Raw genomic sequence first — 56626 nt, 5'->3', positions numbered from 1 at the left:
AACGCCCCTTCCCAGTCCTCGATGCGGTCGAAGTCGGCCAGGTCCTCGACGCCCAGGAACAGCAGGTCGACATCCTCCTCGGCCTCGCCCAGTTCGATGCGGGTCTCCAGCTCGGCGATGAAGGCCTCGTCCTCGACGCCGTCGACCACCACGGTCATGCCGGGCTTCACGCCCAGCTTGTCCAGGCGCGAGGGTGGGTTCTGGATGGCGTGCAGCCACTTCTCGGCCTGGCCGGGCTCGAGCGTGAAGCGGGTGCCGTCGCTGAGCACCAGGTCGTCGCCCTCGACACGCAGGTTACGCAGCGCATGGCCCTGATAGATGCCGCGCACCGCGCCGCGGAAGATCAGCTTGGGCGGCTCCCACAGCAGCTTGCCCTCGCTCTCGCCGTCGGACAGCTGGCCCCAGACGCCGCTCGCTTCCTTACCCATGCTTACTTGCCTTCGAACTTGGGCTGACGCTTCTCGAGGATCGCGTCGACGCCTTCCATGTGGTCTTCGGTGTGGTGAGCGATGGCCTGGGCGGCCGCGCTCATCTCCATCAGGGTGTCGTAGCTGGCGGTCTGGCCGTGCTTGAGCAGGCTCTTGGCCATGCGCAGGGCGTGCGGCGGCTGCTGGGCGATGCGGGTCGCCAGGGTCAGGGCCTCGTCCATCAGCGTCTCGGCCGGAACCGCCTTGCTGATCAAGCCCCAGTCGGCCGCCTTGGCCGCGTCGATGACGTCGCCGGTGAACAAGAGCTCGGCCGCGCGGCTCATGCCCACGGTGCGCGGCATCAGCCAGGCGCCGCCGTCGCCGGGGATCAAGCCCAGCTTCAGGAAGGTCACCCCGAACTTGGCGGTGTCGGCGGCGATGCGGATGTCGGTCATGCAGGCCACGTCGCAGCCCAGGCCGATCGCCGCCCCATTCACCGCCGCGATCGACGGGACCTCCAGGCCATAGATGGCCCGGACGATGCGGTGGATGTTCTTGCGATAGCCATCACGCACGGCCACGCCGTTGCCGCCGAACGCGCCCTCGCGAGCCTTCATCGCCTTGACGTCGCCGCCAGCCGAGAAGGCCTTGCCCGCGCCGGTCAGGATCACGCAGCGGATGTCCTGGTCGTCGTTGATCGCCTCGCACGCGGCGGCGACCTGATCACCGTCGCCCGGCGCGCCCAGGGCGTTCATCGCCTCGGGCCGGTTCAGGGTCAGGATGGCGATGTGACCGCGCTTTTCGGTGAGGATGAGGGACAAAGGGGCGCTCCTGCTGTGCTTCTTTTGATTTTCCCCTTCCATAGACGGGTTTTCCCCCGCCGTGCAGCCTGACGCGACGATACAGCCGGGCCGATCGGGTCGATCACGAAAACGCGATTGGCGCGGCGGCTCGACCCGACATTGAAATGACTTCTGGGACGATGACGAGGCTGCGGCGAATGACCGAGCACGCGAAGGCCCGACACGTGTTGATTATCGAGGATGAAATCCTCGTCGCGTTCGAGGTCGAAGCTCTTCTGGCGGAGATGGGCTTCACGAGTTTCGATATAGCCGACAGCGCCGCTGACGCGCTGCAGCTTGCCATCGCCAATCCTCCTGATCTCATAACCGCCGACTACCGCATCGTGGGCGGCACCGGGCTCGAGGCCGTCGAGGCCATCGAGAGCCGGCTGGGGCGCATCCCCGTGGTCTATGTCACCGGCAATGCCGACCAGCTGCGCGGTCGTGTCCAGCCGATCGTCGACAAGCCGATCTCGGCGCGCGTGCTGGCGGAGGCCTGCGCCAGAGCCTCTAACGCTTAGAGCGCCTCTAACGCCTAGAGGTTGTCCCCTCCCCGCCTTGGGCCTAGAAGCTCAGGCACGGGAGGACGCGATGCACGAGATCACCACCGTCGAAGCGCTCGAGGCGCTGTACCAGCCTCAGCCCGTGCCGGCCTCGACCGTCAAGGTCACCGACCACATCACCCCGCACTATGCCGCCTTGATCGAGGCCTCGCCGTTCGTGGCCCTGGCCACGGTGGGGCCTGGGGGCCTGGACTGCAGCCCCCGCGGCGACCTGCCGGGCTTCGTTCGGATCGCTGACCCGAAGACCCTGATGCTGCCCGACCGGCGCGGCAACAACCGCATCGACAGCCTGCGCAACATCGTCCGCGACCCGCGCGTGGCGCTGCTGTTCCTGATCCCCGGCTCGGGCACCACCTTCCGCGTCAACGGCCGCGCGGTGCTGAGCACGGATCCGGCCCTGCTGGACAGCTTCGCGGTCGACGGCAAGTCGCCGCGCACGGTAATGGTCGTGACGGTGGAAGAAGCCTACTTCCAGTGCGCCCGCGCCATCGTCCGCTCGGGCCTGTGGAAACCCGAGAGCCACGTCGACCCGGCCAGCCTGCCCACGCCCGGCGCCATGCTGGCCGCCGTCACCGCCGGCGAGGTCGGCGGCGAGACCTACGACCGCGAATGGCCCGGCCGCGCCGCCAAGACGATGTGGTGAGCCCTACTTCGCCGCGAACCGCTTGAAGAAGCTGGTCGGCAGCCATTCCGGACGCTTTTCCGTATCGGCGATCTCGCGGATCATCGTGGCCATGTAGGCGTTGAAGCGCACCGCCGTCGGCAGGTCGAAGGGCTGGGACAGGTCGTCCTTCGGGCCGTGATAGCGCTCGGCGCGCCACTGGCGGTCGCCGGCCGCCTCGGGCGAACCCACCGGGTGGGCCAGACGCCCGGCCAGGGCCGGCACGCCGGTTCGGATGAAGCTGTATTGGTCCGAGCGGACGAAGGCCAACTGGTTCGGGGCCGGGTCGGGCATGACCGCGAAACCCTGGCTGGCGGCGGCGCGGCGGGCCACGGCGCCCAGGGTCGACTCCTCCTCGCCCATCACGATGATGGCGTTGGCCGGCCGCGAGGGCATGAACATGTCCATGTTCACATTGGCCACGATCGCGCCCTTGGGCACGGTCGGCTTCTCGGCGAAGTACTGCGAGCCCAGCAGGCCCTGCTCCTCGGCCGTGACGGCCACGAACAGGATCGAGCGCTTCGGCGCTGCGCTTGCCTTCAGGGCGGCGGCCTGCTCCAGCAGCGAGGCCACGCCGCTGGCGTTGTCCATGGCGCCGTTGTTGATCGCGTCGCCGTCGATCGGCGTGCCGACGCCCAGGCCGTCCAGGTGAGCGGTCAGGACGACATACTCCTTGGACAGCACCGGGTCCGAGCCCGGCAGCATCGCCGCCACATTGGGCGACACGGCTTTGGTCGTCGCGCGGCTGACCGTGGCCCGGACGCTCTGGTTCAGGGCGAAACCGGGCACGGCCTTGCCGGCGTCGGCCATGACCAGCAGTTCCTCCAGCGTATGACCCGAGGCGGCGAACAGCTTGCCGGCATGGGCCGGGTTCATGGCGGCGGTGAACAGCTCGCCCCTCACCGGGTTCAACGCCGGATCGGCCAGCCGCATCGCCGGCTCGACAGCGCGCAGCTTGGAGCGCTCCCACGGGATCTCGACCTGCTTGGGGTTCTGGATGGTGATCAGGCCGATGGCGCCGGCCTTCTGCAGCGGCTCCCAGCGCTCGCGGGCGGCGTGGGCGCGCAGCGAGCCGGGAACGTTCGACGGCCCACCGCTCAGCACCACCGCCACCTTGCCGCGCAGGTCGACGCCGGCGAAGTCGTCGTGGCCGGCCTCCGGCATGTGCAGGCCGTAACCGATGAACACCAGCGGCGCCTCGGGCAGGCTGGCCGGCTGGGCGATGCGGGCGGAGAGCACCAGATCCTCGCCCAGGACCAGCGGCGCGGCGACGCCGTCCTTGACCAGGGTGACGCTGGATTTGTCGGGGAAGATCCGCTGCACCGCGAACGCCACGGGCTGGAGATAACCGTCGGTCCCGGCGGGCTTCAGGCCCATGGCCGAGAAGCGGCCGGCGACATAGGCGGCGGCGCGGTCGTAGCCAGGCGTGCCGGCCAGGCGGCCTTCCATGTTGTCGTCGGCCAGCACCTTGACGTGCGCCCACCAGCGCTCGGTGGCGGGAAGATCGGCGGCGCAGGCCGAGCCGGCGGCAGCGAGGGCGGCCACCAGGGCCAGGGGCGTGAGCTTGATCATGACCCGACTTTCCAAGCGACCGCTCAAGCTGGCAAGACCTCGTTCGTCGAACAACGTCAGTCGCGCGTCGAGGAGGGTTGTGGGCGCTAACTCTCCTCGATCTGGCGCTCGTCCTCGCGGCTGATCGAGACCTCCTCGAAGTCCAGCTCCTCCTGCAGGATCAGGAAGGCGTCGGCGCCGACCTCGCCGGACAGGCGCAGCTCTTCCAGCCGCAGGCGCTGGCCGTGGATGGCCTTCAGGCCAATGGCGCGGCGGGCCTCCAGCGGACCGGTGGCCGGCGGGAAGCCGGTCGGCACGGCGGCGAAGCGATAGCGCCAGTGGTCGACGGCCTCGCCCGTCCGGCCGTCCAGCACCCGCAGGGCCGCGCCGGCCAGATCGCCGCGCAGGCGGACCAGCTCCTCACCCAGGGCGTCCTCGCGATCCAGGCCCATCAGGCGGATCAGCGGCGTCAGGGTCAGGCCCTGCAGCACCAGGGTCGCCAGCACCACGGCGAAGGCGGTCAACACCACCAGGTCGCGCTGCGGGAAGTTGGCCGGCAAGGCGAAGGCTGTCGCCAGCGTCACAAGGCCCCGCATGCCGCACCAACCGACCAGAACGCCGTGCTTGAGGCTGGGCATCGGATAGCCGCCGCGCAGGCTGTGGAACTGCTGGGCCAGGCGGATATAGACCAGCACCCAGACCATCCGCACGACGATCAGGGTGGCGACCACCAGGGCGGCGAAAACAGCCGCGTCCATCAGCCGGTCGCGATCCATGGCCAGGACGATGGTGCGGGCCTGGAAGCCCATCAGAAGGAAGGCCACCACGTTCAGCAGGAACACCGCCGAGGTCCAGACGGCGAAGCTGTGGATGCGCATGCGCGGCGGCGTGCGCATGGCGGCCGTGCTGGCGACGGTCATGGCGAAGGCCACCAGGCACAGCACCGGCGACACGCCCAGCCGCTCGGCCAGCACCCAGCAGCCGAACGCGACGACGAACTCCATGACATTGCCGCCCAGGGTGCCGGTGACGAACGGGCTGAGGAACCGCAGCACCCGCGCCAGCAGCATGCCCAGCAGGACACCGCCCGGCGCGGCCAGGCCGAGCTTCACGCCCAGGGCCGGATCGATGCCGCCCTGCGCCTGGAAGGCCAGGGCCGCCGAGAATAGCAAGAGGGCCGAGGCGTCGTTCAACAGGCTCTCGCCTTTCAGCACCGCGATCGAGCCGCGTGGCATGCGCACGCTACTGAGCACGGCGGTGGCGGCCGCGGCGTCCGGCGGGGCGACGATCGCGCCCAGGGCCACGGCGGCGGCGATCGGCAGGCCGGCCATGGCCACGCCCAGCCAGGCCACCGCTCCGGCGCTGAGCGCCACGGCCACCACGACCAAAGCAAACAATGGCCGCCACAGCTTGCGGATGTCGGCTATCGGAAAGTCGAAGGCCGCGTCGACCAGGGCCGGCGCCAGGAACAGGGCGAGCGCCGTGTGCGGCTCGATCGAGATGTTCGGCGCGCCGGGCACCAGCGCCAGGCACACCCCGGCCGCGGCCAGCATGGTCGGATACGGCGCCTTGATGCGCCGCGAGACCTGCAGCAGCAGGACCGCGATGCCCACCAGGGCCAGCAGGCTTTCGAAGAAACTCACGCGGCGCGCTCCGAACGGTCAGGCATCGTAGCGGAACCCTTCGACATTCTCGTTGGCGACCGGCGCCTCCAGGCTCTTGCCGACGGCGATCCTGGACAAACGCACGTCGCGGACCGGCAGGGTGGCCTCCCCCTTGATACGACACACAAACTTGGCCTCCTCGACCCGCACGTCGCGCATCACCAAACCCTGGATCGGCGTCAGGCGGCGCTCGTAGGTCGGAACCAGGTTGCGCCACTGGTAGAGGACATCGGTGTCGACGCTCAGCACCCCGCCGACGATCTTGGTGGCGCTGACGTTCTCGACGACGATGTTGCGGACATAGCCGCCGCGACGCTCGTTGGTCTTCACGAACAGGATGTTGTTGATCGGCACGGCCCAGCCGTCCGCGCCCTTGCCGTCGCCTGTGAAGTGGCAGTTCTGGACGAAGACGTTCTCGATCCCGGCCGACAGCTCGCTGCCGATGGCCATCAGCTGGTGGCCGTTCAGGATCTTGCAGTCGCGCATGACGATGTTGCGCGAGGGTGTGCCTAGCCGCCAGGCGTCCTGGTCGCGGCCCGACTTCACCGAAACGGCGTCGTCGCCCTGGTCGAAGACGCAGTCCTCGATCAGCACGTTCTGGCTCATCTCAGGATCGACGCCGTCGTTGTTATGGCCGTGGGCGCGGATCTTCACCCGCCGGATCACCACGTCGGTGCAGAGGAACGGATGCAGCACCCAGAACGGGCTGTCCTCGATGCTGATGTCCTCGACCAGCACGTGGCGGCAGCGGTTGAACTGGATGAACTGCGGGCGGAGGTTCGCCTCCCCCGCCGTCATCTGGCGCTCGGCCACCGGCTCGCCCTTGGCGCTGGCGTGGTAGAGCTGCACCAGGGCGTCCATGTGCGGCTTGGGCCGCGCGTACCAGATCTTCCAGACGTCCAGCTTGGCCTTCAGCTGCCCCAGCCCGGTGAGCGCCACGTTCTCGCAGTCATAGGCATAGACCAGCGGCGAATAGTTCCAGCACTCCAGCCCCTCCCAGGTGGTCAGGACTGGCGGCAGGTAGTCGGCGGGTTTCTCGGAGAACAGCAAGGTCGCGCCCTTGGCCAGGTGCAGGGCGACGTTGCTCTTCAGATGGATCTTGGCCGTCGGCCAAGTCCCCTCGGGCACGACCACCACGCCCGAGCCCGCCGCATTGGCGGCGGCAATAGCCTGAGCAATGGCCGCGCTGGTCTTGTCCTGGTCGCCCTGATCGGCGCCGAAGTCGGTGATCGGGAACCGCCGGCTGCGCGAGAAGTCCGGCACGCCGATGCTGGGCATGTCGAACGGCGCGGCCGGACGGATCAGCTTGCGCGGCGCCGCGGCCGCGATCGCCGGCGTCAGCAAGGCCAGGCCCGCCAGGCCTCGTCGCGTCAGGTCCCCAACCATCGATCTCTCCGACTCTTTCCGTCAGGACAACCGATCAGCGGCCAATTACCAAGACAAAAGCGGCCCCGGAGTTTCCCCCGGGGCCGCTCGAAAACACAACAGTCCCCCTGCCGGGCCGCTTTAGTCGTCGCGGTGGACGCGTTCGCGGCGCTCGTGCCGTTCCTGGGCTTCGACGCTCATGGTCGCCGTAGGGCGAGCATCCAGTCGAGCCAGGCCGATGGGCTCGCCCGTCTCCTCGCAATAGCCGTAGGAGCCGTCCTCGACTCGGCGCAGGGCCTGGTCGATCTTGGAGATCAGCTTCCGTTGACGATCGCGGGTACGGAGCTCAAGAGCCCGGTCGGTTTCCGAGGACGCGCGATCAGCCAGATCGGCGTGGTTCTCGGTTTCTTTCTGGAGATGAGTGACCGTTTCGCGAGATTCGCGAAGGATCTCTTCTTTCCATGCCAGCAGCTTTTGCTTGAAATACTCAAGCTGCCGTTCGTTCATAAAAGGCTCGTCCTCGGAAGGACGGTAACCAGACTTCTCAACAAGAACAGTGGCCGTTTGCATCAACGCCTCACGCCCCAATGAACTCAGCCCTTAAGGGCTGCGTGCTTATAGCAAAAGGTGAGCCGCGTTCAATGAACCTCGCGTGAGTGGCGCGTTCATGGCGCGCCCCTCGCTCGCGAAGGCCATTTCCACGGCGCGGACAGGTATAAAACGCGCGAGAAAGCCAAGCGTGGCAGGGAAAAACCGCTTTCAGGTTCCCCGCCTCGCTCATCTCAGTGGCCCCGGCTCTGCAGCTTGGCCAGCTCGACGGCGGCGCGCGTCTCGATCTCGTTGAGGATCCCCTCGAGTTTGGGATCGTCGGTGTTCTCGCGCTGCTCGCGAATGGCGCGGGTCAGGCGGTCCAGGGTGCTGGGCGTGATGTCGCCGTCGATCAGGGCGATACGGACCTCACCCAGGATGTCCAGGATCTGGTCGGCGCGGCGGACGGCGCGCTTCTTGCGCTCCAGAGGGCTGCCGACGGCGCCCATTTCCTGCAGCGCCAGAAGAGCGTCGACCGAGCCGACGCCGGTCAGGCCGCCCACGGACGTGGCGCCAACGGCGCCGGCGGGGGCTGCGCTCACGGACGGAAGGCTAAAGCCCGTCGATCCGCCGGCGGGCTTGGCCCGCGACGCGCCAGTCGACGAGACGCCCCCCGTGCTGGAAACCTTCATCCGACCGCTCCAAAAGCTCTCATGCGCGAGTCACTTTTCTCATCGCACGAAACATAGTGCGTCCGCGCGCTTGAAGTATGGTTAATGCCGGGCAGATTCTGCCGCCGGGCGCCGGGCGGACCACCGCCAAATCCGGAATCCCTTGAGTCATAAGGCCTTCAAAGTGGCCCGCTTCTGGCAAGAGGCGGCGCGGGGATCGTCCCCCGCTACGGAATTGCCATGTCGCGTTCATTCTTTCGCACCGTCCTGACCGCCCTCGCCGTCGCCTCGGCCTTCGTCGCCGCGCCGGCGATCGGCAAGTCGCGCATCAAGGACATCGTCGCCTTCGAGGGCGTTCGCGAGAACCAGCTGATCGGCTACGGCATCGTCGTGGGCCTGAACGGCTCGGGCGACAGCCTGCGCAACGCGCCGATGACCAAGCAGAGCCTGGAAGCGATGCTGGAACGTCAGGGCGTCAATGTCCGCGATGGCAACCTGAACACCAAGAACACCGCCGCCGTCATGGTCACGGCCAGCCTGCCGCCGTTCTCGGCCGCCGGTTCGAAGCTGGACGTCACTGTTTCGACCCTGGGCGACGCCAAGAGCCTGCTGGGCGGCACCCTGCTGGTCACCAGCCTGCAAGGCGCGGACGGCCAGACCTACGCCGTGGCCCAAGGTTCGGTGCAGACCGGCGCCATCGCGGCCGGCGGCGCCTCGGGCAGCTCGGTCACCAAAGGCGTACCGACCGCGGGTCGGATCGCCGGCGGCGGCGTCATCGAGCGCGAGACCGGCTTCCAGATGGTCAACATGGACATCATGCGCCTGACCCTGCGCAATCCGGACTTCACCACCGCCCGCCGCATCGCCGACGCCATCAATCAGAAGTTCCCCGGCTGCGCCCAGGCCCAGAACCCGACCATCATCGCCACCCGCGCCCCCGCCAACACGGACATGATCACCTTCATGACCAACATCGAGAACCTGGAAGTCGAGCCCGACGGCCCGGCCAAGGTGGTGATCGACGAAGTGGCCGGCGTGATCGTCATGGGCGACGACGTCCGCATCAGCCAGGTGGCCATCGCCCAAGGCAACCTGACCATCTCGGTCCAGGAAAGCCCCGCCGTCAGCCAGCCGGCCCCGTTCAGCCAAGGCCAGACCGCCGTCGTCCCGCAGTCGACCGTCAATGTCGACGAGGAGAAGGGCAAGAAGCTGGTCACCCTGGGCGGCTCGCCGTCGCTGAAGGGCCTGGTCGGCGGCCTGAACGCCTTGGGCGTCACGCCCCGCGACATGATCTCGATCCTGCAGGCCGTGAAGGCCGCGGGCGCCCTGCAAGCCGACATCGAGGTGATGTGATGAGCGCCTTCGACACGATCTCTACCTTCGTCCCGCAGTTCGGCGCGGCCGCCGCCACGGTGAAGACGGCCGCCAAGGCGGTGCAGACGGCCGGCGCGGCGGTTAAAGGCGCGGTTGAGGATACGACCAAGGACACCGCGGCCCGCAAGAAGATCGCCGACACGGCCAAGACCTTCGAGGCCTCGTTCCTGTCGGTGATGATGCAGCAGATGTTCGAGGGCGTGAAAACCTCGGAGCCCTTCGGCGGCGGCAACGGCGAAGAGATGTTCAAGTCGATGATGACGGACGCGATGTCCAAGGAAGTCACCAAGGCCGGCGGCGTCGGCCTCTCCTCCGTCATTCAGCGCGAGATGCTGAAGATGCAGGGCCTGAAGGAGCACTAAGCCATGGCCATCGCCGCCCTCGACGCCGACGATCGCGTCCACCAGCTGACCCTGCTCACCGAGCGCCTGACCGACCTGATCGCCAAGGAGGCCACGGCCTTCGAGAACCACCGCCCGCACGAGGCGGCGCAGTACGTCGAAGAGACGGCCAAGCTGGCCAATGTCTATCGGCACGAGTCGATGCGCGTTCGGCACAGCCCTGCCCTGGTCGAGGCCGCCAAGCCCGAGCTGCGCCAGCGCCTGCTGCGCGCCACCGAGGCCTTCGACGCCGTCCTGGCCCGCCAGGCCCGCGCCGTGAACGCCGCCAAGACCGTGACCGAGGGCCTGGTCCACGCCGTCGCCTCGGAAATCGCCAGCCAACGCGCCGCCCCGGCCACCACCTATGGCTCCGGCGGCATGGTCAACGATCGCCCGGCCATGGGCTCGGCGATCACGCTGAACCGCAAGGCTTAGGGGGCCGAAACCTCGTCCTTCGACAGGCTCAGGATGAGGTTTCTACTGATACGCCTGCCTTGATCCTCATCCTGAGCCTGTCGAAGGACGAGGATCACGCACGGCCTATCCGATCAGTTCGAACACCGCCGCCGTCCGCTTAACCCCCGCGGCGTCGCCGAAGTCCGCCACCGGATACTCGGCCAGCACCGCCAGCCGCTCGGTCGGCAAGGGCGCGCGGAAGGGGTCGCCGATCAGCACCACGATCCCGGCCAACACGCAGAGCCGCAGGAAAGCCTCGACCCGCGTCGCCAGGTCGGGGTCGTAGAAGAGATCGCCCACTAGCATCAGCTCGACGTCCGGCGGATCGCCGCCCAGCAGGTCGGCCTGCTCCACCACGATCGCCACGCCGTTAGCAGCGGCGTTCAGGCGCGCGGCCGTGACCGCATAGGGATCGACATCGACCGCCCTCACCTCGCCCGCACCGGCCAAGGCGGCGGCGATGGCGACCAGGCCCGAGCCCGAACCTAGGTCCAGCACACGCTGGCCAGCGACGACCTCGGGATAGTCCAGGACATGCCGCGCCAGCGCGAGGCCCCCGCCCCACGGCCGCGCCCAGTACGGTGAGCCGAAGTCCGGATCGGCGTCGGCCAGGCGCATCAGGCCGCTGCTCGGTCCCGCGCGGTGCAGACGGATCTCCGGCACGCCCGGGACCGGTTCGAGCGGCAGGCGCTGCTGGATGAAAGCTTCCAAGTTCACCGGCGGACTTAAGCCCCTAGTGCGCGCCGTCGATCAACCGCTTCTTGCGTCGATGCAGGCTGGCGGCCACCGCGATCAGCACCAGCGGAACCAGGGCCGACATCAGGTGCTCGGCCACCCCGTGCAGCCAGGGCTTCAGCAGATAGCCGAGCAAGCCCAGCACGTAGTAGCCGACCGCGAAGATCGACAGCCCCTCGACCAGGCCCTGCAGCTTGGTCTGCAGTTGCAGGCTGGCGTCCATGCCGCGCAGGGTCTCCTGGTTCTGGCGATCTTGAGCCAAGCCCAGCTTGGTGCGCAGCAGGTCGCCGCTGCGGGCGATGCGCAAGGACAGGTCGTCCAGCCGGCGGTCGGCCGCCTCTCGCGTGCGCATGGCCGGTAGCAGGCGGCGGGCGATGAACTCGCTCATGGTCGAGTGGCCGGGCACGCGGCGCTCGCGCAGGGCCTCCAGCCGGTCCAGGGTCAGGCGGTGGTAGGACTCGGTGGCCCCGCGCCGGAAGCGGCTCTTGGCGGCGCGCAGCTCGACCTCGGCCGACAGGGCCAGCAGGTGGTCGAGGACGCTCTGGCTGTCCTCGCCGGCGGCCAGGCCGCTGGTGATCGCCGCCAGCCGCGCCTCGGCCCCGTCCAGCCAGGCCAGCAACTCGCGGGCCGGCGGGAAGCCGATCAGGGCCAGCTTCCGGTAGTTGCCGATCTCCAGCAGGGTCTGCACCAGGCGCGAGACCTCGTCATGGGCCAGGCTGACATTGCGCACATGGATGCGGCCCGTGCCGCCTTCGCGCAGGCGAAAGTCGGTCCAGATCCGCGCGGCGCCGTCGAACACCTCGCACGAGACGCAGCGGGCCAGGTCGATGTGGCCGCCCAGGTCGGTTTCGGAAGGCGGCTCGGCGCCGGGGGCCGAGACCGAGATCTCGACGCCCCGGAACACCTGGCCCGGCGCGCCGTCCAGCCAGAAGGCGCCCGGCTGGGGCTGGAAACCCAGGTCGTGTCCCAACGGCCCGTAGGCGAACCAGGTCCAGGTCGAGAATTCCTGGTGACGTTCCCACAGCCAGCCGCCGTCTTCGCCTTCGACGACGACCCGGCCCAGCGCGGGGTCCTGCCCCGGCGCGAACAGGGAAACGAAACCTGCCTCCGCCGAGCGGTCATCGGGCTCGACCAGATAGACCCACTGGCGCAGGCGGACCGGCGCGCGGTCCAGCGGCAGCGCCCGCAGGTGCATCAGTTCGCTTAATGTCACCCGAAGCGGGTGGTCCCGACCGCCGTCCATTTCTGTCCTCGCCCTGCGTTGCCGGGTCATCGGATCGAGTCCAATGTTACCGGTCACATAGACTTAGCCGAGGGCGATGCTCCGTTCAATGCCGATCGCCGTCAGGAAGTCGGGATCGTGGCTGACGACCAGCAGCGCCCCGTCATAGCCCGATAGCGCCGCCTCGACGGCCTCGATCGAGGCCAGGTCCAGGTGGTTGGTCGGCTCGTCCAGGATCAGCAGCTGCGGCGGCGCGGCCGCACACAGCACGCAGGCCAGGGCCGCCCGCAGGCGCTCGCCGCCGCTCAGCGTGCCGGCGACCTGATGGGCGGCGGTGTTGCGGAACAGGAACCGGGCCAGCGCCGCATGGGCGTCGTTCTGGGTGGCGGCTGGGTTCAGTCGGCGGAAGTTCTCCAGGATGGTCTCGTCATCGGCCAGCAGCGCCGCCCGCTGGTCCAGCAGGGCGACGGGGACGGAGAGCTTCACCACCCCCGAGGTCGGCGAGAGGTCGCCGGTCGCCAGCCGGATCAGGGTCGTCTTGCCCGTCCCGTTCGGCCCCGACACCGCCACCCGCTCAGGCCCGGCGAGGCGGAACGACAGGCCGTCGATCACTGTCGTCCCGTCCGGCCAGGCGAAGCCGACCGCGTCGAAGGTCAGCGCCGTCCGCCCCTCCGGCAGGCCCGACGACGGCAGGTCGAAGCCCAGGGTGCGGGCGCGCTCGACACGGGCCTCGGCCGAGGCCTTCGCCTCCGCCGCCTGGGTCGCCAGCTTGTCGGCCAGCTTGCCTTCACGCGCGCCGCTCATCTCGGCCCGCTCTGCCATCATGCCGAGAATGATCTTCGGCGTCCCGCCCCGGTCGGCGAAGCGCTTGCCGGCGGCGTCGCGGCGGTCCTTGCGCTCGCGAGCGACCTGGGCCTCGCGAGCGACGCGGCGGACTTCCTTCTCGGCGTGGTCCAGGTCGCGTTGAGCGGCCTGGGCCTCCTCGGCCTTGCGCTCGGCATAGAGGTCCCAGCCGCCGCCGTAGGAGCGCGCGCCCAGGGACGACAGCTCGACGATGCGGTCCATGCCGCGCAGCAAGGACCGATCGTGGCTGACCACCACCGCCCCGCCCTTCCAGCGGGCCAGCACCTTGGCGACGATCCCGCGCGCCTCGGCGTCCAGGTTGTTGGTCGGCTCGTCCAGCAGCAGTACGTCGGGCCGGGCTATCAGCAGTCGCGCCAGCCCCGCCCGCGTCGCCTGCCCACCCGACAGCGCCGCCGCCGGTCGCTTGACGTCGAGGCCCGAGAGGCCGACATCGGCCAACGCCTGGTCCAGCCGCGCCGGCAGCTCCCAGTCGGCCTCGGAGAGGTCGGTCTCGTCGCCCTCCCCGCGCTCGATACGTGATAGGCGATCCCAGTCGAGGCCGACGCCCAACAGGTCGACCAGTCGCGCCTCGCCGGAGACGTCTGGCGTCTGGTCCAGCGTCGCGACCGCGCCCGTCCGCGCGACGGTCCCGGCCAGCGGCGAACGCGCACCGGCGATCAGCGCCAGCAAGGTCGACTTGCCCGCGCCGTTGCGCCCGACGAGGCCGATACGCTCGGCCCCGATGGACAGGTTCAGATTTTCGAAGAGCGGCCGGCCGTCAGGCGTGGCGGCGGAAACGGCATCCAGAGTGACGAAGGACATGCGAACCCACGGTCAGGGAAACGGGAAGGACGAAGCGGTCTTCCGTCTTGCTGATCATGGTTGCCTCCATCGGTTGGGAGCGCGGCTTCTACGCCCGTGAACGCGGCTTCGCAAGCAGAGCCGCAAACCGCAAGGATCGGGTGTCGCGTCCGAGCGGCTGGCGCGAGAACCACCTCAACAGAGGAGTTCCCCATGGCCTACGCTGTCACCAGCCTGCCCGCCGAACCGTTCGCCCCGTTCTTCGCGATGGACGACGAAACCCTGGCCGCCCACGGCGCGCGCCGCGTGATCGCCGACGTGGCGCGGGGCTTTCCCTGCCGCGTCAGCCTGGACGACGCCGAGCCGGGCGAGACCCTGATCCTGGTCAATTACGAGCACCAGCCGGCCCCGACGCCGTTCCGCGCCAGCCACGCCATCTTCGTGCGGGAGCATGTCGAACCGGTCGCCACGGTCGACGAAATGCCGCCCGCCCTGCGCCGCCGCCTGCTGGCGCTGCGGGCCTTCGACGCCGACGGCATGATGCTGGCCGCCGACATCGTCGAGGGCGCCCAGGCCGACGTCTTGATCGCTAGATTGTTCGAGGACGAGAAGATCGCCTACCTGCACGCCCACTACGCCAAGTGGGGCTGCTACGCGGCGAGAATAGATCGCGCCTAGGTCGGCGCCATGTTGCGCAGGACCCAGACCAGCGAGCCGATGCCGCCGCAGAACACCATCATGTCGATGACGATCGAACGCGGCTTGGGCCCCTTCAGCGCGTCGAACGCGTCCTGCTTGGCTTCCTGCTTGCCGCTTTCGGCGGCGGCCTTCTTGGCCATGGCTCGGTCCTTCTGACGCCGAGCCCCCGCCCGACCGTGGCGGTTTAATCATGCGTGGACTGAAGAACCCGCTTCCAAACAGGGTTTAGGGAATCCGAACAGCCAAGGTCGGTCCGCCTGTAACCTTGGCCTCGGCCGTTTCGTATTCACCTCCAGTACTCATTCCGGAGGTTTCCAATGAAGCCCTTGCTGGCCGCCCTCGCCCTGCTGTCCGCCACGCCAGCGGCGGCGGCGGATCGTCCCGTGGTCATCGAGCTGTTCCAGAGCCAGGGCTGCTGGTCCTGCCCGCCGGCCAACGCCAATCTCAACGCCATCGCCGGACGCCCCGACGTCCTGGCTCTGAGCTTCGGCGTCACCTACTGGGACCAGCTGGGCTGGAAGGACACCTTCGCCACCAAGGCCTATACTGACCGGCAGCGCGCCTATGCCAAGGCGCTGGACGTCCAGCTGGGCACGCCCGAGATGGTGATCGAGGGCCGCGACAGCCTGGTCGGCGCCGACGCCCGCGAGGTGGACGCCGCCCTGCGCCGCGCCCGTCCCGCCAGCGAGACCCGCATCGCCAGCGCTTCGGGCCGCATCCAGATCGCCGCCGGCCGCGCGCCCGCTCGCCCCGCCGACGTCTGGCTGGTGCGATACGATCCGCGTGTTCAGCAGGTGTCGATCCGGCGCGGCGAGAACGGCGGCAAGACCTTGCCCCACCGCGACATCGTCCGTCAGCTGACACGCCTGGGCGGCTGGAGCGGCGCGGCGGTCAGCTTCGCCGCGACGCCCACGGCCGACCCCGCCTATCGCACGGCGGTGCTGGTCCAAGCCCCGAACGGCGGCCCCATCCTGGCGGCGGCGCGATTGGACTAGAAGCAGCCGCGCTCGCGGAGGCTGGGCGGCGGGCTGCCGGTCGCGACATTGCGCTCGGCGAAGCCCGGCGTGCGGCCCCGGCGGTAGTCGCGGCAGCGCTGCCGGCGTTGCTCGTCGTAACGCGGCGGCGCCTTCGGCTCCGGAACCTCCCATTTCCGCTCGTCGATCGGACCGATGAAGGTGGGCGACGGGCGCTTGTCGGGCCGTTTGCCCCAGGCGTCGTAGCAGGCCTCCTTCTCCTCGGGCGTCATGTGCTCGCTGGTCTCGCCCAGGCAGGCGCGCTTGGCTCGACCGGTCCCCAAGCCGCCTTCCTGCAACCGCCAGCGGTCGATAACCTTGGGGTCGACCTTCCACTCGGGATCCACGGGCGGCGCAGGCGGCGCTTCGGGCGCGGCGACGGCCGACGGCGCCTCGCCTTCCGAGGCGAAGGGTTGAGCTTGCGTCGCCGGCGCCGCCGATCGCGCTCCAGCCGCCGCCGGGCGCCGAGGCGACGCCCGCTTCTCCGGCCTCTCCAGGTCCAGGACGATCACCGGCGGCTCTTCCAGCAGCGGCGGCGGTTCCTCGATCATCACCAGCGCGCCCAGGATCAGGCCGTTGACCAGCACCCCGCCCGACACGGCGAGCCATCGCCTGGTCCACACGCCCCGCCCCATCCCGCCACCTCTGGTTAAGCTGGAGAGGGACGACGCGCGCGGATGGCGCCGCTTTCGAGGCCGGCCAGTGGCTGGCAAGTGTCCAAGCGGCGCCTTATTGGCGGCAGGTCTGCTGACAGTGGCTGTCAGCAGAAACGGCCCCTCGCGTGCGCGACATTTGTTCACACCTTGTTCTTGTGTTAATTCGCGCGTCGAGCCCTACATATAGCCGCTGCGCTGCGACCAATGTCGCGGCCCAACGTTCCGGAAAACATGGCTGAGCAACTGAACTTCATCCGCGTTCGCGGCGCCCGTGAGCACAATCTGAAGAACGTCAGCGTCGACATCCCGCGCGGCGAGCTGGTCGTGCTGACCGGCCTGTCGGGCTCGGGCAAGTCGTCCCTGGCCTTCGACACGATCTATGCCGAAGGCCAGCGCCGCTACGTGGAAAGCCTGTCGGCCTATGCCCGTCAGTTCCTGGAGCTGATGAGCAAGCCCGACGTCGACCTGATCGAGGGCCTGTCGCCCGCGATCTCGATCGAGCAGAAGACCACGTCGCGCAACCCACGCTCGACCGTCGGCACGGTGACCGAGATCCACGACTACATGCGCCTGCTGTGGGCGCGGGTCGGGATCCCCTACTCGCCGGCCACCGGCTTGCCGATCGAAAGCCAGACCATCAGCCAGATGGTCGACAAGATCACCGCCCTGCCCGAAGGCACGCGTCTCTACCTGCTGGCCCCCGTCGTGCGCGACCGCAAGGGCGAGTACCGCAAGGAGATCGCCGAGTGGCAGAAGGCCGGCTTCCAGCGGTTGAAGATCGACGGCGAATACTATCCGATCGAGGACGCCCCGGCGCTCGACAAGAAGTTCAAGCACGACATCGACGTGGTCGTGGACCGCGTGGTGACCAAGCCCGACATGGAGCAGCGCCTGGCCGACTCCATCGAACAGGCCCTGCGCCTGGCCGATGGCCTGGCGGTCGCCGAGTTCGCCAACATCGAGGAAGGCGAGAAGGAGCCGAAGCGCATCCTGTTCTCGGAACGCTTCGCCTGCCCGGTCAGCGGCTTCACCATTGCCGAGATCGAGCCGCGGCTGTTCTCGTTCAACAACCCAGCGGGCGCCTGCCCGGTCTGCGACGGCCTGGGCGCCAAGCTGGCCTTCGACGCCGATCTGGTCATTCCCGACAAGGACAAGAGCCTGCACAAGGGCGCCGTCGCCCCGTGGGCCAAGGGTCCCTCGCCACTCTATACCCAGACCCTGCAGGCCCTAGCGCGTCACTACGGCTTCTCGATGGACGAGCCCTGGTACAAGCTGTCGGCCGACGCGCGTGACGTGGTGCTGCAAGGCTCCAAGGGCGTGAAGATCAAGTTCACCTACGACGACAATGCGCGGAAGTACGAGGTCGAGAAGCCCTTCGAAGGCGTGCTGCCGAACCTTGAGCGTCGCTGGCGTGAGACCGACAGCTCGTGGGTCCGTGAAGAGCTGGGCCGCTACCAGTCCGACACGCCTTGCGAGACCTGCCACGGCAAGCGCCTGAAGCCCGAAGCCCTGGCCGTCAAGATCGACGCCATGGACATCGCCGAGGTCTCGATGCTGGCCATCCGCCCGGCCCGCGACTGGTTCGCCAGCCTGGAAGGCAAGCTCTCCGACAAGAAGATGGAGATCGCCCGGCGGATCCTGAAGGAGATCAATGATCGCCTGCGGTTCCTGGTCGATGTCGGCCTGGACTACCTCAACCTGTCGCGCGGCTCGGGCACCCTGTCGGGCGGCGAGAGCCAGCGCATCCGCCTGGCCAGCCAGATCGGCTCAGGCCTGACCGGCGTGCTCTACGTGCTGGACGAGCCGTCGATCGGCCTGCACCAGCGCGACAACACCCGCCTGCTGACCTCGCTGCAGGGCCTGCGGGACTTGGGCAATTCGGTGCTGGTGGTCGAGCACGACGAGGAGGCCATCCTCACCGCCGACTACGTGATCGACATGGGCCCGGCCGCCGGCGTCCACGGCGGCGAGATCGTAGCCGAGGGCAAGCCGGCCGACATCATGGCCAATCCCAAGAGCGTCACGGGCATGTACCTGACCGGCGCGCGCGAGATCGAGGTGCCCGAACAACGCCGGCCGATCAGCAAGAAGAAGATGCTGCGGGTCATCGGCGCCACCGGCAACAACCTCAAGAACGTCACGGCCGAAATCCCCGTGGGGACCTTCACCTGCATCACCGGCGTGTCGGGCGGCGGCAAGTCGACCTTCACGATCGAGACCCTGTACAAGGCCGCCGCGCGCCGCCTGAACAACGCCAGCGACGCCCCCGCCCCGCACGAGCGGATCGAGGGCCTGGAGCAGTTCGACAAGGTCATCGACATCGACCAGAGCCCGATCGGCCGCACCCCGCGCTCGAACCCGGCGACCTATACCGGCGCCTTCGGGCCGATCCGCGACTGGTTCGCCGGCCTGCCGGAGAGCAAGGCGCGCGGCTACGGCCCGGGCCGCTTCAGCTTCAACGTCAAGGGCGGCCGCTGCGAGGCCTGCCAGGGCGACGGCGTCATCAAGATCGAGATGCACTTCCTGCCGGACGTCTACGTCACCTGCGATATCTGCAAGGGCAAGCGCTACAACCGCGAGACCCTGGACGTGCTGTTCAAGGGCAAGACCATCGCCGACGTCCTGGACATGACCGTCGAGGAGGCCGCCGACTTCTTCAAGGCCGTGCCGCCGATCCGCGACAAGATGGAAACCCTCAAGCGGGTGGGCCTCAGCTACATCAAGGTCGGTCAGCAGGCCACGACCCTGTCGGGCGGCGAGGCGCAGCGGGTGAAGCTGTCCAAGGAGCTGTCGCGCCGGGCCACCGGCCGGACGCTGTACATTCTGGACGAACCGACCACCGGCCTGCACTTCGAGGACACCAAGAAGCTGCTCGAGGTGCTGCACGAGCTGGCCGACCAGGGCAACACCGTGGTGGTCATCGAGCATAACCTGGACGTGGTGAAGACCGCCGACTGGCTGATCGACTTCGGTCCCGAGGGCGGCGACGGCGGCGGCGAGATCGTCGCCACCGGCTCGCCTCAGGACGTGGCCAAGGTCGAGGCCAGCTGGACCGGCCGTTACCTCAAGGAACTGCTGGATCGCCACGAAGAGCGTCGCAAGGCGCGGGTGGCGGAATTGAAGAAGGCCAAGCGGGCCTAGAAACAAGAAGGCCCCGGAGAGTGATCTCCGGGGCCTTTCTCTTACCAGCCGCCGTTGCCGCTGCTGTCGCTGGAGACGCCGCTCTCGCGTTCCTTGAGCTCGCGATAGATGCTGGGCGCCGGGCCGAAGACGATCAGGGTGGTCAGCACCGAGATCAGGCCCGAGAACAGCGCCTGGACGATGCCGGCGGGCGTGAAATAGGCCTGCAGCGAGCTGGTGTCGGCGCGCATCATCTTGCCGGTGGCGGCAAAATCGCCCGAGGCGATCAGGCCGACGGCCGAGACGATCGTCCAGATCAGCAGCACCACGATCACGCTCATCACCCCCGCCAGCAGATAGGCGCCCAGCAGCGGCCAGAAGAGGCCCTCGGTCTTGGGCATGGCGCGGAACAGGGTGACCTTGCCCGTATCGAAGGTGACCGACGAGGCGAACGACAGGCGCACGGCCAGCCAGACCATGGCGCAGAACGAACCGACCACGCACAGCAGGCCCAGGAACGCGCCGGTCGGGCCGCCCAGCGCGCTCAGGAAGCCGCCCAGGCCCGAGCCCAGGAACAGCACGCCGATCAGCACCAGGCACAGCAGCAGCCACACGGCGGCCTGGCGCAGCTCGGCCGCGCCGATGCGCAGGTAAGCGAAGCGGCTGTCGTCATGGCGCAGCACCACGCGGTTCAGGGTGGCGAAGATGATGCCGTTCAGCAGCAGACTGTAGGGCAGCGACCACAGCGCCAGCGGCGCCAGATTCGACATCAGGCGGGCCATCTCGCTGAGGTCCGGCGTATTGTTCTCGGAGGTGTAGCTGATGAAGGCTTCCAGCTGCGGGCCGAAGAACATGATCGCCAGCACGTTGGAGACGATCGACAGCACCGTCATGGCGCCCGCCCAGATCCCGACGGTCTTCAGGTTCTCCCGCACCAGGCGGAAACCGGAGAAGGCCGCGTCGGAGGCGGAGAACTTTGACATATCGGGCTCTTGAGGCTGGCGTGCAGAGCGACAGCCCTAACAAGGTTCGCGCGCCTTCGACAGTGCCGAACGCGGCTTTATTCACCGGGGTTGCGGTGAGGGCGATCGCGCCTCTAACATCCGTTTGAAAAGCGGCCGCCAGCGCCGCTGAACGGAGGGAACCATGAAGCTCTATGGCGAGGCCATGCCGGCCCCCAATCCGCGCCGGGTACGGATCTTCCTGGCCGAGAAGGGCATCAGCGTTCCCGAGATCCCGATAGGCATGCGCCAGGGCGGCCACAAGTCGCCCGAGCACCTGGCGCGCAACAGCCTGGGCCAGGTGCCGACCCTGGAGCTGGACGACGGGACCACGATCAGCGAGACGGTCGCCATCTGCCGCTACTTCGAGGTGCTGCATCCCGATCCGCCGCTGTTCGGGGTCACGGCGCTGGAGCAAGCAAATGTCGAAATGTGGATCCGCCGGGCCGAGTTTCGCCTGATGGTGCCCGTCGGCATGTTCTGGCGCCACGCCCACCCGCTGACGGCGCGCCTGCTGAAGCAGAACGTCGAGTTCGGAGAGTCCAACCGTGAGGTCGTCGAACGCGCCCAGCTGTGGCTGGACAAGGAGCTGTCCGACGGCCGCCCCTACCTGACCGGCGAGACCTATACGATGGCCGACATCACCGGCCAGACGACCCTGGACTTCGCCGACTTCACCGGCCTGCACACGCCGGCCGAGGCCAAGCATGTCATCGCCTGGCGTGAGCGCATGGCGGCGAGGCCAAGCGCTTCAGCCTAGTCGTGCAGCCCCGCGTCGATCTCATCCTGGTTCAGATGAGCGAAGGCGCGGGCCGGGGCGGCGACCAGGATCACGGTCTGCAGGGTCAGGAACACCGGGGCCAGCAACAGGTTGGCCAGCAGCACCAGGATCAGGCGCGGGTGGCTGGCGACCACGTCGCCGCCGCTCAAGGGGTCGACGCCGCCGCCGACCACATTGCCGATGATGCTGGAGACCGTCGTCCCGATCAGCGAGACCAGCGCCGCCAGGACGATAGCCATGACATACATGCCCAGCAGGCGCAGGAACTGCCCGTGGGTCTGGACCCAGGCCTCACGGATGTCGATGTGATGGTGCGAGAAGGCGTGCGGCCCGAGTAGCGACAGGCGCACGGCCACCCATAAGGACAGGCCGATCACGGCCAGGGCGCCCAGGGTGGCGAACCAGCCGGCGGCCGCGCCCGACAGCAGCGACGCCCCCAGCACCACCGCGCCGGACGGGATCACCGTCACGCCCAGGGCCGCGGCCCAGGTGATCAGCGAGACGATCAGCAGCTGCAGCTCTTCCTTGCCCAGGCGCAGATAGGCGAAGCGGCTGTTGTTGGGCTCGATCACCGAGCGAATGATCGCCGCCTGCAGCACCGAGGCCAGGGCCAGGGCCACGGCGATCAGCAGCACCATCACCCCGCCCAGGTGGGTGATCAGGTCGAGGATCTCGCGCGGATCGGCCGAGCCGGCGCGTCCGGCCAGAGCCGCCCGGCCTTCGTCGCCGAGCACGATCTTGGCGAACAGGCCCAGGATCGGCAGCATGACCAGCGAGAAGGTCGCCCAGGCCAGCACCGGCAGCGGCTTGCGCCGCATGGTGCGAAGGCCCTCAAGGGCGGCGTCGACGGGACGGACGGACATCTAGGCTTCCTGCGAGACCGCGTGGCGGCGGTAGAAGTGGGCCAGGGCGCCGGTCCAGGCCGGCATGGCATAGAAATAGGTGCAGAGCGCCAGCACCGCCGCCGTCACCGGACCTTGCGGCGCGACGCTCAGGGCGGCGCTGACCAGCAGCACCGGCACGGCGACGGCCAGGCCGACGACCAGCAGGGTCGGCACGTGACCACGGGTCAGCGGAAAGGCGCTGAGCACCCGCACGCCCGACTGCTCGACGGTGGCCGGAGCCGACAGCGACAGGCGCAGGGCCAGCCAGACCAGGATCGCCAGGCTGCCCAGCGGCGCGATGACCAGGATCAGGCCCGCCGGACCGGCGCTGGCGAAGGCGCCTTGCCAGCCGGCGATCGTGCCGGGATCGAAGTCCGGGGCGGCGGTGCGGGCCACGCCCAGCGCGACACCGCAGACAATGACCATCAGGATGCAGCCGATCAGGCCCACCAGGCCCAGGATCATCAGTTGAGCGGCCAGCAGCCGCCACTCGTCACGGCCCCAGCGCAGACCCTTGAAACCGCCGGCGCGGGCGAACGCGCGGCGGAACAGAGCCCCCTGGGCGATCACCCCGGCCAATACGGTGGCGAAGAAGCGCAGACCCGGCGGCAGCAGCCCCCCGGCCACGCTGACGATCGCCGCCAGCGCCAGGGCGCCCCAGCAGTCGCGGGCCGCGCCGGTCACGTCGGAAAAGCCCGCGCGCAAGGTCGCGCCGATGCTCGCCGATCCGTCCGCCATCCGATCAAGTCCCTCTCACGCTGGCCGCGCCACGAGTCGCCGCGAGCCCTGGCAATCTATGGCCTCGCGGCGGTTCTGGCGATGGCGCCGCGCGGACGCAACCGGATTTAAGCCTCCGCCGGCGCCTCATCGCGCAACGCCCGGTAGGACGCCGCCCAGGGCGCGCAGAACACGGTCACGACCACCGACGAGAACAGGACCCACAAGGCCCCGCCGGCGGCGATCGCCGGACCCAGCTTGCGGACGATCTCCATCGGCTGTTCGCGCGCCAACGCCTCGACCGCGCCCGGCTCGAACAGCCAGCTCATCTGGCCGCCCAGCGCGAAGACCCCGCCGAACACCACGCCCAGGAACAGCACCTCGATGCCGATCAGGAAGACGAACAGCAGCAAGGCGACGCCCAGCAGCTTGCCGACATGGCCTTTGGTGAAGCTCCACGACTCGAACAGCCGGAACTGGCGGTCGGCGAAGGTCATCGGCGCGGCCATCGACAGCTTCAGCGCCAGCCAGAAAAACAGGGCCAGCACCAAGAGGCCGACCACTAGGCCGGTCCCGACCATCGCGCTGGCCGAGTTGCCGCCGGCGCCCACGCCGACGATCGCCACGATGACCATGGCCAGCAGGGCCACGACGAAGAAGCCGATATAGGCCAGCACGTACTCGACCAGGAAAAGCAAGGTGACCCAGCCCTCGCGCGCGCCCAGCCGCAGATAGCCGAACCGCGAGTCCTGCGGCTCCAGCACGGCGCGGAACACCGCGCAGCAGATCACCGCATTCACCGCCGTCGACCAGATCCAGCACACCAGCTGGAACAGCATCATCCCCGACTGCAGCCGCATGAAGCGGGCGAAGGTCTCGGGATCGCTTTGCCCGCCCTGCTGAGCGGCGATCTGCATCAGCACCGCGAAGTCGGGCCGCATGGCCAACAGCAGCAGGTACAGCGGCGCCGCGGTCGCGACCAGCATCGCCAGGCCCCAGCCCAACACCGCCAGCGGCTTGCGCCCGATGATCCCGAAACCGGCCGTGGCCGCGTCGCCAACCGAAAACCTCGCCATGCTCCCTCCCATGCTCGCCCGCCTCGCCACCTGGGCGCGAAACACCAGTCCCCTATCGTGAGCCTACACGCAGGTTTCCCCGAGCGACAGCCGGGGTTATAGGCTCGCCCATGACCACGAATTCTACCCTTCAGCCCGTTCACGTCATTGGCGGGGGCCTGGCCGGCTCCGAAGCCGCCTGGCAGATCGCCCAGAGCGGCGTGCCCGTCATCCTGCACGAGATGCGCAAGGACGACGCGACCGGCAAAGTCACCACCGACGCCCACAACACCGACGGCCTGGCCGAGATGGTCTGCTCCAACTCGTTCCGCTCGGACGACTGGCAGTTCAACGCCGTGGGCCTGCTGCACGCCGAGATGCGCAAGCTGGACAGCCTGATCATGTCGTGCGCCGACCAGCACCAAGTGCCGGCCGGCGGCGCCCTTGCCGTCGACCGCGACAACTTCTCGGCCGAAGTCACCCGCCGCCTGGAAGCCCACCCGCTGGTCACCATCGTCCGCGAGGAGATCGCCGGCCTGCCGCCGCAAGAGTGGGACAACGTCATCGTCGCCACCGGCCCGCTGACCTCGCAGGCCCTGGCCGAGGCGATCCTGGAGCTGTCGGGCGAAGGCCAGCTGAGCTTCTTCGACGCCATCGCGCCGATCATCCACTTCGAGTCCATCAACATGGACGTCGCCTGGCGCCAGTCGCGCTACGACAAGGAAGGCCCTGGCGGCGACGCGACCGCCTACATCAACCTGCCCATGAACAAGGAACAGTACGAGGCCTTCATCGACGCCCTGATCGACGGCCCCAAGTCCGAGTTCAAGGAGTGGGAGAACGTCCCGTATTTCGACGGCTGCCTGCCGATCGAAGTGATGGCCGAGCGCGGCCGCGAGACCCTGCGCCACGGCCCGATGAAGCCGGTCGGCCTGACCAATCCGCGCGACCCGACGGTCAAGTCCTACGCCATCGTCCAGCTGCGCCAAGACAACGCCCTGGGCACCCTGTGGAACATGGTCGGCTTCCAGACCAAGCTGAAGCACGGCGTCCAGGCCGAGACCTTCCGGATGATCCCGGGCCTGGAGAACGCCCAATTCGCCCGCCTGGGCGGCCTGCACCGCAACACCTTCATCAACTCGCCCAAGCTCTTGGACAAGTCGCTGCGCATGAAGGTGCAGCCGCGCCTGCGCTTCGCCGGCCAGGTGACGGGCGTGGAGGGTTATGTCGAGAGCGCCGCCATGGGCCTGCTGACCGGCCGCTTCGCCGCCGCCGACCGCAAGGGCGCCCCGATCGACGCCCCGCCCCCGACCACCGCCCTGGGCGCCCTGGTCGAACACATCACCGGCGGCCACCTGGAAGCCGGCAACGGCCCCGGCAGCTTCCAGCCGATGAACATCAACTACGGCCTGCTGCCGCCGCTCGAGGCCCCCAAGGTCGACGAGGACGGCAAGAAGATCCCGCTCAAGGAACGCGGCCGGGCGAAGAAGCGGCTGATGAGCATCCGGGCGCTGAAGGACCTGGAGGCCTGGGCGGGCCTTTAAGCCCTCCCTTCCGTGTCCTCCCGGAAGCGCGAAGCGCTATCCGGGACCCAGGGGCCGGCGCGGTGTGGTTGTCCCTGGGTCCCGGCTCTCCGCTGCGCTACGGCCGGGATGACACGCGATTTTCGCGATATCCGCAGCAACACAACCCCTTAAGGGCGCCCGCCCCCGCAGCGCCCAAAACCGCCTCATTTGAATTCCGGGTATCGCCGCCTCACGTGCGCTTCCGTTAGAAGTTTCAACCCGTTGATCGCCTAACAACTGGTTATTTCCACCGACCCGAACGGGGCCGGATTACGGCGCTCGTTTTTCGACGAACCTGACAAAGTTTCAAATGACACCGGTTTCTCTTGCGTATGACACCGGTCGCAGTTAGCGGTACCAGCGATTTTTGGGACCAGCCGCGCAAAACAAGAGCTGGGCCCTTTTCCAACTTTTCCGGGAGGGAACCGTGCAAACTCATTCCAAGCATAGCCGCGCCTGTGCGCTTCTGGCTCAGACCTCGCTGGGCGCGCTGACGCTCGCCGCCGCCCTGAGCTTCTCCAGCGCCGCCCTGGCCCAAGAGCAGGCCGCCCAGCCCGCGCCGGCCCCGGCCGCTGAGCCCGCCGCCGCCGAGCCCGACACCGTCGAGGCCGTCGTCGTCACCGGCTACCGCGCCGCCGTGCAGAGCGCGCTGAACATGAAGCGCAATTCCAGCGTGATGGTCGACGCCATCAACGCCGACGACATCGCCGACTTCCCGGACGCCAACCTCGCCGAGTCCCTGCAGCGCCTGCCGGGCGTCTCGATCGACCGCGAAAATGGCGAAGGCCGCACCATCACCGTCCGCGGCCTGGGCAGCGACTTCACCCGCGTGCGCCTGAACGGCCTGGAAGCCCTGTCGACGGCCGGTCCGTCGAACTCGGGCGACAGCGCCAACCGCTCGCGCGGCTTCGACTTCAACACCTTCGCCTCGGAGCTGTTCAGCGCCCTGAAGGTCCAGAAGACCGCCTCGGCCGAGACCGACGAAGGCTCGCTGGGCGCCACGGTCGACCTGGAAACGGGCAAGCCGCTGAACTTCAAGGGCAAGCGCCTGGCCCTGTCGGTGCAGGACGCCTACTACAAGAACGGCGGCACCCACTCGCCGCGCTTCGCCGGCCTGGTCTCGGACCGCTGGGACACCAACTGGGGCCAGTTCGGCGCCCTGTTCTCGGTCGCCTACAACAAGCGCAACCAGATCATCGACAGCTACCAGCGCCAGGCTGGCCAATCTGATTACACCTATCGCCAGGCCACCTTCCTGGGCACGGGTTCGACCACCGCCACGCCGCGCCGCCAGGGCTTCGCCGCCCCGACCGGCACCTCGTGCAACAACGGCGTGATCCCGGGCGTCAACATCACCAACGCCGCCGTCTGCTCGGCCCTGACCGGCTCGAACCCGACCGCCTACAACCTGGTCAACAACCCGGCCAGCGCCACGGTCGTCGGCTCGGGCATCACCGCCCCCGGCGCCCTGACCCGCATTCCGGCCCTGGCCACGCTGAACCAGCAGGACCTGGACCAGAAGCGCACCGGCCTGACCGGCGCCCTGCAATGGCGTCCGACCAGCCGCACCACGATCTCGCTGGACTGGGTCTATTCGGAGCTGGAGCAGTCGTCGGTCAACTACCAGGTCCAGACCGTCGGCCTGAACCGCAACAACACCAACGCCGCCCTGAACACCATCACCGCCGGCGACACCGCCGCGGCCAAGCGCGCCCTGTACGCCAGCTGCACGGCCCGCGCCGCCAGCGCGATCCAGGACGCCATCGACTGCGGCCAAGCCCAGAACGGCGGCGCGCTCGTCGCCGGCATGACCAACAGCTACAACCCGTACAACCTGGATCCGTACGACTACTACAACAACCCGGGTTCGGTGGGTTACGTGGCCGATCCGACCGGCACGGCCATGCTGACGCAGTTCATCGGCCGCCCGTCGGTCCGCCTGATCGACGCCGCGCTCTCGCCCACGGGCGCCAATGCCGACTACCTGAAGCTGGGCAATGTCGACCTGCGCTCGGCCGCCGACGCGTCGTTCTTCACGACCTATTTCCGTCAGTCGTCGCTGAAGCTGGAACACGAGTTCAACGACAACCTGTCGATGGTCGCCGTCTACGGTAAGTCCTCGTCGAACAACAAGACGCAGGGCCTGCTGGCCGACTTCATCCGCCTGGACAGCGGCCAGGGCGTGGCCGGCAACGACTACGTCACCTACGACGCGCGTGGCGGCGGCGACATGCCGGTTCTGAACCTGGGCTTCGACGCCACCCAAGCCAATGCCTGGGACTTCGTGAAGGGCTACTCGGCCCTGCGCAACTACCAGCGCTACACCCGCAACGACTACGAGACGATGCGCGTGGACTTCAAGTATGACCTGGACAGCGACACCAGCGTCAAGTTCGGTATCAGCCAGCGCAAGTACGGCTTCTCGACCTCGGAATATCGCCGCCTGACCGGCGAGACCCTGAACCCCAGCCTGAAGGAAGCCGGCTCGAACGTCGCGGCCGTCAGCAAGGTCATCAACTGGGGCACCGGCCTGAAGGTGCCGGAAGGCACCACGACCGCCTTCCTGGCCCCCGACCTGAAGAAGATGACCGACCTGTTCGGCTTCAACTGCAACTGCATCAACAAGTATGGCGACTGGCGCCTGTCGTACCTGGCCAGCGCGGCCAACCGCTATTCGGTCGACGAAAAGGACACCAGCGCCTACGTCCAGTTCGACTTCAACACCCAGCTGTTCGGTCGTGAACTGCGCGGCAATGTCGGCACCCGCTACGCCCTCACCGAGGTCAATTCGGACGGCCTGACCAACAGCTCGCGTCCGATCTCGGGCTCGAACAAGTACCACGACATCCTGCCGTCGATGAACGTGTCGTACGAGCTGCACGAGAACCTGCTGCTGCGCTTCGGCGCCGCCAAGGTCATGGCCCGCCCGCTGCTGGCCAACCTGGCGCCGAACGTCACCGCTATCAGCGTGCCGACCAACGGCGCCACGGTCGGCGGCTCGCTGACGGTCGGCAATCCCAAGCTGGATCCGTTCCGCGCCACCAACCTCGACCTGTCGCTGGAATGGTACTTCGCGCCGGGCGCCCTGGTCTCGGTCGCGGTGTTCAACAAGGACATCTCGAGCTTCCCGCAGACCCTGGTGTCGTCGGCCACGCTCAGCTCGATCATGGACGCCGACGCCATCGCAGCCCTGCGCGCGGCCCAGACCAACGCTCAAGCCGTCGCCTACATCGACAACAACAACCCGTTCGACGTCCGCCAGTTCGGCAACGCGCCGGGCGGCTACATCCGCGGCATCGAGTTCAACTACCAGCAGAACCTCACGTTCCTGCCCTGGTACTTCAAGAACCTGGGCGTCCAGTTCAACGCCACGCACCTGGAGTCGGAACTCGACTACATCGTGAACCCGGCCAACGCCCGCCTGGGCACGCCGGCGATCACCGCCAAGGGTCCGTTCACGGGCGCCTCGCCGGACGCCTTCAACTTCACGGTCTTCTATGAAGTCGAGAAGTTCAGCGTTCGCCTGTCGTCGGCCTATCGCGCCAAGTACCGCACGCAGTACCCGATCGCGACCGGCACCTGCGACCCGGGCTTCTGCGACAGCCCGCTGGTCAACGACTTCCTGGGCAACAGCAGCACGTTCAACCTGGACGGCTCGGCGACCTACAAGTTCAACAAGTACCTGACCCTGTCGGTCGACGCCCTGAACCTGACGAACCAGGCCGAGAACCGCTGGGCCTACCAGAACGACCCGGTCGCCACGCGCTACGCCGCCGTGGGCCGCTCGATCTTCGCGGGCATCCGGTTCGTCTACTAGTTTCCTCCCAAAGCGTTATTTCCTCCCAACGCTTGACTTGGGCCGCGCCGGTAACCCCGGCGCGGCCCTTTCTTTTTGGCTGGAGCCTTCGCACCTGCGAGACGTTCGGCCAGGGATGACCCAACTCCAGACCTGGATCGCTGCTTTCGGCTGGGCGCCGCCGTGGCTGGTCAGCACCGTGCTGATCGCCGTGGCCGTCGTTGTCGCCTTGGCGGTCCACGCCGTCGTCGTGCGGATCGTCCGGCACGCCATCTCGCGCCACAGCGAATTCTGGCAGCCGCTGATCGCCCGCACGCGGCGGCCAACGCGGATGGCCTTCATCGTCGCGACCCTGGGCCCGGCCGTCTCCGCCGCCCCCCTCACTGTCGCCCAGGCCGCGGGCGCCAAGCATGTGCTGCTGGTGCTGTTCATCCTGCTGCTGGGCTGGATGGCCATGACCGCGCTCGACATCGGCGCGGCCCTCTATCTCCGAGGCTTCAAGGTCGACGTTGAAGACAACCTGCTGGCTCGCAAGCACGTCACCCAGGTGCGGATCCTGCGGCGCGCGGTGGCCATCCTGGTCGGCATCTTCACCCTGGCCCTGGCGCTGATGACCATCCCCGGCGTGCGCCAGTGGGGCGTCAGCCTGCTGGCCGCCGGCGGGGCGGCGTCGCTGATCGTCGGCCTGGCCTTGCAGCCTCTGCTGACCAACCTGATCGCCGGCATCCAGATCGCCGTCACCCAGCCGATCCGCATCGACGACGCCGTGATCGTCGAGAAGGAGTGGGGGAACATCGAGGAGATCAACGCCACCTACGTCGTCGTCCGCCTGTGGGACTGGCGGCGGATGGTGCTGCCGCTCAGCTATTTCATCCAGACGCCGTTCCAGAACTGGACCCGCGAGAGCGCCGCCCTGATCGGCACGGCCATGCTGTATGTCGACCCCGCCGCGCCGGTCGATCGCCTGCGCGCCAAGCTGGAGGAGATCGCCAAGGCCTCGCCCCTGTGGGATGGCAAGGTGGTCAACCTGGCCGTCACCGACCTGACCGCCGAGGTCATGGAAGTCCGCTGCCTGGTCAGCGCCCGCAACGCGCCCAAGACCTTCGACCTGCGTTGCGAAGTGCGCGAAAAGATGATGGCCTTCCTGCGCGACGAGCTGCCCGAGGCCTTCCCCAAGCGGCGTCTGGCCCTGGCGGCCGGCGAGGCCTGAACGGCGCCGCCCTTCCGTAAGTAAGCGAATTATGACTTAACAGGAGGCGCCGCCGTCTCGACATGGCGCGCGCGCGGGCGCCTGGCGGGATCCTTTCCCTTCGGCGCTTGTCGCGGATGAATGGCGGGCGCAGCCTGCTAGGGTCTTGGGATGGAAGCGGACGTGACCGTGGGTTTCGACATCGGCGCCCAAACCTTGGGAGTAAGAGCTAAGGCTCGCTGCGACGCGCTCGGCCTGCCGCCTTACAGCGAGGTCGAGGGCCAACTGACGCGTCGGTTCCTGACCTCCGCGCATGAGGCCGCCCTGACCACCCTGTCCGGCTGGATGCTGGAAGCCGGCATGAGCGTGCGCCGCGACGCCGCCGCCAATCTGATCGGCCGCTACGAGGGCGAGCTGCCTGGTGAGAAGGCGCTGATCATCGGCTCGCACATCGACAGCGTCCGCAACGGCGGGCGGTATGATGGGCCGCTGGGGATCATGCTGGGCGTCGACCTGGTCGAGGCCCTGAACCGCGCCGGCCGCCGCCTGCCGTTCGCGATCGAGGTCGTGGCGTTCGGCGACGAGGAAGGCTCGCGCTTTCCCGCCTCGATGAGCTGCAGCCGAGCGATCGCCGGGACGCTGGACCCGAGCGCTCTGGAGATGAAGGACGCCGAGGGCGTGTCGGTCGCGGAAGCCTTGAAGGCGTTCGGCGGCGATCCGGACAACATCGCCAGCGCCGCTCGCAAGCCCGAAGCCGTGCTGGCCTTCCTGGAAGCCCATATCGAACAAGGCCCGGTGCTGGAGGCCGAGGGTCTGGCCCTGGGCGTCGTCACCGCCATCGCAGCGCAGAAACGGCTGATGGTGCGGATCGAGGGCACGGCGGGTCACGCCGGCACGACGCCGATGAACCTGCGCAAGGACCCCGGCCCCGCCGCCGCCGAGGCCATCCTGGCCCTGGAGCGGATCTGCCGCGCCGGGACCGATGGTCTGGTCGGCACGGTCGGCCGCATGACCGCCCTGCCCGGCGCGTTCAACGTCATCCCCGGCGCCATCGAGTTCTCGATGGACATCCGCGCCGAAACCTCGGCCGCCCGCGACGAGGCGGTGATCACCATCGGCGCCGAGATCCACGCCATCGCCGCCAAGCGCGGTCTTCGGGCCGAGGTCAACCTGATGCAGGCCCTGGCCGAGAGCCCCTGCGATCCATCCCTCATGAGCCTGCTGGAAGATGCAGTCGGCGATCTCGGTCTGCCCGTCCGCCGACTGCCCTCTGGCGCGGGCCACGACGCCATGGTGATGGCTGACCTGTGCCCCGTCGCCATGCTGTTCATCCGCTGCGAGGGCGGGATCAGCCACAACCCGGCCGAAGCCGTCACCGAGGCCGACTGCGCCCTGGCGGCCCAGGCCATGCTCCTTTTCATCGACAAGCTAGAACGACGCGAACGCGCATGACCGAGACTTTCAAAGAACTGGACCACCCCGCCCGCCTGCTGATGGGGCCCGGCCCGATCAACGTGCACCCGCGCGTGCTGCGGGCCATGTCGGTGCAGCTGCTGGGCCAGTTCGATCCCGAGTTCACCGGCTACATGAACGAGGTCATGAGCCTCTATCGCGGGGTGTTCGAGACCCAGAACCAATGGACGTTCCTGATCGACGGCACCTCTCGCGCCGGGATCGAGGCGGCGCTGGTTTCGACGCTGTCGCCGGGCGACGACGTGGTGGTGATCAACGCGGGGCGCTTTGGCCTGCTGCTGGCCGAGATCGCCGAGCGCTGCGACGCCAAGGTCACCTTCGTCGAGGGCGAGTGGGGCAAGGTGGTCGATCCACAGGCCGTCGAGGACGCCGTCGCCCGCGTGAAGCCGCGCCTGGTCGCCTGCGTGCACGGCGACACCTCGACCACCATCGCCCAGCCGATCGAAGTCATCGGCGAGATCTGCCGCCGCCACGACGCGCTGCTCTATGTCGACGCCACCGCGACGCTGGGCGGCATGAGCGTCCCCGCCGACAAATGGCAGGCCGACATCGTCACCGCCGGCTTGCAGAAGTGCATGGGCGGCCCCTCGGGCTCGGCCCCGATCACGATCAGCGACCGCGCCGCCGACCACATCTTCGGCCGCCGCCATGTGGAGAAGGGCCTGGCCGGCCCCGGCATGACGGGCAACGGCCGGCGCATCGCCTCGAACTATTTCGATCTGGCGATGATCATGGACTACTGGTCCGACAAGCGCCTGAACCACCACACCGAGGCGGCCAGCATGCTGTTCGCGGCCCGCGAGTGCGCGCGGATCGTGCTGGAGGAAGGCCTCGACGCGCGCTTCGTCCGCCACCGCCAAGCCGGCGCGGCGATGGTCGCCGGCATTGAGGCGTTGGGCCTCCAGGTCTACGGCGACCAGGCACACAAGATGACCAACGTCACCGGCGTCATCGCCCCGAACGGCGTCGACTACGACCGCGTCAAAGCCCGCATGCGCACCGAGTTCGAGATCGAGATCGGCGCCGCTTTCGGCCCCTTGGCCGGCAAGATCTGGCGCATCGGCACCATGGGCATGAACGCCCGCAAGCACGCGGTTCTCCAGACCCTGGCGGCGCTGGAAGCGGTGCTGCGTTGGGAGGGCTTCAGCGCCCCGGCCGGCGCCGGCGTCGACGCGGCGGCCAAGGTGTTCGGATGAGCTATCCGAGAGACCTGATCGGCTACGGCGAACACCCGCCCCAAGCGCAATGGCCGAACGGCGCCCGCGTGGCCGTGCAGTTCGTGCTGAACTACGAGGAAGGCGCCGAGCGGTCGATCCTGCACGGCGATCCGGTCTCCGAGTTCTTCCTGTCGGAAATGGTCGGCGCCCAGCCCATCCAGGGCATGCGCAACATGTCGATGGAGAGCCTGTACGAATACGGCTCGCGCGCGGGCTTCTGGCGCATCCGGCGGCTGTTCGACGAGTACCAACTACCGCTGACCGTGTTCGGCGTCGCCCAGGCCATGGAGCGCCATCCCGACGCGGTCGAGGCGATGATGACGTCTGGCTGGGAGATCGCCACCCACGGCTATCGCTGGATCGACTACCAGCACTTCACGCCCGAGCAGGAACTGGAGCACATCCAGCAGGCCATCGAGATCCAGAAGCGTCTGACCGGCGAGCGCCCCCTAGGCTGGTACCAGGGCCGCACCAGCCCCAACACCGCCCGCCTGGTCGCCGAGGAAGGCGGCTTTCTCTACGACGCCGACAGCTATGCCGACGATCTTCCGTACTGGGACGACCAGCACGGCCGCGCCCAGTTGATCGTGCCCTACACGCTGGAAGCCAACGACATGCGCTTCACGGCGGCGCAGGGCTTCAACACCGGCGAGCAGTTCTTCACCTATCTGCGCGACGCCTTCGACGCCCTGTACCTGGAGGGCGAGACCGCGCCGAAGATGATGAGCGTCGGCCTGCACTGCCGCGTGGTCGGCAAGCCCGGCCGCATCGGCGCCCTGCGGCGGTTCCTCGAGCACGTCACCCGCCACGACCGCGTCTGGGTGGCCAAGCGCATCGACATCGCGCGCCACTGGATCGCGACCCATCCGTACGAGGCCCAAGCATGAGCGGCGCACCGCCCCTCTCCCTCGCCCGCTTGAACAGCATGAACCAGACCGGCTTCACCACCGCCCTGGGTTTCGCCTTCGAGCTCTCGCCCTGGGTCGTCGAGCACGCCTGGAGCGAGCGACCGTTCGCCAGCGTCGAGGCCCTGCACGACACGATGATGGCCGTGCTCGACGCCGCGCCCCTCGCCGACAAGCTTGCCCTGATCCGCGCCCACCCGGAGCTGGCCGGCAAGGCGGCGATCGCCAAGCAGCTGACCGCCGAGAGCACTTCCGAACAGGCCAGCGCCGGCCTCGACCGCCTGACGCCCGAGGAGTTCACGCGTTTCCACGAGCTGAACGCCGCCTACGGCGAACGCTTCGGCTTTCCGTTCATCATCGCCGTGCGGCTGAACGACAAGGCCTCGATCCTGGCGGCCATGCAGGCGCGCCTGGTCCACGACGAAGCGGCCGAGATCGCCGAGGCGATCAAGCAGATCGGCCTGATCTCGAAACTCCGGCTGCTGGACGCGGTGACCGCCTGATGGACTACGATTTCGCCGCCTGGGCCGGCATGGCGCTGCGCTGGCTGCACGTGGTGGCCGGCGTGGCCTGGATCGGCGCGTCCTTCTACTTCGTCTGGCTGGACAACAATCTGCGTGACCCGAACCCGCCGAAGGACGGCGTGAAGGGCGAGCTGTGGGCCGTGCACGGCGGCGGCTTCTACCATTCGCAGAAGTACATGGTCGCCCCGGCCCACATGCCCGAGCACCTGCACTGGTTCAAATGGGAGGCCTACACCACCTGGCTGTCGGGCTTCGCGCTACTGACCGTGCTCTACTATGTCGGCGCGCCGGTCTATCTGATCGACTCGGCCAAGCACGCGTTCACCCAAGCCCAGGCCATCGGTGTCGGCCTAGCCTTCATCTTTGGCGGCCTCTTGGTCTACGAGGCCCTGTGCCGCTCGCCGCTGGGCAAGAACGGCAAGCTATTCGGCGTGGTCTGGTTCTCGGTCCTGACGGCGGCCACCTGGGCGCTGACCCAGATCTTCTCCGACCGCGGCGCCTTCATCCACGTGGGCGCGATCATCGGCACCTGCATGGTCGAGAACGTCTTCCTGATCATCATCCCCAACCAGCGCAAGATCGTCGCCGACATGCTGGCCGGCCGTCCCGTCGACCCGCGCCTGGGGGCCATGGGCAAGCAGCGGTCGGTGCACAACACCCACATGACCTTGCCGGTCATCTTCATCATGATCAGCAACCACTATCCGGCGGTCTCGGGACACCCGAAGGCCTGGCTGCTGCTGGCCCTGATCAGCGCCGGCGCGATCTCGATCCGCTACTTCTTCATCCAGCGCCACTTCGGCAAGATCCGGCACGAGTTCCTGTTCTATGGCGCGATGCTGATCTTCGGCGCGACGGCCATCGCCAGCGTCAAGCCCAGGGACAAGGTCGAGATCACGAGCCCGGTGCCGTTCACCACCGCCGAATCGATCATTCAGAAGCACTGCGTCACGTGCCATGCCGCGACGCCCACTCACCCGGGCTTCTCGGCGCCCCCGCTGGGCGCGAGCTTCGACAACCCTGAGCATATCCGCACCTATGCCCCGAAAATCCGTGAACGGGCGGTTCTTTCCACCTCCATGCCCCTTGGCAACGAGACCGGCATGACCGTAGAGGAGCGGGCCCAGCTGGGCGCCTGGATCAATCAGGGAGCCAAGATCCCGTGACCGACGCCGTCCTGGACGCGAACAAGACCGACGACTCGGGGAACGCGCCGCGTAAGCGCAACGCCGAACGCACAAGGAAGGCGATCCTCGCCGCGGCGCTGAAGGAGTTCGCCCAGGCGGGTTTCGCGGGGGCCCGGATCGAGAAGATCGTCAAGGCCGCCAAGTGCAACATCCGGATGCTGTACCACTACTTCGGGGACAAGAAGGGCCTGTACATGGCCGTCCTCGAAAGCGCCTACATGGACCTGCGGGCGCGTGAGGCCGAGCTGAAGATCGACTTCGACAAGCCGCTGGAAGGCTTCCTCGAGCTGCAGCGCTTCACCTTCGACTATTTCGAGAAGAACCCCCGCTTCGAGGGCCTGCTGCGCAACGAGAACCTGCAGCACGGCAAGTTCGCCGCCCAGTCGCGGGTGGTGACCGAGACCGCCTTCCCGCTGCGCCACACCATGGAGCGGTTGATCGAGAGCGGTCAGAAGCAGGGTGTGTTCGGGCCCAACCTGGACCCAGTGCAGATCTACGTGACCATCGCGGCCATGAGCCGCTTCCACCTGGCCAACGGCTATTCTCTGTCGGCGACCTTGGACACCGACATGACCGCGCCCGAGTGGCGCAGGGCGCGACTGGATCACGCCCTGGCCTTGCTCGAAGCCTATCTGACGCGCGGCGCGCGTTAGGTCGCGGGCGGCGTCGCGGCGGCCGGAGCGGTCGCCAAGGCCGGACCGCTGAACTCGCTTTCGATCGTCACCTGGACCTCGTCGCTGACGCCCATGGTCGTACCCGGGGCCGGCACGCCATAGGCGATGCCGAAGTCCGAACGCTTGAACGTCCCCTTGGCCGAGAAGCCGACGCGCGCGTGCGGGTCCATCGGATGGCCGACATAGCCGCCGTTGTAGACGACATCCAGGGTCACCGGCTTGGTGACGCCGTGCAGGGTCAGGTCGCCCGTGACCTTGCCGGTGTCGGGCCCGGTGGTCTCGACCTTGGTCGACTTGAAGGTGATGGCCGGATAGGTCGCCGTGTTCAGCCACTGCGCGCCGGTCAGCTCGGCCAGGAAGCCCTCTGGCGGGGCCGGCAGGGTCAGCGACTTGGGATCGATCGTCGCCTCCAGCGCGCTGACGCCGGCGTTGTTCTGGTCGAACTTCAGCTTGGCGTCGAAATTGGCGAAGGCGGCGGTGTAGTTCGAAAAGCCCAGGTGGCTGACGCGGAACACCAGCGTCGAATGGGCCTTGTCCAGCGTGTAGTCGCCGGCGGGGATATCGGCCTTGGGCGGCTTGGGCGTGGTGGCGGTCGGCGCGGCGGCGGCGGGCGCCTCGGCCTTCTTCTCGGCGATCTGGGGCGAACAGGCGGCCAGCGCCAAGAGCGCCACGACGGGCAGAACAGACTTCATACGCTTCCCTCCAACGGAGCCGGTCTCACGCGCCGGCGTTCTGGCGGAAGCGAACGCGCCCCCACACTGACCGTAGGTCAACGTGGGGACGCGGCAGAGGTTGCGGAACCCCCTACGAGAGGAAGTTCTGCTCGCTGATCATGCTGAGGTCGACGCCCACCAGCTTCACGACGTTCTCCGGACCGGCGCTGTTGGCGGTCGTGACGGCGACGAACACATAGACGTCGGTGCCGACCTGAACGCTGGTGAAGTGCCGCGCGGTCGTGCCCGACCAGACCTTGGCGATCTCCTGGGCCTCGGAATAGGTGTTGACGGCGAACTCGCGATAGGTCGAAGCGAACGGCGCCGCGCCGAAGGCCAGCTTGTCGATGGACTGGAAGTCCATGATCGCATCGACGCCCTTGCCCACGTCGTTCGTGGCGTAAGACTCCCAGAACCCGAACTTGAAGATGTCCGCGCCGGCGCCGCCGTACAGGATGTCGACGCCCGAACCGCCGTCGAGCGTGTCGGCGCCGTCGCCGCCGATCAGCAGGTCGTTGCCGTCCCCGCCAGACAGCTGGTCGTCATTCGCGCCGCCGTACAGCGTGTCGGCGCCAAGGCCGCCCGACAGGATGTCGGCGCCGCCGTTGCCGTAGAGCGTGTCGGAAGTCGCCCCGCCCGTGAGCGTATCGTTGGCGGCGCCACCAATCGTCACGACCGTGGCCTCGACCGGCTTGAGGCCCAACATGTTGACCAGGACAGCGCCCGTATCGCCGAAGATCAGCATCCGGTCGCCGCTGTCGTTCAGCGAGACATGATTGCCGTAGGCGCTGGAATGATCCGTCGGCTGGCCCGCATTGATGTCCACGCCCAGGGCGTAGGTCTGCTCGAGCCCCCAGGTCGAGGTCGAGAACTGGTACACACGGTCTTGCGTCGCTTCGACGACGAACAGGTGCCGGCCGTCGGTGCTGAAGTCCATCCCGTAGACCGCCGAGACCTCGGGGTGCGACGACAGCAGGTCCAGCCGGAAGTCCAGGACCTTGTCATAGATCACGATCTGGCCGTCGACGGCCTGGGCGATGATCGAACCGTCCCCGTTGATGGCCTGGACGCCGACGTTCCCGTTCGAATAGCCGGACGAGTAGTGCATGCGGGTCGTGAAGCCGCCGCCCAACGTGAAGATGTTGATATCGGCGCTGCTGATGCCCGCGGGCGCGATCAGCACCTGATCACGGTCGAAGCTGCTGGACAGCGCGCCGCTCTGGAAGAAGCTCGGACCGGTCACCGTAAAGCCGCCGGTGGTCGGGTTCAGCGTCGTCAGGCCGGTAAAGCCCGAGCCCGCATAGTCCTGGGTGAGGATGATCGTGCCGTCGCTCATGAACGCGGCGTCCGCGAAACCGCGATCCGCGCCGGTCACCGTGGTCGAATAGTCCTTCACGGTGTGGGTCTCGAGGTCCACCACGTGGACCTTGGCGGTGGCGCGGTCTTCCGTCCAGATCGAACCCTTGACCAGGTTCTCCACCTGGTGCTCGGCCGCGACCAGATAGCGGCCGTCCGCCGACACGGACAGACCGCCCAGGTCCGCGCCCACCTTCAGGCGGAAGCTGAGCTGCCCCGTGGTGGTGTCGATCACCGAGACATAACCATCCTTGTCCGAGACATAGGCCGTGCGGCCGTCGTCCGAGAGGACGGCGTCGCGCAGGTCGCCGGAGGCCGAGGCGATGATGGTCTTGGGCTTCAGCACCTCGTCCAGCGTCACCGTCGCGGTCGACGGCGACAGCGTCACCGTCTTGTCGGAGAACTTCAGGGTTTCGATGTTGAGCAGGGTGTCGACGCCGTCGATGCCGGCGACCGTCCAGGTCCCGTTGGCGTTGCGGGTCCAGGTGTAATCCTTGGACGAGCCCATGGCGTAGATCGCGGTGTCGGCGCCAGCGCCGCCATCGAGGATGTCATCGCCATAACCGCCTTCGAGGCTGTTCGCGCTCGCGTCGCCGATCAGAACATCGCCGAAGCTGGAGCCCTTGAGGCCTTCAAAACCCTTCAGGATGTCGAAGCCCTGGGAGCGCGTGTCCTGGGCCGCGCCCTGCTTGGTCAGATCGACCCGGACCCCGCCGACCGCGCGGTCGTAGGACGCGATGTCGAAGCCCGCGCCGCCGTCGAGCAGGTCATCCCCGAGGAGGCCGTTCAGGACGTTGTTCTTGGCGTCGCCGATGATCGTGTCGCTCAAGCCCGTCCCGATGACGTTCTCGACGCCCTGGATCTCAACATAGCCCTGCAGGCCCGTGCCCTGGCGACCGGTGAGGTTCAGGTCGATCGTTGCGCCCTGATCGGCGCCGAGGCCATTCATCAGCCACACCGTGTCCACGCCCTCGCCGCCGCGCACGATGACGTCGCTCATCGTGTTGGACAGCATGAACATGTCGTCGCCGTCGCCGCCCTCCAGGGTGGCCGAGCCGATGTTGGAGAAGGTCAGGGTGTCGTTGCCGGCGCCGCCGACCAGCAGCTCGCCATTGCTGGTCGCGCTGGTCACCAGGCGATCGTCGCCGTCGCCGCCGTCCAGGGTGTCGTTGCCGCCCACGCCCAGCAGGACGTCGTCGCCGCCAGCGCCGAACAGATAGTTCTCCGCGGCGTTGCCCAGGAAGACGTCGTTGAATTCCGAGCCCATCACGGCCTCGATCGAAACCAGCTTGTCGCCGGACTCGGCCCAACCCTTGACGCCGGACTGGTCGAACAGCTGGAGATCGATCCAGACGCCCTTTTCGCTGAAGCCGTAGTCGACCGTGTCGAAACCGTCGCCGCCGTTGATGATGTCGTCGCCGAGACCACCCGACAGGTGGTCGTCGCCCGCGCCGCCGTACAGCTGGTCGTTGCCGTCCGAGCCCCACAGGTAGTTGTCCTTGGCGTCGCCGGTCAGGACGTCGTCGAACTTGCTCCCGTACAGCAGCTCGACGCCGGTGATGGTGTCGGTCCCCGCGCCGCCGGTGTTCTGGGCCGTGGTCTTGTTCAGATCGACGGTGACGCCGGCCGTGGCGTTTTCGTACGAGCTCCAGTCGTCGCCGGCCCCACCCTTGATGATGTCGTCGCCCGCGCCGCCGACCATGTAGTCGTCGCCGTCGCCGCCATCCAGGACGTCGTTGCCGGCGTCGCCCCACAGGGTGTCGTTACCCTTGCCGCCGCTGATCGTGTCGTTGCCGGCGTCGCCCACCAGCATGTTGTCGCCGGCATTGCCGGTGAGCGTGTCGTTGAAGGCCGAGCCGTAGACGTTCTCGATGCTCGTCAGCTTGTCGGTCCCGCCGCCGACGGTGTTCTGCGTGCCGGTGATGTTCAGGTCGACCTTCACCCCGGCCGTGGCGTCCTCGTAGGCCGCCCAGTCGTTGCCGTCGCCGCCGTCGAGGGTGTCATTGCCCGCGCCGCCCAGCAGGTAGTCGTCGCCGGCCCCGCCTTGCAGGGTGTCGTTGCCGTCGTGTCCGGCCAGGACGTCATCGCCCGCCAGGCCCTTCAGCGTGTCGTTGCCGCCGAAGCCGTAAATCGTGTCGCTGTCCGCGCCGCCCGTCAGGGTGTCGGCGTTTTGCGTGCCTTGCAGATCCATCTTTTTACGTCCCCAACCTGAACACAACCGAAGCGTGACCTAGGGACTGCAAAGCTGGCGCCGAACCGCATTCAGCCTTTTGGGGAGAATTAAGGACGAAACCCGTCGCCCTGGGCGCGAACTGTGCCGCTTCGGCACATGCAGGCCTTACACTACAAGGCTTTCACCCACAGGTTGGCGCATTCCGGGAATGGACGTGGCGCGCGATATCCGACCTTTCGGTCCATCGCGACGCCACGCGCACAGGTGGAGTTACAGCCCCAGGATCGAACCGGCGTCGATCGAAGAGAGGTTGGCGCCGGTCAGGATGATCATCTGATCGTAGTCCCCGCCCTCCTCGCCGGTGTCGGCGAACAGATAGATGTCGGAGAACACCTGCATCGCCACATAACGAACGTCGCTGCCGGCGAACACGGCGCCGACGGCCAGGAAGTCGATCGTGTCCAGCTCGATATAGTTGGCGCTGGTTCCGGCCGGCCCATCCGTGAACACGATGTGGTCGTCGGTCGAGAAGTCGGAGATGCTGTCCGACGCGCCATAAACGCTGTCGCCCGGATTGAACACGAAGAGATCCGCGCCGGCGCCGCCGTTCAGCCCATCCTGGCCGGCGCCGCCCACGATATAGTCGTCGCCGTCATTGCCGCTGAGCCCGTCGTTCCCGTCGCCGCCGTACAGAGAGTCGTCGCCGTCCTGGGCGTACATGATGTTGGCGTTCGCATCGCCGATCAGGGTGTCGCCAGCGGCTGTGCCGTTGACGTTCTCTACGTTGGTCACGGTCAGCACGACGCCCGGCGCGACAGTCTGGGTGGTCTTGCTCAGGTCGACGAACACGCCGCCGGTGAAACCTGAGAACGCCAGCAGGTCGCTCCCGGCGCCGCCATCAAGGGTGCGGGTCGTGACGTAGTCGCCGACGGTCAGGGCGTCGTCGCCGGCGCCGCCCAGCATGGTGTCGTTGGAATTGCCGCTCTGGATGGAGTCGTTGCCGTCGCCGCCGATCATCAGCGAGCCGGTCGTCGCCACGCCGAAGAAGCCGCCGCTATAGAGGAAGTCGTTTCCGTCGCCGCCGTCCATGACGTCGGCGCCGCCCTGGCCAATCAGCCAGTCGTTACCCGCACCGCCCTCCAGCGTGTCGCTGCCAGCGTCGCCGACCAGGATATCGTCGCCTGCGGTTCCCACCAGATACATGCCTAGACCTCCAGCCCCCGGATGGGGCGGAGGCATTGGCGATCAACCCAAGATCGACCTCAAGTGAATTTTTCACGCCCAGGACGATAATTATAAAAAGCAACCCTGAGTTAACTCAGCGCTCGGATCAGAACAGCAGGCCCTTGGCCAGCAGGGCGTGGACGCCTTTCTCACCGTTGACGGTCTGGGTGACGCGGAAGTCCACGGCCAGGGAGCAGAACTGGTAGGCCTGGACGCGAGTCAGGCTCGAGCGCGCCGTGATGAAGTCGATCGTCCCGCGCAAGGCCTGCTTCATGGCCAGGTCCAGGTCTTCATTGAAGCCCATCAGGATGTAGTGCGTCGGCGTCTCGGCGCGGGGCCAAACGAAGCTGGAGGCCTTGTGCAGGATGAAGGTGAAGGTCCCGGTCAGGCCCATCTCCAGCGCGTTGACGCAGACCTCGCCGTCGCCCTGGCGGCCATGGCCGTCGCCGACCGAGAAGTTCGCGCCGGGAACCCAGACCGGCAGGTACAGGGTCGCGCCGGCGGTGAGCTCTTTGTTGTCCATGTTGCCGCCGTGCTCGCGCGGTTCGCGGCTGGAGAGGCGGCCGTACCTGGCCGGCGGGGCCACGCCCATGGTGCCGAAGAACGGAGCCAGCGGCAGTTCGGGACCCCACTCCGGCTTGCAGACGCCGCGCGCCTTGTCGACGGCGATGTGGCTGACATAACGGTCGGGGAAGTCCTCGGGCAGCGTGCCGGCCAGCGGACGCACGGCGCAGTAGCCCCAGTCGTTGTTAGGCTCGACCGCCTCGATGCGGACCTCCAGCATGTCGCCCGGCTCGGCGCCGGCGATGGCCACTGGGCCCGTGAGGATGTGCGGACCGATGCGGGCCGGGTTGCTATCGTGGATCGCCTGCAGCGCGGCCGGTACGGCGTAGGGCGAGCCCGGCGGCGGCATCACCTCGGTCCCGCCTGAGACGCACTCGAAGGTGACGCTGTCGCCGGGGTTCACCGTCAGCACGGGATCGAACGCCGCGTCGAACATGCCGAAGCGGACGGTGTCGGGGCTGGAGACCAGTCGGTGATGCGCCATCAAGTAAGCCTTTCCTTACATGCGCATCTCGCGCCGAAGCGGGCGCTGACCCAAGGCGTGGCGGACCATCCGGTGTACGATCGCCCTTCCCTGCCCGATGCGCGGGCGATCGGGCCGCTGAATGATGCCGCCTTGAGCGCTCGTGCGTTCTGAGCCAAGCGGGACTGGCGCGTTTAGCGAACCCGGGTGTATGAAGTTTTTTCTTACTTATGCTGTTGGGGACCGCATGGGCTTGGACGCAGAGACGCAAGGCTTTCTGGACCTGAAGGACGTCGAGATCGGTCCCTGGACCGCCGCGCGCGCCGCCGAGCGGGACCTGGCCATCCCGTCGCCCATCCTGCCCGGCGTGATCGACAACATCGCCCTGCTGCGCACCCAGACCAGCCTGTTCGTCTCGGCGCTTGGCGAGGCCGCCGGCGAGCCTCCGGAGGCGTTCGAACCGTGAGCTTCTGCAGCGTCGTCGAGATCGCCGGCGAGGTCCGCGCCGGCCGCGTCACCGCCCGGTCCGTGACCGAGGCCACCCTCTCGCGCATCCAGCGCCTGAACGGGGGCGTCAACGCTTTCACCGCCGTGACCGCCGACCGCGCCCTGGCTCAGGCGGATGCAGTCGACGCCGGCCGTGTCACGGGTCCGCTGGCGGGCGTGCCGTTCGCGGTGAAGAACCTGTTCGACATCGAAGGCCTGCCGACCATCGCCGGCTCCAAGATCCGCCGCGACGCCGCGCCGCCTTCGCATGACGCAACGCTGATTCAGCGTCTGACCGCCGCCGGCGCCATCCTGGTCGGCGCGCTGAACATGGACGAGTTCGCCTATGGCTTCGTCACCGAGAACGCCCACGACGGGCCGGTCTACAATCCGCACGACCCGACACGGATCGCCGGCGGCTCTTCGGGCGGTTCGGCGGCGGCCGTGGCGGCAGGGCTCGTGCCCCTGACCCTGGGCTCGGACACCAACGGCTCGATCCGCATCCCGGCCGGCCTATGCGGCGTCTTCGGCCTGAAGCCCACCTATGGCCGCCTGTCGCGCCAGGGCGTGTTCCCGTTCGTCGAGAGCCTGGACCATGTCGGCCCCTTCGCGCGGTCGGTCGAGGACCTGGCCCTGGCCTATGACGTCATGCAGGGCGCCGATCCCGCCGGCGACCACATCTGCGTGCGTGCGGCCGAGCCGCTGTCGGCCCGTCTCGACGAGCTGGCCGAACGGCCGCTACGCGTCGGCGTCCTGGGCGGCTGGTTCCAGCAAGGCGCGTTCCCGGAAGTGCTGGAGGCCCTGGGCCGCGTCGCCGTGGCGCTGAAGGCCGACGACCTGGTCCAGCTGCCCGGCGCGGCCGCCGCCCGCGCCGCCGCCTTCAGCCTGACCGCCTTCGAGGGCGGGCAGCTGCACCACGATGACCTGGCCGCCCGCGCCATGGACTACGACCCCGCCGTCCGCGACCGCCTATTGGCCGGCGCCCTGCTGCCGGCGGGCGTGCACCAAGCGGCCCAGCGGTATCGCACCGTCTTCCGCGACCAGGTGCGCGAGGCCTTCCAGCGCTACGACGTCCTGCTGGCCCCGGCCTCGGTCTGCCCCGCCCCGCCGATCGGCCAAGCGACCATGGACGTGGACGGCGTTCCCGTCTCGGTGCGCAAGAACCTGGGCGCCTACACCCAGCCGATCAGCTATGTCGGCCTGCCGGTCGTGGCCGCGCCGGTGAACCGTCCGGGCCAGCTGCCGATCGGCGTGCAGATCATCGCTCCGGCCTGGCGCGAGGACCTGGCCTTCGCCGCCGCCCTGCGCTTGCAACGCGACGGCGTCGTGGCGGCCCACGCTCCGAAAGGCGCCCTATGATCGTCAACGATCCCGCCGTGCTGGCGCAGGTCACCGCCCTGGTCGACGCCTATGAGGCGGCGCTGATGAGCAACGACGTCGAGGCGCTGGACGGTGCGTTCTGGAACTCGCCCCATACCGTGCGGCTGGGCGTGGCCGAGAACCTGTGGAGCTTCGATGAGATCGCCGCGTTCCGCGTCGGCCGCGCCGGCGGCTCGCCGCCCCGCACGCGGTTGCGGACCGAGATCACCACCTTCGGCGCCGACTTCGCCGTGGCCAACATCGAGTTCCGCCGCGACGACAGCGGCAAGATCGGCCGCCAGAGCCAGACCTGGATCCGCACCGAGGACGGCTGGAAGGTCGCCTCGGCCCACGTGTCCCTGATGCAGGGCGGGGCCGACCAGCGCCTTTGAGCGTGACAGCCGAAAGTGGGAACCGGTTTCGGCGACCGTCACGCGACCACGGAAAAACTCCACTCCGACGACGAAAAGCGCTAGAGCCTCCAAATGACGACCAAGATCATTTTCGACACCGACCCCGGCATCGACGACGCGATGGCCCTGCTGTTCATCGAGGCGAGCACCGCCCTCGACCTGATCGCGGTGACGACCATCTTCGGCAATTCCGACATCGAGACCACGACGCGCAACGCGCTGTACCTGAAGGACCGCTTCGGCCTGAAGGCGCCGGTCTACAAGGGCACGGACAAGCCGCTGACCCGCCCGCGCAACCCGTCGCCGACCTTCGTGCACGGCATCAACGGTCTTGGCGATGTCGAGCTGACGGGCCTGATCCCTGCCCAGCCGGAAGCCAAGCCGGCCCACCAGGCGATCATCGACCTGGCTCGCCAGTATCCGGGCGAGGTGGTGCTGTGCGCCGTCGGTCCGCTGACCAACCTGGCCCTGGCGCTGCAGGCCGATCCGGAAGTCGCCACGCTGCTGAAGTCCGTGGTGATCATGGGCGGCGCGTTCGGCGTGGCCGGCAAGCCGGGCAATGTCACGCCCGTGGCCGAGGCCAATATCTGGAACGACCCGGAGGCGGCGGACCAGGTGTTCACCGCGCCGTGGTCGCTCACCGCCGTCAGCCTGGATGTGACCACGCAGGTGGTGATGTCGCCCGAGTTCATGGAAGCGCTGGCCGCTGGTGGTTCGGACGCCGGCGGGTTCCTGAACGAGATCTCCAAGCCGTACGCGGCGTTCTACGGCGGTCGGGACGGCATCGTCGGCTGCTGCGTGCATGACGCCGCGGCGGTGGCGTTCGTGATCGATCCGACGTTGTTCGAGGTGCGCCGTGGTGCGGTGCGGGTGGTGACCGAGGGGATCACGCTGGGCCAGACGTGCCAGAGCCCTGAGGGTGAGTTGTTTGGGCCTAGCGCTTGGGATGATCAGCCGATCCAGGCGGCGACGGTGGCGGTTGATGGTGATCGGCTGCTGAAGCTCTATGCCGACACGATGAAGGCCGTGCACGGGTAAGGCCCCTCCACCGCCGTTCGGCGGTCCCCCTCCCCCAAAGGGGGAGGAGAGATAATTACCGCGTCAGGCGGGGCGGCAGGTTTCCTCCGCCCCGCTTGGGGGCGGACAGACCTCGCATAGCGAGGTCAGGCGGGGGCCTGTGCTGAGTCCCGCCGATACCGCTCCACCCCAGCCAAATACGTCCGCGCCACCACCCGGTCATCCCCCAGCACCGTCAGCGCGAACAGCTTGTTCTCCAGGCTCTTCGTCTCCGCCAGCCGCCGCGCCAGCAGCGGCGTAGCGGCCAAGTCGAGCACCACGAAGTCAGCCTCCTTCCCCGGCTCCAAGTTCCCGATCACCTTGTCCAGATCCAGCGCCCGCGCCCCGCCCAGCGTCGCCAGGTACAGCGCATGGAACGGATCCAGCGCATCACCCCGCAGCTGCCCCACCTTGTAGGCCTCGCCCAGGGTGTGGAGGATCGAGAAGCTGGTGCCGGCCCCGACATCGGTGCCGATGCCGACCTTCACGCCGTGCGAGCAGGCCTCCTCCAGCGGGAACAGGCCAGAGCCAAGGAACAGGTTCGAGGTCGGGCAGAACGCCACCGCCCCGCCTTTGGCCGCCAGGCGCTGGAAGGCCTCGCCCTTCAGGTGGACGCAGTGGGCGAAGACCGAGCGCTGGCGCAGCAGGCCGAAGCGGTCATAGACATCCAGATAGTCCTTGGCCTTGGGGAACAGCTTGGCCGTTTCCTTGATCTCGTGGACGTTCTCCGACAGGTGGGTCTGCATCCAGACGTCGGGATGCAGGGCCAGCAGGTCGCCGGCCATCTTCAGCTGGGCGTCGCTGCAGCTGATCGCGAAACGCGGGGTGACGGCGTAGCCCAGCCGCCCCTTGCCGTGCCAGTCGGCGATCAACTGCTCCATGTCGGCCAGGCTGCTCTCGGCCGTGTCGGTCAGCCCGTCGGGCGCGTTGCGGTCCATCAGCGACTTGCCGGCGATCAGCCGCATGTCGCGATCAAAGGCCTCGGCGAACAGGGCGTCGACCGAGACCTTGTGCACCGAGCCGAACACCAGCGCCGTCGTCGTGCCGTTGCGCAGCAGTTCGTCGATGAAGAACGCCGCCGTCTCCGTCGCGTGCTTGGGATCGGCGAAGGCCGCCTCGGCCGGGAAGGTGTGCTGCTCCAGCCAGTCCAAGAGCTGCTTGCCGTGGGCAGCGATAATGTCGACCTGCGGGAAGTGGATGTGGGTGTCGATGAAGCCCGGCGTGATCAGGTGGCCGGACAGATCGTGCAGCTCGGCGTCGCCCAGCCACGGCGACAGCTCGGCATACTCGCCGCAGCCGACCACGCGACCGTCCTCGACCAGCAGGAGGCCGTCCTTGTGGAAGGCGACCGCGCCGTCCTCGTTCTTGGTGGGATCGTCCAGCAGGTGGAGGATCGACGCCCTATAAGCTTGCACTGGTCTTCTCGTCGTTACGGGCTCGCGCCGCTTCCTGGCGCATCAGCAGATCGGCCGCCACCGACACCGCGATCACTTCCGGCGCCTTGCTCTTCAAATGTGGCAAGCCGATGGGACAGGTCAGGCGGGTCAGCACGACTTCCGAGAAACCATCGTCGCGTAACCGGCGCATGAACCTGGCGCGTTTGGTGCCCGAACCGATGACGCCGAAGTACGAAAATCCGCCGCCGGCCAGGCCGGCCGCGACCAGGGCGTAGTCCAGGGCGTGGTCGTGGGTCAGCACCAGGCCGTAGGCGTCGGCGCTGGCGGCCGTCGCCTTGGCGGCCATCGCGTCAGGTTCAAGCACGGTGACGCCGGGGATGTCGGCGGTTTCGGGACGGGTGTCGTACCAGGCCAAGCGAAACGGCAACGGCTCGAAGGCCTTGGCGATGGCCTGCCCCACATGGCCGGCGCCGAACAGCAGCAGCGGCGGACGCGGCGCGTCGGCGCGCTCGACCATCACGTCGCCCAGCTCGGGCCGCGCACCGCGCGCGGTGGCGGGCGCAACGCCGAACGAGACGGCCGGCCCTTCGGCGTCGGTCGAGAGGATCGGCGCGATCACCTTGGTCAGCAGACCGGGGTCGAAGCGGGTGCGGACCTCGAACGGCTGGGCCGCGTCCATGCGCTTGGCCGCCTCGGTCAGCCAGTCGCGGCTGTTGTCGTTCAGGCGCTCCAGGAACAGCCGCACGCGGCCGCCGCAGCACTGAGCCAGCAGCGGCCCCAGCGGATAGTCCTGGATCGCGAAATGGGCCTGGCCGCCGTCCAGCATGCGTCGCGCCTGGTCGGCCACGCGGTACTCCAGATTGCCGCCGCCGATCGTGCCCGACTGCCCGCCGCGCCAGACGACCATCTTGGTCCCGGCCTCGCGCGGGGCCGAGCCTTCGGTCGCCAGCACGGTGACCAGAGCGGCCTCGTCATGCGCGTCCAGGCGAGCCAGGGCGGCGCGGGCCCAGTTACGCATCGGCGGCTCTCCGCCGGACATCCTCGCACGCCATCAGGATCGCTTCCGGCGTCGCGGGCGCGTCCAGCTGCGGGAAGACCTTGTGGTCGCCGACACTGGCCACCGCGTGATTGATCGCGCTGTGCACCGAGATCGCCAGCATCAGCGGCGGCTCGCCCACGGCCTTGGAGCGGTGCACCGTGGCCTCGACATTGCGCCCAGCCTTCCAGAGGCGGACATCGAGATGCGCCGGGCGGTCGCCACAGGTCGGGATCTTGTAGGTCGAGGGCGCGTGGGTCCGCAGGCGGCCTTGGGCATCATAGACCAGCTCTTCGGTCGTCAGCCAGCCCATGCCCTGGACGAAACCGCCTTCGATCTGGCCGAGGTCAATGGCGGGATTCAGCGACTTGCCGACGTCGTGCAGGATGTCGGCGCGGGTAACCTTCATCTCGCCGGTCAGGGTGTCGATCAGCACCTCGCTGCAGGCCGCGCCATAGGCGAAGTAGTAGAACGGCCGGCCGGTGTGCGTGGCGCGGTCGTAGTGGATCTTCGGCGTGGCGTAGTAGCCGGTCGAGGACAGCGAAATCCGCGCCAGATAGGCCTGGCGGATGAACCAGCCGAACTCGAAGGTCTCGCCGCAGACGCGCACGCCGTCGGGCGTGAAGGCGATGTCGTGCTCGGGGCAGTTCCACTTCTTGGCGGCGAACGCGACGAGGCGCGCCTTGATGGTCTCGGCCGCGTTGAGGGCCGCCATGCCGTTCAGGTCCGCGCCCGACGAGGCGGCGGTGGCCGAGGTGTTGGGCACCTTGTCGGTGACGGTCGAGGTGATCTTCACGCGGCCGATCTCGACCTGGAAGGCGTTGGCGACGATCTGGGCGATCTTGACGTTCAGCCCCTGCCCCATCTCGGTGCCGCCGTGGTTCAGCATGATCGAGCCGTCGGCATAGAGATGGATCAGCGCACCAGCCTGGTTCAGGAAGGTCGTCGTGAACGAGATGCCGAACTTCACCGGCGTCAGGGCGATGCCCTTCTTCAGCACCGGGCTCCTGGCGTTGAAGGCCTCGATCTCGCGGCGGCGGGCGTCATAGGCGCACGAGGCGGCCAGCTCGTCGATCAGCTGCGGCGCGACGTTGTCTTCGACCACCTGGTTGTAGGGCGTGAGGTTGCGGCCCTCGCCGCCATAGAGATTGCGGCGGCGCACCTCCAGCGGGTCGATCCCGGTGGCGGCGGCCACGGCATCCATGACGCGCTCGATGGCGATCATGCCCTGCGGTCCGCCAAAGCCCCGGAACGCGGTGTTCGACACCGTGTGCGTTCGATAGCGGTGCGAGACGATCTCGATGGCCGGCAGGAAATAGGTGTTGTCGACGTGGAACATCGCCCGGTCGTTGATGGCCATCGACAGGTCGGTCGTCGCCCCGCAGCGCGAGGCCAGCTCCAGCGAGAGCCCGGTCAGCCGGCCGTCATCGTCGAAGCCGACGTCGTAGGCGGCCTCGAAGTCATGCCGCTTGCCGGTCATGACCATGTCTTCGTCGCGGTCCGGTCGCGCCTTGGCGGGGCTGCCGGTCTTCACGGCGACCAGGGCGGCGGCGGCGGCGAAAAGCGAGGCTTGTGTCTCTTTACCGCCAAAGCCCCCGCCCATGCGGCGCACCTCGACGGTGACGCTGTGGTCGGGCTTGCCCAGGACGCGGGCGATCAGGTGCTGCACCTCGGTGGGGTGCTGGGTCGAGGACCAGACGTGGACGTCGCCATCCTCGCGTGGGGTGGCCAGGGCGATCTGGCCTTCAAGATAGAAGTGGTCCTGGCCGCCGATCGTGAACTTGCCCTGCAGGCGGCGGGGAGAGGTCGCCAGCGCGGCCTGGGGGTCGCCGCGCGCCATGCGCTGGGACGCCTCGATCTTCAGGTCCAGGGCGCGGGCGGCGGCGATATCGATAGCGGCAGGCAGGTCCTCGTACTCGACCACGGCCTTGGTCGTCGCGGCGCGGGCGGCGGCGAGCGAGGTCGCCGCCACGGCGAACAGGCTCTGGCCGACGCAGTAAACCTCACCGGCCGCGAACAGCTTGTCGTCGTGGATCACCGGACTGACGTCGTTCTCGCCGGGGATGTCCTCGGCGCTCAGCACCAGCACCACGCCGGGCGCGGTGCGCACCGCCGACAGGTCCATGTGCGTGATCTTGGCGTGCGCCTTGGTGCTCATGCCGAATGCCACGTGCAGCAGGCAGGCCGGCTCGGGCATGTCGTCAATATAGACCGCCGAGCCCGCCACGTGCCGCGCGGCGCTGTCGTGCGGCAGCGGTGCGGACACGCCCTGGAACGGCGCGGTCTCGACAGGTGCGGTGGCTGCGGAGTCAGCCATGGGCGCTCTCCGGAACGACGCGGGTTTCGACGTCCTGGCTCTCCAGGAACACCTTGCGCAGCATATTCCTCGCCGCCAGCGACCGGTAGGCCGCCGAGGCGCGCATGTCGCTCATCGGCTTGTAGTCGGTATCGAGCGCGGCCATCGCGATCTCGATCGTGGCCTCGGTCCACGGCTGGCCGACCAGCGCCGCCTCGCAGGCCGTGGCCCGCTTGGGCGTACCGGCCATGCCGCCAAACGCGATGCGGGCGTCGTTGACCACCCCGCCCTCGACCGCCAGCGAGAACGCCCCGCACACCGCCGAGATGTCCTGGTCGAAGCGCTTGGACAGCTTGAAGACCTTGAAGATCCGCCCAGCATCCAGCTTCGGCGCGATCACCGCCTCGACGAACTCGCCCGGCTGTCGATCCTGCTTGCCGTAGTCGAGGAAGAAGTCCTCCAGCGCCATCTCGCGCCGCTCGCCGCCTCGACGCAGGACCAGGGTTGCCCCCGCCGCGATCAGGGCTGGAGGCATGTCGCCGATCGGCGAGCCGTTGGCGATATTGCCGCCGATCGTGCCGCTGTTGCGCACCTGTGTAGACCCCAGCCGCCGCATCATCTGGCCCAGGTCCGGATAGAGCTTCGCCACCGCCTCGATGGCGTCGACATAACGAACGCCGGCGCCGATCCGTAGACCGTCAGCGGTCTCCTCCAGCGCCTTCAGCTCGGCGACCTCGGACACACTGATCAGCGTCGGCAGCGGCTTGCGCAGCTTGGTCACCCACAACCCGACATCGGTCGCCCCGGCCACGATCGTCGCGTCCGGATGGGCCAGATAAGCCTCCGCGAGTTCGTCGACCGTACGCGGCGACAGCCAGGTGCGGGTGACGCCGTGGACCTCGTCCTCATAGCTGAGGCTCAGCATGGTCTCGTCACGCACCGCCGATAGGTCGACCGCCGGCGCGGCTTCGGCCTCGACGCCCTTGGCCACCTCGATGATCGGTCCATAGCCGGTGCAGCGGCACAGGTTCCCGGCCAGCACCTCTCCGACCGGAGCACAGGCGCCCTTGGCCGCGATAGCCCGGCCGTACAACGACATGACGATGCCCGGCGTGCAGAAGCCGCACTGCGAGCCGTGCTTCTCGACCATGGCCTGCTGCACCGGATGCAGCGCGCCACCTTGAGCCAGGCTCTCCACCGTCAGCAGCGCCTTGCCATGCAACATCGGCAGGAACTGGATGCAGCTGTTCACCGCCCGCCAAGCCACACCGTCACCGTCGGCCTCGCCCACCAGCACGGTGCACGAGCCGCAGTCGCCCTCGGCGCAGCCTTCCTTGGTCCCCGTCCGCCGCATCGGGCCGCGCAGGTGTTCCAGCAGGGTCGTCGTCGGGTTGGCCCCTTTGACCTCCTGCACCTGGCCGTCCAGCAGGAAGCGGATCGTCGCGCCCATCAGCTGCCCCGGTAAGTCGAATAGCCGTACGGCGAGACCAGCAGCGGCACGTGCCAGTGCTGCTCGACGTTCGAGACGGCGAAATCGATGACCACCACGTCCAGGAACGGCGGGTCGGTCACCGACAGGCCGGACGCCTTGAAGTGCTCGCCGATCGCGAACTCCAGGCGGTATCCGCCGACCTCCAGGGCCTCGCCGGCGATAAGCCGCGCACGGCCGTCGGCGTCCGTGCGGAATTCCGCCAGCAGATGGACGTTGCCGCCCTCGCGTCGCGACACCCGCACCGCGACGTTGGCCGCCGGCTTGCCGGACGCCTGGTCGAGGATATGTGTCGTCAGTCCGCTCATGCTCCGCCCTCTGATCTCATCGCAGAGTCGATCTCGGTCGCTCCGGACGCCTTTGTCCAGCGCCTTGCCCCACACGGATCGCGCCGGAAGGCCTAGCGCCAAACAAGGGGGCGTAAGGCGCCCGAAGCGGAGGCAATATATAATAGATTTATTACTTGCGAGAGCCGTAAATCACCGTTCGCGCGGGCGTCGATTGGTACCGGTACCAAGAAAAAACGCCCGACAGGCGGCGAAGGGTTGGAATTGCCGCGCCAACACCGCTAGCAAGGCTATGACGCTTCACACCCAGATGAAGCCGCCTAGATGCGCCGCGCAGGCCGCCCAGAGGAACGATCGATGGACGAGGATTTCCGTAAAGCCGCCCTGGACTACCACCGTCTTCCGCGGCCCGGGAAACTGGCGATCGAAGCCACCAAGCGCATGGCCACCCAGCGCGACCTCGGCCTGGCCTACTCCCCCGGCGTCGCCGCGCCCTGCGAAGCCATCGCCGCCGATCCCGACACCGCCCGCGACTACACCGCGCGCGGCAACCTGGTGGCCGTGATCTCGAACGGCACCGCCGTGCTGGGCCTGGGCAATATCGGTCCGCTGGCCAGCAAGCCGGTGATGGAGGGCAAGGCCGTCCTCTTCAAGAAGTTCGCCGGCATCGACGTGTTCGACATCGAGGTCGACGCCGAGGATCCCGACCGCTTCATCGAAGTGGTGGCGGCCCTGGAGCCGACTTTCGGCGGCGTCAATCTGGAAGACATCAAGGCCCCCGAGTGCTTCATCATCGAGCGCACCCTGCGCGAGCGGATGAACATCCCGGTCTTCCACGACGACCAGCACGGCACCGCCATCGTCTGCGCCGCGGCCGTCCGCAACGCCCTGCTCGTCCAGGGCAAGACGCTGAAGGACGTCAAGCTGGTGACCTCGGGCGCCGGCGCGGCCGCCCTGGCCTGCGTCGACCTTCTGGTCTCGATGGGCCTGCCCGTCGAGAACGTCACCCTGACCGACATCAAGGGCGTCGTGTACGCCGGTCGCGACGACGACATGCTCGACAACATGGCCCGCTACGCGCGCCAGACCGACGCCCGCACCCTGGGCGAGGTGATCGCCGGCGCCGACATCTTCCTGGGCCTGTCGGCTCCACGGGTCTTCAAGCCGGAATGGCTGCCGCTGCTGGCTCCGAACCCGCTGATCCTGGCCATGGCCAATCCCGAGCCGGAGATCCTGCCCGAGCTGGTCCAGGCCGCCCGTCCCGACGCCATCATGGCCACCGGCCGCAGCGACTACGCCAACCAGGTCAATAACGTCCTCTGCTTCCCGTTCATCTTCCGGGGCGCCCTGGACGTCGGCGCGTCCGAGATCAATGAGGCCATGAAGGTCGCGGCCGTCGAGGCCATCGCCGAGCTGGCCCGCGCCGAGGCTTCGGAAGTGGTCGCCAGCGCCTATGGCGGCGTCGCGCCGATGTTCGGCTCGCAGTACATCATCCCCAAGCCCTTCGACCCGCGCCTGATCCTGCAGATCGCGCCGGCCGTGGCCAAGGCGGCCATGGATAGCGGCGTCGCCACCCGGCCCATCGCCGACTTCGACGCCTATCGCCAGGAGCTGGAGCTGTTCGTCTACCGCTCGGGCCAGCTGATGCGGCCGGTGTTCGAGCGGGCCCGCAAGGCGCCGGTCAAGGTCGCCTATGCCGAGGGCGAGGACGAACGCGTGCTGCGCGCCGTCCAGACCGTCGTCGACGAGGGCCTGGCCCTGCCGGTGCTGATCGGCCGCCGCGAGGTCATCAAGGCCCGCATCGCCGAAATGGGCCTGCGCCTGGATATCGGCGGCAAGGTCGAGATCGTCGATCCGCAGGCGGACAAAGAGCTCTTCGCGCCGCTGGTGAAGGAATATCAGGGCCTGGTCTGTCGTCGTGGCGTGCCGCCGATCGCCGCCCAGCGCCGCGTCGAGGGCCGCCGCACGGTGGCCGCCTCGATGCTGCTGTCCTCGGGTCATGTCGAGGCCGCCCTGGTCGGCGGCAGCGGCGACTGGTGGCAGCACATGACCTATGTGCTGCCGATCATCCCGCGCCGCGAGAACGTCAGCCGCGTCTACGCCATGTCGTCGCTGATCCTGGACAACGGCACGCTGTTCTTCTGCGACACTCACGTCAATGTCGACCCGACCGCCGAGCAGATCGCTGAGTGCACCCAGCTGGCCGCCGAGGCCGTCCGACGCTTTGGCCTGACGCCCAAGGCCGCCCTGCTCTCGCACTCCTCGTTCGGGGCCAGCAACTCGCCGACCGCCCGCAAGATGCGCGAGGCCCTGGCCATCCTGCGTGAGCAGGCGCCGGATCTCGAGGTCGATGGCGAGATGCACGCCGACGCCGCCCTCAGCCAGCACCTGCGCGAGCGCATGGTCGCCGACAGCCCGCTGAAGGGCTCGGCCAACCTGCTGGTCATGCCGACCCTGGACGCGGCCAATATCGGCCTGACCCTGCTCAGCGCCGCCACCGAGAGCCTGCTGGTCGGTCCGGTGCTGCTGGGCATGAGCAAGCCGGTGCACGCCCTGATCCCCAGCGTCACGGCGCGCGGCATCGTCAACCTGACGGCTCTGGCGGTGAACCAGGCGGCCTCGGAACGGGCCCGTACGGAGGCCTAAGGCCTTCCGTCCCAGGCCCGGCCTGAACGCAGAAAGCCCCGCGACGCGCAAGCGTCAGCGGGGCTTTTCTTTGGCGTCTGGAGGGCTTCCGAGCGGCTTTAAAGGCCCGCTCCCGGAATGCCAAGAGGCCCCGTCCGATGCCTCAGCGTCGGCGGGGCCTCTCAAAAGTCTCTGAAAAGGCCGTCCCTCCGGGGCGGCCCTCTCCCCGAGCGCGGAGCGCTCAAACCTTAAGAGTGAGCCTGCCTGAGAAGGCAGGCTCAGGGCGCAGCCTTAGAGGATGCGCAGGTTGCCGGCCGAGGTCTTGCCCGAACGACGGTCCTGTTCAAGCTCGTAACCGACTTGCTGGCCTTCGTTCAGGCCACGCAGACCGGCGCGCTCGACGGCCGAGATGTGCACGAAGATGTCGCCGCCGCCGTTGTCCGGCTGGATGAAGCCGAAGCCCTTGGTGGTGTTGAACCACTTCACGACGCCGGTGCCGCTCTCGCCGGTGCCGGCCGAGAAGCTGCCGCCGCCACCGCCGGCGCCGCCGCGCGGACCGTCGAAGCTGCGCGGAGGACGCGCGCCACCGGGGCCGCCACGACCGCCACCGGCCGGAACAGCGCCTTGACCCGTCACGCGCAGGTTGCCGGCCGAAGTCTTGCCCGAGCGGCGATCTTCTTCCAGCTCGTAGTTGACTTGATCACCCTCGTTCAGGCCCGCCAGGCCCGAGCGTTCAACCGCGGCGATGTGGACGAACACGTCCTGGCCGCCGTCCTCGGGCTGAATGAAACCAAAGCCCTTGGCCGGGTTGAACCACTTAACGACACCGTTCGCCATATTATCCTCAAACACCTCATTCGACGGGCTGATAGTCGGCCCGCGTCTTCCGGACGGAAGTCATGACGCAAAACCGCGCCCTGCGCTATGGGCTTTGAACGGAGAATGTCGACCGGGAGGCGGCGAAAAGCAGAAAAATTCGCGTTTGGGGCAGCGAGCGTTGCGCGAATGCCACTCTAAATTGCACGTACAGATACAAAAAAGCCCCGACCGCAATCGGACGGGGTGCGTATAAGCGCCTAGGCGCCGACTTTAGACCTTGGGTGCGGGGACAGGATTTGAACCTGTGACCTTCAGGTTATGAGCCTGACGAGCTACCGGGCTGCTCCACCC

The 56626-nt window shown here is 68.0% G+C and carries 50 protein-coding genes and 4 pseudogenes (1 of these 54 cut by a window edge); 24 read left to right on the top strand and 30 right to left on the bottom strand.

Going from position 1 to position 56626, the window contains the following annotated elements; genetic code table 11:
• A protein-coding gene (locus AC07NF_RS18375; protein WP_494629550.1) for a DUF3052 domain-containing protein crosses the window boundary here: on the bottom strand, positions 1-428 show its 5' portion. Its footprint begins 226 nt before the window's first position; only the first 428 of its 654 coding nucleotides appear in the window; it begins with the start codon at positions 426-428; the stop codon falls past the left edge of the window.
• Positions 429-430: 2 nt separating this feature from the next.
• Positions 431-1228: a crotonase/enoyl-CoA hydratase family protein gene (locus tag AC07NF_RS18370; protein WP_494629548.1), complete on the bottom strand. Its 798-nt coding sequence runs from the start codon at positions 1226-1228 to the stop codon at positions 431-433.
• 179 nt (positions 1229-1407) lie between these two features.
• Here AC07NF_RS18370 and AC07NF_RS18365 point away from each other — a divergent pair, with 179 nt between their 5' ends.
• Positions 1408-1770: a response regulator gene (locus AC07NF_RS18365; RefSeq protein WP_492817053.1), complete on the top strand. Its 363-nt coding sequence runs from the start codon at positions 1408-1410 to the stop codon at positions 1768-1770.
• A gap of 70 nt (positions 1771-1840) precedes the next feature.
• On the top strand, positions 1841-2455 hold the full coding sequence (locus AC07NF_RS18360) for a pyridoxamine 5'-phosphate oxidase family protein (protein WP_494629546.1): 615 nt from the start codon (positions 1841-1843) through the stop codon (positions 2453-2455).
• Positions 2456-2458: 3 nt separating this feature from the next.
• Here the strand turns inward: AC07NF_RS18360 and AC07NF_RS18355 are convergent, their stop codons facing one another.
• The 5 genes from AC07NF_RS18355 to fliX all read right to left on the bottom strand — a co-directional run bounded on the left by AC07NF_RS18355 (position 2459) and on the right by fliX (position 8273).
• A complete protein-coding gene (locus AC07NF_RS18355) occupies positions 2459-4045 on the bottom strand; it encodes a M28 family metallopeptidase (RefSeq protein WP_494629544.1) in 1587 nt (528 codons plus the stop codon).
• A gap of 86 nt (positions 4046-4131) precedes the next feature.
• Positions 4132-5667: a cation:proton antiporter gene (locus AC07NF_RS18350; protein WP_494629542.1), complete on the bottom strand. Its 1536-nt coding sequence runs from the start codon at positions 5665-5667 to the stop codon at positions 4132-4134.
• A gap of 18 nt (positions 5668-5685) precedes the next feature.
• A complete protein-coding gene (locus tag AC07NF_RS18345; protein ID WP_494629539.1) occupies positions 5686-7074 on the bottom strand; it encodes a glycoside hydrolase family 28 protein in 1389 nt (462 codons plus the stop codon).
• A gap of 120 nt (positions 7075-7194) precedes the next feature.
• Entirely contained in the window at positions 7195-7623 is a 429-nt protein-coding gene (gene dksA / locus AC07NF_RS18340; protein ID WP_291877972.1) for an RNA polymerase-binding protein DksA, read from the bottom strand.
• A 212-nt stretch (positions 7624-7835) separates the two neighbouring features.
• Positions 7836-8273, bottom strand: a complete 438-nt coding sequence (gene fliX / locus AC07NF_RS18335; RefSeq protein WP_492817063.1) for a flagellar assembly regulator FliX — start codon at positions 8271-8273, stop codon at positions 7836-7838.
• A 219-nt stretch (positions 8274-8492) separates the two neighbouring features.
• Here fliX and AC07NF_RS18330 point away from each other — a divergent pair, with 219 nt between their 5' ends.
• The 3 genes from AC07NF_RS18330 to AC07NF_RS18320 are packed head-to-tail and all read left to right on the top strand — an operon-like array spanning position 8493 to position 10441.
• Positions 8493-9605, top strand: a complete 1113-nt coding sequence (locus tag AC07NF_RS18330; RefSeq protein ID WP_494629536.1) for a flagellar basal body P-ring protein FlgI — start codon at positions 8493-8495, stop codon at positions 9603-9605.
• Positions 9605-9988: a rod-binding protein gene (locus AC07NF_RS18325; protein WP_492817067.1), complete on the top strand. Its 384-nt coding sequence runs from the start codon at positions 9605-9607 to the stop codon at positions 9986-9988. Before AC07NF_RS18330 ends, AC07NF_RS18325 begins: the two co-directional genes overlap by 1 nt.
• Positions 9989-9991: 3 nt before the next feature.
• Positions 9992-10441, top strand: a complete 450-nt coding sequence (locus tag AC07NF_RS18320) for a flagellar basal body protein (RefSeq protein ID WP_494629532.1) — start codon at positions 9992-9994, stop codon at positions 10439-10441.
• 9 nt (positions 10442-10450) lie between these two features.
• Here the strand turns inward: AC07NF_RS18320 and AC07NF_RS18315 are convergent.
• The 5 genes and pseudogenes from AC07NF_RS18315 to AC07NF_RS18295 all read right to left on the bottom strand — a co-directional run.
• A pseudogene (locus tag AC07NF_RS18315) lies at positions 10451-10539 on the bottom strand (hypothetical protein); the annotation flags it as partial.
• 7 nt (positions 10540-10546) lie between these two features.
• Positions 10547-11179 (bottom strand): class I SAM-dependent methyltransferase, encoded by a 633-nt coding sequence (locus AC07NF_RS18310; protein WP_494629530.1) that lies wholly within the window; start codon positions 11177-11179, stop codon positions 10547-10549.
• A 16-nt stretch (positions 11180-11195) separates the two neighbouring features.
• On the bottom strand, positions 11196-12470 hold the full coding sequence (locus AC07NF_RS18305) for a DUF3422 domain-containing protein (protein ID WP_494629528.1): 1275 nt from the start codon (positions 12468-12470) through the stop codon (positions 11196-11198).
• Positions 12471-12503: 33 nt separating this feature from the next.
• Positions 12504-14084, bottom strand: coding sequence for an ABC-F family ATP-binding cassette domain-containing protein (locus AC07NF_RS18300; protein ID WP_494629526.1), 1581 nt, complete (start codon positions 14082-14084; stop codon positions 12504-12506).
• Positions 14041-14154 carry a hypothetical protein gene (locus AC07NF_RS18295; protein ID WP_454714702.1) on the bottom strand — a complete coding sequence of 38 codons (114 nt, stop codon included), beginning with the start codon at positions 14152-14154 and terminating at the stop codon, positions 14041-14043. The genes AC07NF_RS18300 and AC07NF_RS18295 overlap by 44 nt, the downstream gene beginning before the upstream one ends.
• A gap of 122 nt (positions 14155-14276) precedes the next feature.
• Between AC07NF_RS18295 and AC07NF_RS18290 the strand changes: the two genes are divergently transcribed.
• Positions 14277-14741, top strand: coding sequence for a DUF1203 domain-containing protein (locus AC07NF_RS18290; protein ID WP_494629523.1), 465 nt, complete (start codon positions 14277-14279; stop codon positions 14739-14741).
• On the opposite strand, the gene AC07NF_RS18285 is transcribed toward AC07NF_RS18290, so the two are convergent.
• Positions 14738-14902, bottom strand: a complete 165-nt coding sequence (locus AC07NF_RS18285) for a hypothetical protein (protein WP_492817079.1) — start codon at positions 14900-14902, stop codon at positions 14738-14740. The two genes, AC07NF_RS18290 and AC07NF_RS18285, sit on opposite strands and share 4 nt — an antisense overlap.
• A 177-nt stretch (positions 14903-15079) precedes the next feature.
• On the opposite strand from AC07NF_RS18285, the gene AC07NF_RS18280 reads away from it, so the two are divergent.
• Positions 15080-15757, top strand: coding sequence for a DUF1223 domain-containing protein (locus tag AC07NF_RS18280; RefSeq protein ID WP_494629520.1), 678 nt, complete (start codon positions 15080-15082; stop codon positions 15755-15757).
• Here the strand turns inward: AC07NF_RS18280 and AC07NF_RS18275 are convergent.
• Positions 15754-16398, bottom strand: coding sequence for a hypothetical protein (locus AC07NF_RS18275; protein WP_494629519.1), 645 nt, complete (start codon positions 16396-16398; stop codon positions 15754-15756). The genes AC07NF_RS18280 and AC07NF_RS18275 overlap by 4 nt on opposite strands.
• 264 nt (positions 16399-16662) lie before the next feature.
• Between AC07NF_RS18275 and uvrA the strand changes: the two genes are divergently transcribed.
• Positions 16663-19572, top strand: coding sequence for an excinuclease ABC subunit UvrA (gene uvrA, locus AC07NF_RS18270; protein ID WP_494629516.1), 2910 nt, complete (start codon positions 16663-16665; stop codon positions 19570-19572).
• Positions 19573-19613: 41 nt separating this feature from the next.
• Here the strand turns inward: uvrA and AC07NF_RS18265 are convergent, their stop codons facing one another.
• Positions 19614-20534 (bottom strand): hypothetical protein, encoded by a 921-nt coding sequence (locus tag AC07NF_RS18265; RefSeq protein ID WP_494629514.1) that lies wholly within the window; start codon positions 20532-20534, stop codon positions 19614-19616.
• Between the two features lie 163 nt (positions 20535-20697).
• Between AC07NF_RS18265 and AC07NF_RS18260 the strand changes: the two genes are divergently transcribed.
• Positions 20698-21312 (top strand): glutathione S-transferase family protein, encoded by a 615-nt coding sequence (locus AC07NF_RS18260; protein WP_494629512.1) that lies wholly within the window; start codon positions 20698-20700, stop codon positions 21310-21312.
• Here AC07NF_RS18260 and AC07NF_RS18255 read toward each other — a convergent pair.
• From AC07NF_RS18255 to AC07NF_RS18245, 3 genes are all read right to left on the bottom strand, one after another.
• Positions 21309-22196, bottom strand: coding sequence for a hypothetical protein (locus AC07NF_RS18255; RefSeq protein WP_492817091.1), 888 nt, complete (start codon positions 22194-22196; stop codon positions 21309-21311). The two genes, AC07NF_RS18260 and AC07NF_RS18255, sit on opposite strands and share 4 nt — an antisense overlap.
• Positions 22197-22955 (bottom strand): hypothetical protein, encoded by a 759-nt coding sequence (locus AC07NF_RS18250; RefSeq protein ID WP_494629511.1) that lies wholly within the window; start codon positions 22953-22955, stop codon positions 22197-22199.
• A 107-nt stretch (positions 22956-23062) separates the two neighbouring features.
• Positions 23063-24010: a hypothetical protein gene (locus tag AC07NF_RS18245; protein WP_494629509.1), complete on the bottom strand. Its 948-nt coding sequence runs from the start codon at positions 24008-24010 to the stop codon at positions 23063-23065.
• A 110-nt stretch (positions 24011-24120) separates the two neighbouring features.
• On the opposite strand from AC07NF_RS18245, the gene trmFO reads away from it, so the two are divergent.
• Entirely contained in the window at positions 24121-25533 is a 1413-nt protein-coding gene (gene trmFO / locus AC07NF_RS18240) for a methylenetetrahydrofolate--tRNA-(uracil(54)-C(5))-methyltransferase (FADH(2)-oxidizing) TrmFO (protein WP_494629507.1), read from the top strand.
• 39 nt (positions 25534-25572) lie between these two features.
• Here trmFO and AC07NF_RS18235 read toward each other — a convergent pair.
• Positions 25573-25662: pseudogene (locus tag AC07NF_RS18235) on the bottom strand (hypothetical protein); the annotation flags it as partial.
• A gap of 319 nt (positions 25663-25981) precedes the next feature.
• On the opposite strand from AC07NF_RS18235, the gene AC07NF_RS18230 reads away from it, so the two are divergent.
• The 8 genes from AC07NF_RS18230 (at position 25982) to AC07NF_RS18195 (ending at position 36498) form a co-directional block, all read left to right on the top strand.
• On the top strand, positions 25982-29371 hold the full coding sequence (locus AC07NF_RS18230; RefSeq protein WP_494629505.1) for a TonB-dependent receptor: 3390 nt from the start codon (positions 25982-25984) through the stop codon (positions 29369-29371).
• Between the two features lie 115 nt (positions 29372-29486).
• Positions 29487-30560: a mechanosensitive ion channel family protein gene (locus tag AC07NF_RS18225; RefSeq protein ID WP_494629503.1), complete on the top strand. Its 1074-nt coding sequence runs from the start codon at positions 29487-29489 to the stop codon at positions 30558-30560.
• A 150-nt stretch (positions 30561-30710) separates the two neighbouring features.
• Positions 30711-31991, top strand: coding sequence for an allantoate amidohydrolase (locus tag AC07NF_RS18220; protein ID WP_494629502.1), 1281 nt, complete (start codon positions 30711-30713; stop codon positions 31989-31991).
• Entirely contained in the window at positions 31988-33208 is a 1221-nt protein-coding gene (locus AC07NF_RS18215; protein ID WP_494629499.1) for a pyridoxal-phosphate-dependent aminotransferase family protein, read from the top strand. Before AC07NF_RS18220 ends, AC07NF_RS18215 begins: the two co-directional genes overlap by 4 nt.
• Positions 33205-34116: an allantoinase PuuE gene (gene puuE / locus AC07NF_RS18210; RefSeq protein WP_494629497.1), complete on the top strand. Its 912-nt coding sequence runs from the start codon at positions 33205-33207 to the stop codon at positions 34114-34116. The genes AC07NF_RS18215 and puuE overlap by 4 nt, the downstream gene beginning before the upstream one ends.
• Entirely contained in the window at positions 34113-34637 is a 525-nt protein-coding gene (uraD, locus tag AC07NF_RS18205; protein WP_494629495.1) for a 2-oxo-4-hydroxy-4-carboxy-5-ureidoimidazoline decarboxylase, read from the top strand. The genes puuE and uraD overlap by 4 nt, the downstream gene beginning before the upstream one ends.
• Entirely contained in the window at positions 34637-35824 is a 1188-nt protein-coding gene (locus AC07NF_RS18200; RefSeq protein ID WP_494629493.1) for a urate hydroxylase PuuD, read from the top strand. The genes uraD and AC07NF_RS18200 overlap by 1 nt, the downstream gene beginning before the upstream one ends.
• Positions 35821-36498 (top strand): TetR/AcrR family transcriptional regulator, encoded by a 678-nt coding sequence (locus AC07NF_RS18195; protein WP_492817113.1) that lies wholly within the window; start codon positions 35821-35823, stop codon positions 36496-36498. Before AC07NF_RS18200 ends, AC07NF_RS18195 begins: the two co-directional genes overlap by 4 nt.
• Here AC07NF_RS18195 and AC07NF_RS18190 read toward each other — a convergent pair.
• The 4 genes from AC07NF_RS18190 to AC07NF_RS18175 all read right to left on the bottom strand — a co-directional run bounded on the left by AC07NF_RS18190 (position 36495) and on the right by AC07NF_RS18175 (position 43036).
• Positions 36495-37211, bottom strand: coding sequence for a YceI family protein (locus AC07NF_RS18190; RefSeq protein ID WP_494629490.1), 717 nt, complete (start codon positions 37209-37211; stop codon positions 36495-36497). The two genes, AC07NF_RS18195 and AC07NF_RS18190, sit on opposite strands and share 4 nt — an antisense overlap.
• A gap of 112 nt (positions 37212-37323) precedes the next feature.
• The gene (locus tag AC07NF_RS18185) at positions 37324-40779 is read right to left on the bottom strand and encodes a calcium-binding protein (protein ID WP_494629486.1); all 3456 of its coding nucleotides are present in this window, start codon (positions 40777-40779) and stop codon (positions 37324-37326) included.
• 252 nt (positions 40780-41031) lie between these two features.
• Positions 41032-41964, bottom strand: coding sequence for a calcium-binding protein (locus tag AC07NF_RS18180; RefSeq protein WP_492817119.1), 933 nt, complete (start codon positions 41962-41964; stop codon positions 41032-41034).
• Between the two features lie 127 nt (positions 41965-42091).
• Positions 42092-43036, bottom strand: coding sequence for an acetamidase/formamidase family protein (locus AC07NF_RS18175; protein WP_492817121.1), 945 nt, complete (start codon positions 43034-43036; stop codon positions 42092-42094).
• A 223-nt stretch (positions 43037-43259) separates the two neighbouring features.
• On the opposite strand from AC07NF_RS18175, the gene AC07NF_RS18170 reads away from it, so the two are divergent.
• From AC07NF_RS18170 to AC07NF_RS18150, 5 genes and pseudogenes are all read left to right on the top strand, one after another.
• The gene (locus AC07NF_RS18170; RefSeq protein ID WP_492817123.1) at positions 43260-43478 is read left to right on the top strand and encodes a hypothetical protein; all 219 of its coding nucleotides are present in this window, start codon (positions 43260-43262) and stop codon (positions 43476-43478) included.
• The gene (locus AC07NF_RS18165; RefSeq protein ID WP_492817125.1) at positions 43475-44857 is read left to right on the top strand and encodes an AtzE family amidohydrolase; all 1383 of its coding nucleotides are present in this window, start codon (positions 43475-43477) and stop codon (positions 44855-44857) included. Before AC07NF_RS18170 ends, AC07NF_RS18165 begins: the two co-directional genes overlap by 4 nt.
• Complete coding sequence (gene hpxZ / locus AC07NF_RS18160; RefSeq protein ID WP_494629482.1) at positions 44854-45249, top strand: oxalurate catabolism protein HpxZ; 396 nt, start codon at positions 44854-44856, stop codon at positions 45247-45249. The genes AC07NF_RS18165 and hpxZ overlap by 4 nt, the downstream gene beginning before the upstream one ends.
• Positions 45250-45342: 93 nt before the next feature.
• Positions 45343-46308: a nucleoside hydrolase gene (locus AC07NF_RS18155; protein ID WP_494629481.1), complete on the top strand. Its 966-nt coding sequence runs from the start codon at positions 45343-45345 to the stop codon at positions 46306-46308.
• A gap of 2 nt (positions 46309-46310) precedes the next feature.
• Positions 46311-46382 (top strand): annotated as a pseudogene (locus AC07NF_RS18150) (hypothetical protein); the annotation flags it as partial.
• 51 nt (positions 46383-46433) lie between these two features.
• Here AC07NF_RS18150 and guaD read toward each other — a convergent pair.
• Genes guaD through uraH form a run of 5 tightly spaced genes read right to left on the bottom strand, consistent with a single transcriptional unit; the run spans position 46434 to position 52852 of the window.
• Complete coding sequence (gene guaD, locus AC07NF_RS18145) at positions 46434-47741, bottom strand: guanine deaminase (protein ID WP_494629479.1); 1308 nt, start codon at positions 47739-47741, stop codon at positions 46434-46436.
• Positions 47728-48741: a xanthine dehydrogenase accessory protein XdhC gene (gene xdhC / locus AC07NF_RS18140; protein WP_494629476.1), complete on the bottom strand. Its 1014-nt coding sequence runs from the start codon at positions 48739-48741 to the stop codon at positions 47728-47730. Before xdhC ends, guaD begins: the two co-directional genes overlap by 14 nt.
• Positions 48734-51076 (bottom strand): xanthine dehydrogenase molybdopterin binding subunit, encoded by a 2343-nt coding sequence (xdhB, locus tag AC07NF_RS18135; protein ID WP_494629474.1) that lies wholly within the window; start codon positions 51074-51076, stop codon positions 48734-48736. The genes xdhC and xdhB overlap by 8 nt, the downstream gene beginning before the upstream one ends.
• Entirely contained in the window at positions 51069-52505 is a 1437-nt protein-coding gene (gene xdhA, locus AC07NF_RS18130) for a xanthine dehydrogenase small subunit (RefSeq protein WP_494629472.1), read from the bottom strand. Before xdhA ends, xdhB begins: the two co-directional genes overlap by 8 nt.
• Complete coding sequence (gene uraH, locus AC07NF_RS18125) at positions 52505-52852, bottom strand: hydroxyisourate hydrolase (RefSeq protein WP_494629470.1); 348 nt, start codon at positions 52850-52852, stop codon at positions 52505-52507. The genes xdhA and uraH overlap by 1 nt, the downstream gene beginning before the upstream one ends.
• Positions 52853-53188: 336 nt before the next feature.
• Here uraH and AC07NF_RS18120 point away from each other — a divergent pair, with 336 nt between their 5' ends.
• Positions 53189-55477, top strand: coding sequence for an NADP-dependent malic enzyme (locus tag AC07NF_RS18120; RefSeq protein WP_494629468.1), 2289 nt, complete (start codon positions 53189-53191; stop codon positions 55475-55477).
• Positions 55478-55747: 270 nt separating this feature from the next.
• Here the strand turns inward: AC07NF_RS18120 and AC07NF_RS18115 are convergent, their stop codons facing one another.
• Both AC07NF_RS18115 and AC07NF_RS18110 read right to left on the bottom strand, forming a co-directional pair.
• Positions 55748-55942, bottom strand: coding sequence for a cold-shock protein (locus tag AC07NF_RS18115; protein ID WP_233206781.1), 195 nt, complete (start codon positions 55940-55942; stop codon positions 55748-55750).
• A 147-nt stretch (positions 55943-56089) separates the two neighbouring features.
• Positions 56090-56293: pseudogene (locus AC07NF_RS18110) on the bottom strand (cold-shock protein); the annotation flags it as partial.
• Positions 56294-56626: the final 333 nt, after the last annotated feature.

The sequence above is a fragment of the Caulobacter sp. GW821-FHT10A06 genome (assembly GCF_059415805.1).
Note: the sequence above shows the minus strand (reverse complement) of the source record. Positions and strands in the feature narration are given on the sequence as shown.

What these genes read in the sequence shown, in the direction of transcription:
- AC07NF_RS18300 (WP_494629526.1), bottom strand. Translation starts at nt 14,084, where the DNA reads ATGTCCTTCGTCACTCTGGATGCCGTTTCCGCCGCCACGCCTGACGGC.
- AC07NF_RS18255 (WP_492817091.1), bottom strand. Translation starts at nt 22,196, where the DNA reads ATGTCCGTCCGTCCCGTCGACGCCGCCCTTGAGGGCCTTCGCACCATG.
- AC07NF_RS18290 (WP_494629523.1), top strand. Translation starts at nt 14,277, where the DNA reads ATGGCCTACGCTGTCACCAGCCTGCCCGCCGAACCGTTCGCCCCGTTC.
- hpxZ (WP_494629482.1), top strand. Translation starts at nt 44,854, where the DNA reads ATGATCGTCAACGATCCCGCCGTGCTGGCGCAGGTCACCGCCCTGGTC.
- AC07NF_RS18225 (WP_494629503.1), top strand. Translation starts at nt 29,487, where the DNA reads ATGACCCAACTCCAGACCTGGATCGCTGCTTTCGGCTGGGCGCCGCCG.
- AC07NF_RS18190 (WP_494629490.1), bottom strand. Translation starts at nt 37,211, where the DNA reads ATGAAGTCTGTTCTGCCCGTCGTGGCGCTCTTGGCGCTGGCCGCCTGT.
- AC07NF_RS18170 (WP_492817123.1), top strand. Translation starts at nt 43,260, where the DNA reads ATGGGCTTGGACGCAGAGACGCAAGGCTTTCTGGACCTGAAGGACGTC.
- AC07NF_RS18355 (WP_494629544.1), bottom strand. Translation starts at nt 4,045, where the DNA reads ATGATCAAGCTCACGCCCCTGGCCCTGGTGGCCGCCCTCGCTGCCGCC.
- trmFO (WP_494629507.1), top strand. Translation starts at nt 24,121, where the DNA reads ATGACCACGAATTCTACCCTTCAGCCCGTTCACGTCATTGGCGGGGGC.
- uraH (WP_494629470.1), bottom strand. Translation starts at nt 52,852, where the DNA reads ATGAGCGGACTGACGACACATATCCTCGACCAGGCGTCCGGCAAGCCG.
- AC07NF_RS18305 (WP_494629528.1), bottom strand. Translation starts at nt 12,470, where the DNA reads ATGACCCGGCAACGCAGGGCGAGGACAGAAATGGACGGCGGTCGGGAC.
- AC07NF_RS18285 (WP_492817079.1), bottom strand. Translation starts at nt 14,902, where the DNA reads ATGGCCAAGAAGGCCGCCGCCGAAAGCGGCAAGCAGGAAGCCAAGCAG.
- puuE (WP_494629497.1), top strand. Translation starts at nt 33,205, where the DNA reads ATGAGCTATCCGAGAGACCTGATCGGCTACGGCGAACACCCGCCCCAA.
- AC07NF_RS18245 (WP_494629509.1), bottom strand. Translation starts at nt 24,010, where the DNA reads ATGGCGAGGTTTTCGGTTGGCGACGCGGCCACGGCCGGTTTCGGGATC.
- AC07NF_RS18250 (WP_494629511.1), bottom strand. Translation starts at nt 22,955, where the DNA reads ATGGCGGACGGATCGGCGAGCATCGGCGCGACCTTGCGCGCGGGCTTT.
- xdhB (WP_494629474.1), bottom strand. Translation starts at nt 51,076, where the DNA reads ATGGCTGACTCCGCAGCCACCGCACCTGTCGAGACCGCGCCGTTCCAG.
- AC07NF_RS18320 (WP_494629532.1), top strand. Translation starts at nt 9,992, where the DNA reads ATGGCCATCGCCGCCCTCGACGCCGACGATCGCGTCCACCAGCTGACC.
- AC07NF_RS18295 (WP_454714702.1), bottom strand. Translation starts at nt 14,154, where the DNA reads ATGGAGGCAACCATGATCAGCAAGACGGAAGACCGCTTCGTCCTTCCC.
- AC07NF_RS18185 (WP_494629486.1), bottom strand. Translation starts at nt 40,779, where the DNA reads ATGGATCTGCAAGGCACGCAAAACGCCGACACCCTGACGGGCGGCGCG.
- AC07NF_RS18155 (WP_494629481.1), top strand. Translation starts at nt 45,343, where the DNA reads ATGACGACCAAGATCATTTTCGACACCGACCCCGGCATCGACGACGCG.
- AC07NF_RS18220 (WP_494629502.1), top strand. Translation starts at nt 30,711, where the DNA reads ATGGAAGCGGACGTGACCGTGGGTTTCGACATCGGCGCCCAAACCTTG.
- AC07NF_RS18330 (WP_494629536.1), top strand. Translation starts at nt 8,493, where the DNA reads ATGTCGCGTTCATTCTTTCGCACCGTCCTGACCGCCCTCGCCGTCGCC.
- uvrA (WP_494629516.1), top strand. Translation starts at nt 16,663, where the DNA reads ATGGCTGAGCAACTGAACTTCATCCGCGTTCGCGGCGCCCGTGAGCAC.
- AC07NF_RS18345 (WP_494629539.1), bottom strand. Translation starts at nt 7,074, where the DNA reads ATGGTTGGGGACCTGACGCGACGAGGCCTGGCGGGCCTGGCCTTGCTG.
- AC07NF_RS18365 (WP_492817053.1), top strand. Translation starts at nt 1,408, where the DNA reads ATGACCGAGCACGCGAAGGCCCGACACGTGTTGATTATCGAGGATGAA.
- AC07NF_RS18360 (WP_494629546.1), top strand. Translation starts at nt 1,841, where the DNA reads ATGCACGAGATCACCACCGTCGAAGCGCTCGAGGCGCTGTACCAGCCT.
- xdhC (WP_494629476.1), bottom strand. Translation starts at nt 48,741, where the DNA reads ATGCGTAACTGGGCCCGCGCCGCCCTGGCTCGCCTGGACGCGCATGAC.
- AC07NF_RS18215 (WP_494629499.1), top strand. Translation starts at nt 31,988, where the DNA reads ATGACCGAGACTTTCAAAGAACTGGACCACCCCGCCCGCCTGCTGATG.
- dksA (WP_291877972.1), bottom strand. Translation starts at nt 7,623, where the DNA reads ATGCAAACGGCCACTGTTCTTGTTGAGAAGTCTGGTTACCGTCCTTCC.
- uraD (WP_494629495.1), top strand. Translation starts at nt 34,113, where the DNA reads ATGAGCGGCGCACCGCCCCTCTCCCTCGCCCGCTTGAACAGCATGAAC.
- AC07NF_RS18325 (WP_492817067.1), top strand. Translation starts at nt 9,605, where the DNA reads ATGAGCGCCTTCGACACGATCTCTACCTTCGTCCCGCAGTTCGGCGCG.
- AC07NF_RS18180 (WP_492817119.1), bottom strand. Translation starts at nt 41,964, where the DNA reads ATGTATCTGGTGGGAACCGCAGGCGACGATATCCTGGTCGGCGACGCT.
- AC07NF_RS18260 (WP_494629512.1), top strand. Translation starts at nt 20,698, where the DNA reads ATGAAGCTCTATGGCGAGGCCATGCCGGCCCCCAATCCGCGCCGGGTA.
- AC07NF_RS18200 (WP_494629493.1), top strand. Translation starts at nt 34,637, where the DNA reads ATGGACTACGATTTCGCCGCCTGGGCCGGCATGGCGCTGCGCTGGCTG.
- xdhA (WP_494629472.1), bottom strand. Translation starts at nt 52,505, where the DNA reads ATGGGCGCGACGATCCGCTTCCTGCTGGACGGCCAGGTGCAGGAGGTC.
- AC07NF_RS18265 (WP_494629514.1), bottom strand. Translation starts at nt 20,534, where the DNA reads ATGTCAAAGTTCTCCGCCTCCGACGCGGCCTTCTCCGGTTTCCGCCTG.
- AC07NF_RS18280 (WP_494629520.1), top strand. Translation starts at nt 15,080, where the DNA reads ATGAAGCCCTTGCTGGCCGCCCTCGCCCTGCTGTCCGCCACGCCAGCG.
- AC07NF_RS18120 (WP_494629468.1), top strand. Translation starts at nt 53,189, where the DNA reads ATGGACGAGGATTTCCGTAAAGCCGCCCTGGACTACCACCGTCTTCCG.
- fliX (WP_492817063.1), bottom strand. Translation starts at nt 8,273, where the DNA reads ATGAAGGTTTCCAGCACGGGGGGCGTCTCGTCGACTGGCGCGTCGCGG.